This window comes from Acinetobacter sp. AS167, assembly GCF_037152175.1.
GTDB lineage: Bacteria > Pseudomonadota > Gammaproteobacteria > Pseudomonadales > Moraxellaceae > Acinetobacter.
In genome coordinates this window covers 172,213-229,883 of the sequence record NZ_JBBCMP010000003.1, presented here as the reverse complement: position 1 = coordinate 229,883, position 57,671 = coordinate 172,213, and the positions used below count along the sequence as shown (strand labels likewise).

At 38.6% G+C, this 57,671-nt stretch carries 53 protein-coding genes and 4 tRNA genes (1 of these 57 running past the window's edge); 33 read left to right on the top strand and 24 right to left on the bottom strand.

Features of this window, described 5'->3' with window-relative positions:
• Positions 1–93, top strand: partial view of a hypothetical protein gene (locus WFN33_RS07510; protein WP_336952345.1) — the end only. It extends 1,068 nt beyond the left edge of the window; 93 of the gene's 1,161 nt are visible here — the last part of the coding sequence; its start codon lies off the left edge, out of view; the stop codon is at positions 91–93.
• A 102-nt stretch (positions 94–195) separates the two neighbouring features.
• Here the strand turns inward: WFN33_RS07510 and WFN33_RS07505 are convergent, their stop codons facing one another.
• The 4 genes from WFN33_RS07505 to WFN33_RS07490 all read right to left on the bottom strand — a co-directional run bounded on the left by WFN33_RS07505 (position 196) and on the right by WFN33_RS07490 (position 3,116).
• Complete coding sequence (locus WFN33_RS07505; protein WP_336952344.1) at positions 196–414, bottom strand: hypothetical protein; 219 nt, start codon at positions 412–414, stop codon at positions 196–198.
• A gap of 206 nt (positions 415–620) precedes the next feature.
• Complete coding sequence (gene blhA, locus WFN33_RS07500) at positions 621–1,232, bottom strand: cell division protein BlhA (RefSeq protein WP_336952585.1); 612 nt, start codon at positions 1,230–1,232, stop codon at positions 621–623.
• 35 nt (positions 1,233–1,267) lie between these two features.
• Positions 1,268–1,675, bottom strand: a complete 408-nt coding sequence (locus tag WFN33_RS07495; protein ID WP_004718406.1) for a DNA polymerase III subunit chi — start codon at positions 1,673–1,675, stop codon at positions 1,268–1,270.
• Positions 1,668–3,116, bottom strand: coding sequence for a leucyl aminopeptidase (locus tag WFN33_RS07490; RefSeq protein WP_336952343.1), 1,449 nt, complete (start codon positions 3,114–3,116; stop codon positions 1,668–1,670). Before WFN33_RS07490 ends, WFN33_RS07495 begins: the two co-directional genes overlap by 8 nt.
• A gap of 144 nt (positions 3,117–3,260) precedes the next feature.
• On the opposite strand from WFN33_RS07490, the gene lptF reads away from it, so the two are divergent.
• The 4 genes from lptF to WFN33_RS07470 all read left to right on the top strand — a co-directional run bounded on the left by lptF (position 3,261) and on the right by WFN33_RS07470 (position 8,342).
• Complete coding sequence (gene lptF / locus WFN33_RS07485) at positions 3,261–4,361, top strand: LPS export ABC transporter permease LptF (RefSeq protein ID WP_336952342.1); 1,101 nt, start codon at positions 3,261–3,263, stop codon at positions 4,359–4,361.
• Positions 4,361–5,431 carry an LPS export ABC transporter permease LptG gene (gene lptG, locus WFN33_RS07480; protein ID WP_336952341.1) on the top strand — a complete coding sequence of 357 codons (1,071 nt, stop codon included), beginning with the start codon at positions 4,361–4,363 and terminating at the stop codon, positions 5,429–5,431. The genes lptF and lptG overlap by 1 nt, the downstream gene beginning before the upstream one ends.
• 154 nt (positions 5,432–5,585) lie before the next feature.
• Entirely contained in the window at positions 5,586–7,133 is a 1,548-nt protein-coding gene (gpmI, locus tag WFN33_RS07475; protein ID WP_336952339.1) for a 2,3-bisphosphoglycerate-independent phosphoglycerate mutase, read from the top strand.
• A 30-nt stretch (positions 7,134–7,163) separates the two neighbouring features.
• Positions 7,164–8,342, top strand: a complete 1,179-nt coding sequence (locus tag WFN33_RS07470) for a S41 family peptidase (protein WP_336952337.1) — start codon at positions 7,164–7,166, stop codon at positions 8,340–8,342.
• A gap of 285 nt (positions 8,343–8,627) precedes the next feature.
• On the opposite strand, the gene WFN33_RS07465 is transcribed toward WFN33_RS07470, so the two are convergent.
• From WFN33_RS07465 to gacA, 3 genes are read right to left on the bottom strand one after another with little or no spacing between them, the layout of a single operon-like run.
• Entirely contained in the window at positions 8,628–10,043 is a 1,416-nt protein-coding gene (locus WFN33_RS07465) for a sigma-54-dependent transcriptional regulator (protein ID WP_336952336.1), read from the bottom strand.
• A 17-nt stretch (positions 10,044–10,060) separates the two neighbouring features.
• Complete coding sequence (locus tag WFN33_RS07460; protein ID WP_336952335.1) at positions 10,061–11,629, bottom strand: sensor histidine kinase; 1,569 nt, start codon at positions 11,627–11,629, stop codon at positions 10,061–10,063.
• Between the two features lie 35 nt (positions 11,630–11,664).
• The gene (gacA, locus tag WFN33_RS07455; RefSeq protein ID WP_336952334.1) at positions 11,665–12,300 is read right to left on the bottom strand and encodes a response regulator transcription factor GacA; all 636 of its coding nucleotides are present in this window, start codon (positions 12,298–12,300) and stop codon (positions 11,665–11,667) included.
• A 232-nt stretch (positions 12,301–12,532) separates the two neighbouring features.
• Between gacA and pbpG the strand changes: the two genes are divergently transcribed.
• On the top strand, positions 12,533–13,588 hold the full coding sequence (gene pbpG / locus WFN33_RS07450; protein ID WP_004718389.1) for a D-alanyl-D-alanine endopeptidase PBP7/8: 1,056 nt from the start codon (positions 12,533–12,535) through the stop codon (positions 13,586–13,588).
• 676 nt (positions 13,589–14,264) lie between these two features.
• Here pbpG and thrC read toward each other — a convergent pair.
• The 4 genes from thrC to xerD all read right to left on the bottom strand — a co-directional run bounded on the left by thrC (position 14,265) and on the right by xerD (position 18,828).
• Positions 14,265–15,404, bottom strand: a complete 1,140-nt coding sequence (thrC, locus tag WFN33_RS07445) for a threonine synthase (protein WP_336952333.1) — start codon at positions 15,402–15,404, stop codon at positions 14,265–14,267.
• Positions 15,405–15,545: 141 nt separating this feature from the next.
• The gene (locus tag WFN33_RS07440; protein WP_336952332.1) at positions 15,546–16,850 is read right to left on the bottom strand and encodes a homoserine dehydrogenase; all 1,305 of its coding nucleotides are present in this window, start codon (positions 16,848–16,850) and stop codon (positions 15,546–15,548) included.
• Positions 16,851–16,975: 125 nt separating this feature from the next.
• Positions 16,976–17,788 carry a thioredoxin fold domain-containing protein gene (locus WFN33_RS07435; protein ID WP_336952331.1) on the bottom strand — a complete coding sequence of 271 codons (813 nt, stop codon included), beginning with the start codon at positions 17,786–17,788 and terminating at the stop codon, positions 16,976–16,978.
• A 122-nt stretch (positions 17,789–17,910) separates the two neighbouring features.
• Complete coding sequence (xerD, locus tag WFN33_RS07430; protein ID WP_336952330.1) at positions 17,911–18,828, bottom strand: site-specific tyrosine recombinase XerD; 918 nt, start codon at positions 18,826–18,828, stop codon at positions 17,911–17,913.
• 168 nt (positions 18,829–18,996) lie between these two features.
• On the opposite strand from xerD, the gene WFN33_RS07425 reads away from it, so the two are divergent.
• The 3 genes from WFN33_RS07425 to WFN33_RS07415 are packed head-to-tail and all read left to right on the top strand — an operon-like array spanning position 18,997 to position 21,406.
• The gene (locus WFN33_RS07425; RefSeq protein ID WP_336952329.1) at positions 18,997–19,266 is read left to right on the top strand and encodes a FeoA family protein; all 270 of its coding nucleotides are present in this window, start codon (positions 18,997–18,999) and stop codon (positions 19,264–19,266) included.
• Complete coding sequence (gene feoB / locus WFN33_RS07420) at positions 19,263–21,125, top strand: ferrous iron transport protein B (protein ID WP_336952328.1); 1,863 nt, start codon at positions 19,263–19,265, stop codon at positions 21,123–21,125. Before WFN33_RS07425 ends, feoB begins: the two co-directional genes overlap by 4 nt.
• 29 nt (positions 21,126–21,154) lie before the next feature.
• Positions 21,155–21,406: a DUF6587 family protein gene (locus tag WFN33_RS07415; protein ID WP_336952327.1), complete on the top strand. Its 252-nt coding sequence runs from the start codon at positions 21,155–21,157 to the stop codon at positions 21,404–21,406.
• A 535-nt stretch (positions 21,407–21,941) separates the two neighbouring features.
• Here WFN33_RS07415 and WFN33_RS07410 read toward each other — a convergent pair.
• Positions 21,942–23,744 (bottom strand): ABC transporter ATP-binding protein, encoded by a 1,803-nt coding sequence (locus WFN33_RS07410; RefSeq protein WP_336952325.1) that lies wholly within the window; start codon positions 23,742–23,744, stop codon positions 21,942–21,944.
• A gap of 601 nt (positions 23,745–24,345) precedes the next feature.
• Here WFN33_RS07410 and WFN33_RS07405 point away from each other — a divergent pair.
• Positions 24,346–24,969 carry an alpha-ketoglutarate-dependent dioxygenase AlkB family protein gene (locus tag WFN33_RS07405; RefSeq protein WP_336952324.1) on the top strand — a complete coding sequence of 208 codons (624 nt, stop codon included), beginning with the start codon at positions 24,346–24,348 and terminating at the stop codon, positions 24,967–24,969.
• On the opposite strand, the gene WFN33_RS07400 is transcribed toward WFN33_RS07405, so the two are convergent.
• Together WFN33_RS07400 and WFN33_RS07395 are read right to left on the bottom strand one after the other, a co-directional pair.
• Positions 24,954–25,655 (bottom strand): NAD(P)H-dependent oxidoreductase, encoded by a 702-nt coding sequence (locus WFN33_RS07400; RefSeq protein WP_336952323.1) that lies wholly within the window; start codon positions 25,653–25,655, stop codon positions 24,954–24,956. The genes WFN33_RS07405 and WFN33_RS07400 overlap by 16 nt on opposite strands.
• A 312-nt stretch (positions 25,656–25,967) precedes the next feature.
• Positions 25,968–26,756, bottom strand: a complete 789-nt coding sequence (locus tag WFN33_RS07395; protein WP_336952322.1) for an IclR family transcriptional regulator — start codon at positions 26,754–26,756, stop codon at positions 25,968–25,970.
• Between the two features lie 545 nt (positions 26,757–27,301).
• Here WFN33_RS07395 and WFN33_RS07390 point away from each other — a divergent pair.
• The 3 genes from WFN33_RS07390 to WFN33_RS07380 are packed head-to-tail and all read left to right on the top strand — an operon-like array spanning position 27,302 to position 30,656.
• A complete protein-coding gene (locus WFN33_RS07390) occupies positions 27,302–29,386 on the top strand; it encodes an FUSC family protein (RefSeq protein WP_336952321.1) in 2,085 nt (694 codons plus the stop codon).
• Between the two features lie 2 nt (positions 29,387–29,388).
• The gene (locus WFN33_RS07385) at positions 29,389–29,595 is read left to right on the top strand and encodes a DUF1656 domain-containing protein (protein ID WP_336952320.1); all 207 of its coding nucleotides are present in this window, start codon (positions 29,389–29,391) and stop codon (positions 29,593–29,595) included.
• Positions 29,596–29,645: 50 nt separating this feature from the next.
• On the top strand, positions 29,646–30,656 hold the full coding sequence (locus WFN33_RS07380; RefSeq protein WP_336952319.1) for an HlyD family secretion protein: 1,011 nt from the start codon (positions 29,646–29,648) through the stop codon (positions 30,654–30,656).
• 52 nt (positions 30,657–30,708) lie between these two features.
• Here the strand turns inward: WFN33_RS07380 and WFN33_RS07375 are convergent, their stop codons facing one another.
• From WFN33_RS07375 to WFN33_RS07355, 5 genes are all read right to left on the bottom strand, one after another.
• The gene (locus tag WFN33_RS07375; RefSeq protein WP_336952318.1) at positions 30,709–31,422 is read right to left on the bottom strand and encodes an SDR family NAD(P)-dependent oxidoreductase; all 714 of its coding nucleotides are present in this window, start codon (positions 31,420–31,422) and stop codon (positions 30,709–30,711) included.
• A 13-nt stretch (positions 31,423–31,435) separates the two neighbouring features.
• Entirely contained in the window at positions 31,436–31,879 is a 444-nt protein-coding gene (gene ruvX / locus WFN33_RS07370; protein WP_336952317.1) for a Holliday junction resolvase RuvX, read from the bottom strand.
• Positions 31,872–32,426: a YqgE/AlgH family protein gene (locus WFN33_RS07365; protein ID WP_105714632.1), complete on the bottom strand. Its 555-nt coding sequence runs from the start codon at positions 32,424–32,426 to the stop codon at positions 31,872–31,874. Before WFN33_RS07365 ends, ruvX begins: the two co-directional genes overlap by 8 nt.
• A gap of 263 nt (positions 32,427–32,689) precedes the next feature.
• The gene (recN, locus tag WFN33_RS07360; protein ID WP_336952316.1) at positions 32,690–34,351 is read right to left on the bottom strand and encodes a DNA repair protein RecN; all 1,662 of its coding nucleotides are present in this window, start codon (positions 34,349–34,351) and stop codon (positions 32,690–32,692) included.
• Positions 34,352–34,780: 429 nt separating this feature from the next.
• Positions 34,781–34,906: a hypothetical protein gene (locus tag WFN33_RS07355; protein ID WP_336952315.1), complete on the bottom strand. Its 126-nt coding sequence runs from the start codon at positions 34,904–34,906 to the stop codon at positions 34,781–34,783.
• A 403-nt stretch (positions 34,907–35,309) separates the two neighbouring features.
• Between WFN33_RS07355 and ppnP the strand changes: the two genes are divergently transcribed.
• The 3 genes from ppnP to WFN33_RS07340 all read left to right on the top strand — a co-directional run bounded on the left by ppnP (position 35,310) and on the right by WFN33_RS07340 (position 37,507).
• Positions 35,310–35,633, top strand: coding sequence for a pyrimidine/purine nucleoside phosphorylase (ppnP, locus tag WFN33_RS07350; protein WP_004718357.1), 324 nt, complete (start codon positions 35,310–35,312; stop codon positions 35,631–35,633).
• 159 nt (positions 35,634–35,792) lie between these two features.
• Positions 35,793–36,548, top strand: a complete 756-nt coding sequence (gene rlmB / locus WFN33_RS07345; RefSeq protein ID WP_336952314.1) for a 23S rRNA (guanosine(2251)-2'-O)-methyltransferase RlmB — start codon at positions 35,793–35,795, stop codon at positions 36,546–36,548.
• Between the two features lie 38 nt (positions 36,549–36,586).
• A complete protein-coding gene (locus tag WFN33_RS07340) occupies positions 36,587–37,507 on the top strand; it encodes a DMT family transporter (RefSeq protein WP_336952313.1) in 921 nt (306 codons plus the stop codon).
• Positions 37,508–37,902: 395 nt separating this feature from the next.
• Here the strand turns inward: WFN33_RS07340 and coaE are convergent, their stop codons facing one another.
• From coaE to pilB, 4 genes are read right to left on the bottom strand one after another with little or no spacing between them, the layout of a single operon-like run.
• Positions 37,903–38,502: a dephospho-CoA kinase gene (coaE, locus tag WFN33_RS07335; RefSeq protein ID WP_336952312.1), complete on the bottom strand. Its 600-nt coding sequence runs from the start codon at positions 38,500–38,502 to the stop codon at positions 37,903–37,905.
• Positions 38,503–38,528: 26 nt separating this feature from the next.
• Positions 38,529–39,410, bottom strand: a complete 882-nt coding sequence (locus tag WFN33_RS07330) for a prepilin peptidase (protein ID WP_336952310.1) — start codon at positions 39,408–39,410, stop codon at positions 38,529–38,531.
• Between the two features lie 2 nt (positions 39,411–39,412).
• Positions 39,413–40,645, bottom strand: coding sequence for a type II secretion system F family protein (locus WFN33_RS07325; RefSeq protein WP_336952308.1), 1,233 nt, complete (start codon positions 40,643–40,645; stop codon positions 39,413–39,415).
• A gap of 27 nt (positions 40,646–40,672) precedes the next feature.
• Positions 40,673–42,385, bottom strand: coding sequence for a type IV-A pilus assembly ATPase PilB (gene pilB / locus WFN33_RS07320; RefSeq protein ID WP_336952307.1), 1,713 nt, complete (start codon positions 42,383–42,385; stop codon positions 40,673–40,675).
• Positions 42,386–42,661: 276 nt separating this feature from the next.
• Here pilB and tpiA point away from each other — a divergent pair, with 276 nt between their 5' ends.
• The 17 genes from tpiA to WFN33_RS07235 all read left to right on the top strand — a co-directional run bounded on the left by tpiA (position 42,662) and on the right by WFN33_RS07235 (position 56,989).
• Complete coding sequence (gene tpiA, locus WFN33_RS07315) at positions 42,662–43,456, top strand: triose-phosphate isomerase (RefSeq protein ID WP_336952306.1); 795 nt, start codon at positions 42,662–42,664, stop codon at positions 43,454–43,456.
• Between the two features lie 9 nt (positions 43,457–43,465).
• Positions 43,466–43,807, top strand: a complete 342-nt coding sequence (gene secG, locus WFN33_RS07310; protein ID WP_336952305.1) for a preprotein translocase subunit SecG — start codon at positions 43,466–43,468, stop codon at positions 43,805–43,807.
• Positions 43,808–43,860: 53 nt separating this feature from the next.
• Positions 43,861–43,945, top strand: a tRNA-Leu gene (locus WFN33_RS07305).
• A gap of 45 nt (positions 43,946–43,990) precedes the next feature.
• Positions 43,991–44,067 (top strand) — tRNA-Met (locus WFN33_RS07300).
• Between the two features lie 76 nt (positions 44,068–44,143).
• Positions 44,144–44,220 (top strand) — tRNA-Met (locus tag WFN33_RS07295).
• Positions 44,221–44,320: 100 nt separating this feature from the next.
• Positions 44,321–44,397: transfer RNA gene (locus tag WFN33_RS07290), tRNA-Met, on the top strand.
• A 202-nt stretch (positions 44,398–44,599) separates the two neighbouring features.
• Positions 44,600–45,124, top strand: a complete 525-nt coding sequence (gene rimP / locus WFN33_RS07285; RefSeq protein ID WP_336952304.1) for a ribosome maturation factor RimP — start codon at positions 44,600–44,602, stop codon at positions 45,122–45,124.
• 34 nt (positions 45,125–45,158) lie between these two features.
• Positions 45,159–46,643 (top strand): transcription termination factor NusA, encoded by a 1,485-nt coding sequence (nusA, locus tag WFN33_RS07280; protein WP_336952303.1) that lies wholly within the window; start codon positions 45,159–45,161, stop codon positions 46,641–46,643.
• 10 nt (positions 46,644–46,653) lie between these two features.
• Positions 46,654–49,362: a translation initiation factor IF-2 gene (gene infB / locus WFN33_RS07275; protein ID WP_336952302.1), complete on the top strand. Its 2,709-nt coding sequence runs from the start codon at positions 46,654–46,656 to the stop codon at positions 49,360–49,362.
• Positions 49,362–49,763 (top strand): ribosome-binding factor A, encoded by a 402-nt coding sequence (locus WFN33_RS07270; protein ID WP_336952301.1) that lies wholly within the window; start codon positions 49,362–49,364, stop codon positions 49,761–49,763. Before infB ends, WFN33_RS07270 begins: the two co-directional genes overlap by 1 nt.
• A gap of 392 nt (positions 49,764–50,155) precedes the next feature.
• Positions 50,156–50,746, top strand: coding sequence for a LemA family protein (locus WFN33_RS07265; RefSeq protein WP_336952300.1), 591 nt, complete (start codon positions 50,156–50,158; stop codon positions 50,744–50,746).
• Between the two features lie 119 nt (positions 50,747–50,865).
• Entirely contained in the window at positions 50,866–51,948 is a 1,083-nt protein-coding gene (locus WFN33_RS07260; RefSeq protein ID WP_442892778.1) for a TPM domain-containing protein, read from the top strand.
• The gene (locus WFN33_RS07255) at positions 51,942–52,508 is read left to right on the top strand and encodes a TPM domain-containing protein (protein WP_336952298.1); all 567 of its coding nucleotides are present in this window, start codon (positions 51,942–51,944) and stop codon (positions 52,506–52,508) included. The genes WFN33_RS07260 and WFN33_RS07255 overlap by 7 nt, the downstream gene beginning before the upstream one ends.
• Positions 52,509–52,707: 199 nt before the next feature.
• On the top strand, positions 52,708–53,049 hold the full coding sequence (locus tag WFN33_RS07250) for a prepilin-type N-terminal cleavage/methylation domain-containing protein (protein WP_336952296.1): 342 nt from the start codon (positions 52,708–52,710) through the stop codon (positions 53,047–53,049).
• A 76-nt stretch (positions 53,050–53,125) separates the two neighbouring features.
• Complete coding sequence (locus WFN33_RS07245; protein WP_336952295.1) at positions 53,126–54,814, top strand: PglL family O-oligosaccharyltransferase; 1,689 nt, start codon at positions 53,126–53,128, stop codon at positions 54,812–54,814.
• Between the two features lie 113 nt (positions 54,815–54,927).
• Positions 54,928–55,284 (top strand): pilin, encoded by a 357-nt coding sequence (locus WFN33_RS07240; RefSeq protein ID WP_336952294.1) that lies wholly within the window; start codon positions 54,928–54,930, stop codon positions 55,282–55,284.
• Positions 55,285–55,339: 55 nt separating this feature from the next.
• Complete coding sequence (locus WFN33_RS07235) at positions 55,340–56,989, top strand: PglL family O-oligosaccharyltransferase (RefSeq protein WP_336952293.1); 1,650 nt, start codon at positions 55,340–55,342, stop codon at positions 56,987–56,989.
• 116 nt (positions 56,990–57,105) lie between these two features.
• On the opposite strand, the gene bfr is transcribed toward WFN33_RS07235, so the two are convergent.
• Positions 57,106–57,570 (bottom strand): heteropolymeric bacterioferritin subunit Bfr, encoded by a 465-nt coding sequence (bfr, locus tag WFN33_RS07230; protein ID WP_336952292.1) that lies wholly within the window; start codon positions 57,568–57,570, stop codon positions 57,106–57,108.
• Between the last annotated feature and the right edge of the window lie 101 nt (positions 57,571–57,671).

Here is a 57,671-nt window from a genome sequence, read left to right as displayed (position 1 = left end):
TATTCCAATGGAAAATATTTGGTTGAAATTGATCAAAACAACAATGAGACCTTGAGGGTTGAAGCAAAGCTAATTTCAAAAATTATCTGTTGAGGTCTTGTTTTTCCACACTACATTTAGATAAATCAAAGCCGAAATGAGACTTTGGTTTATCTTAGAATTTGCTTTGAGAAAGAGACAAAGTATCAGGCTTAATTAGTTTTTGATAATGGTTAAAGAGGTATGTTCAAAGCGTGATTTTAGTTTGTGTGTATCTGTCAGTGAGAACATCCCTTTTTCAGACTCCCGAGAAAGAAATACTGAAAGTGATTGAAAATCTACACGGCTAATCAGTAAGTCTTGTATAGAAACAGTCCATTTTTCACCTGAATGTAGTCGCGCAATTTGGTTCGAAATATGGTTAAGCAGATCCATTTTATTCATCCTGATTCAAGTGATTGGAAATTTTTATCTTGAAAATAAAAATTCACTGAATTGATCACTTAAAATATTTTTAACCTGTACACATAAGCATTAAAGCCATCCGAGATGACTATCATGTGACATTAATATTGCATTTTCGTGACAAGTAAACTTGGATATCCGATTAAAATAAATAAACTTTATTATTTTTTGTCTGCCTAGAAATTCGAATTTGCCAAAATATATTCAATCTCTTCTTTTGCCGCAGTTTGCAGTTTGCTACGTAAAGCATTTAAGCTCTCTTCGATTAGCGTTTCTGCTTCTAACTCAAGACGTAGACGAACACTTTCCAACTCTGAAGTCATTTGTGCATCTGTGATGCGGAATTGCCCATTGGCATAATCTATTGCTGGATAATCAGGATTTTTAGTGTATTTTTCACTATATTCTGAAATTTCAATATCAATTTGTTGACGTAAATTTTGTAAGGTCAATTTTTGATGTTCAAACTGCTGAATTTCATCTTGTTGTAGTTCTAAATTATATGCGTGCTGTAATGCTCTTTTTTCAGCTAAAGATTTTTCAAGTGCCAATTGTCTACGGATACGTGCTTCTTCAATCAGCTGGGCTTTTAGCTCAGCATAGGCTTGTTCAACTTGGAGTTGCGCCACTTGCATTTGGCGTTGGTCATTACTTAGCCAGTCCTGTACATTTGTTGTAGGGCTGAGAAGGTCACAGATGCGGTTAAGGTCATCTACAAAAGTTTGGCGTACGGCTTCAGGCGTATCTAACCAGCGCTTTTTAAAATCTTGACCGACATTTAATGTCACCACGCATCTCCTTGATATAAAATGAGAATGAAGAATTAAAGTTTAAATGTTTGAGGCGAAACACCCATTCGTCGATAGGCTTTATATTTCTCTCGACCAATTTGTTTTGCTGATTCAGCATTTTCAATAATTTCTATAATGTGACTAAATTGTGTCACTTGTTCAAGTGCTTGATTGTTAAAATTAAACACAATCCAGTCTAAAGACTCAGGTAATCTTGAAGAAATACAGATCGGTGCATCAATTTGATCAATTCCATGCGCAATAAAACTGGTCGGATCAAAACTCCATAAACGTTCATCCAGTTGTTGCTGCATTTCTACATCAGGGCAATGCAACCAAACTTTGGCTGCATTTCGTAAAATTTTACGACATAAACGACAGGCACTTTCTACCTGTCGCTCAGGGCTTTTTTCAAATAAATAAAAGCTAATTTTAGCCATTCTTTTGTACACGGTTGGCTATTAACTGCATCAACAATGGTACTGGACGGCCGGTTGCACCTTTATTTGCACCAGAATTCCATGCTGTACCAGCGATGTCTAAGTGCGCCCAACGATAGTCACGGGTAAAGCGTTGTAAGAAACAGGCTGCTGTAACTGCGCCAGCTTTTGGACCACCAATATTGGCAATATCGGCAAATGGCGAATCAAGTTGTTCTTGATAATCGTCATATACGGGCATACGCCATACACGGTCAAATGCAGTGTGTCCTGCTGCTGTAATTTCTTCTGCAAGTTCATCATCTGGTGTAAATAAACCAGAAACGACTGAACCTAAAGCCACCACACAAGCACCAGTCAGTGTTGCAATATCAATCACTAATGCAGGGTTAAAGCGCTTAATATAGGTTAAGGTATCACAAAGGACTAAACGCCCTTCGGCATCAGTATTCAGGATTTCAACCGTTTGCCCACTCATGGTGGTTACAATATCACCAGGGCGAGTTGCATGACCAGAAGGCATGTTTTCAGCAGCGGCAATTGCACCGACAACATGAATCGGGAGTTTCGCTTCACAAAGTGCACGAATCGTACCCAGTACAGATGCTGAACCACACATATCAAATTTCATTTCATCCATGCCTAAGCCTGGTTTTAATGAAATACCACCTGTATCAAAAGTCACACCTTTACCCACGAGCACGATCGGTGCTTGATCAGGATTGGCTTTATATTCAAGCGTAATCACACGTCCTGGACGATCAGAACCTTTGCTTACCGCAAGAAAAGCATGCATGCCTAGATCAGCAAGCTGTTGTTCTTCAAGTACAGTCACTTGTAAAAGCTCAGGGAATTCAGCTGCTAAAGCATGTGCTTGTTCTGCTAAATATTCAGGGAAGCAAATATTAGGAGGGCAGTTGCCTAAGTCACGAGCAAAGTTTTGTCCTTTTTGAACAGCTTGAATAAGCGTGATCTGCTCTGCACTCAGACTCGATTGCGTTGCAATAAATTCAATATTTTCTAAAGTGAATTCATTCTTCTTCGATTTGAATTCATCATAAGCATACGCAGCTTGCGTCAAATTTAATGCAAATAGATAATGTAACTCAGACGGCAAAGCCGAAATATCAATGCTGATTTTTTGGAATTTTTTTTGTGAAGCTTTGATAATGGTTTGTGCGATTTTTGCTAATTTCGCTGCTTTAATCTCAGAGGCTTTATCTATGCCGACTAAAGTACATTGCGTAACTTGAGTTAGCTTTCCGATAAGTGGTAGAGTTTCATTTAAACTTGCTTTGAATTGAGTGTCTTCAATTATGCTGTTCAAGTCATTGATTTTATATATTTCTTGAGCTTGTTTAGCGTTTTCAGAATCCACCAGAATAAATAACGACTGGCTAGATGTAGACGCTGAAAATGACGTATTGATCGTAAGTTTCATGTGTTGTCTTTGTGCCTTTTGTACATTTCAAATCATTAAACCATTGAACCACTTCAAATGGTAGAATTTCAATCTAGTTTTATAATTTTAACTTCGGGTAAACTAGCGCTACATCACGATATTACCCTTATTTGGAAGATTAATTTGATTATTCGACGTTACCTTGTCAAACAAGTCGTTTCGACCTCTCTTGTGGTTGTCACATTATTGACAGTCATTATGATGGGTGGGCAATTGATTAAACGATTTGGTCAAGCTGCTATGGGGCGTGTAGATCCGAGTATTCTGTTGAGTATTATCGGTTTTCGTTTACCTGAGTTTTTGACTTTAATTCTTCCTTTGGGTTTCTTTATTGGATTGATGCTGGTTTTTGGCCGATTATATGTCGATCATGAAATGGCTGTACTGAATGGTAGTGGTATTAGCCGTATTCAAGTCGCTCGATTATTGATTCCACTGACTGTTATTTATTTATGTGTACAAACTGTTTTAATGATCTGGATGTCTCCGTGGGGAATCCGTCAATATGAGCAACTGATTTCTACTCAAGCAGTCCGAACGGGCTTTGATTTGGTTCGGCCACGTGAGTTTATTTCCTCAGGGGCTTATACAATTTATGCCGGCTCTTTATCCGAAGATCGCAAAAATCTTAAAGATATTTTCTTTTATCAACGTGCTGAAAAAGAAGGTAAACCTGATGTTATGATTTTGGCGAAGGAAGCAACACGGATTGAAATTGCCAATGAAACAGCAAGTGTTGTCGATTTAGTTCAAGGCCGCCGTTATGAAATTTACCCTGGAACACCAAAATATAGTCAAACTGAATTCCAAACTTATCGTTTGCGTTTAGAAAATAATAAAGAAGCTAAGTTTGAAAGTGATGAAGTAGAAGGGCTAACTTTTGGTAAATTGCTTGAAAATAAAAATGACCCTGTTGTGGCAAGTGAATTGGGATGGCGCTTATTTGTTCCATTTTCTATCATTGTCGCCTTAATGTTAGCAACAGCACTATGTGAAGTAAGCCCAAGACAAGGTCGTTATCTCAAACTTTTCCCAGCATTATTAATTTTTGCCAGTTTAATTGTGGCGCTCATGGCAATACGAACCCGTATTAGTAAAGATGAGGTGGGTGTTTGGGCATATCCTGCAGTGTTATTATTCTATGCTGCCGCTGCCGCTCTATTTTCAAGAAAGCAGAAATTAGCACCTAAAATTAAAAAGCAAATACAGCGAGTAAAATCATAATGTTAGCACGTAGAATTGTCGCAAAACATGTGACTAAAACCACATTGCTTGCCATGTTGGGTGCTACGGCAGTACTGGCTAGCTTACAGATTTTATTCACCTATTTGGGTGAGTTAGGTGATCTAAAACAAGGCTATACGGCTTGGAATGCATTGCAATATGTTTTATGGGGTGCACCTCGTTATTTGTATGAGATTCTTCCTATTGCAGCATTGATCGGTGCTGTACTGGGTTTAGGTTCAATGGCTTCGAACAGTGAATTAATTGTGATGCGAGCAGCAGGCATTAGCTTATGGCGTATTGTCGGTTGGGTCATGCGTTCTGCTATGCTTTTGGTGATCCTTTCGTTTTTATTAACTCAATTCGTTATTCCCTATACCAATGAACAGGCGAAAAGTATTAAAAGCCATCGTAGTGTAGCAACGCTAGGAGAGGTGAAAGGCTATTGGACACGTGAAGGACAACGCTTTATTTATATTGATTATGCCAATTCAAAAGGGACATTAAAACAAGTTCAAGTTGTCGATTTTGACGATAATTATCGAATGAAATCTTTGTTAAATTCAGAAGAAGGGCAGTTCTTAAAAGAAGGACAATGGAATTTAAAACAAAGTGCTCAAGTCAATTTATTGGCCAATGGTCAAGCTCAAGTTGTAAATAAAAATCAAGAGGATTTAGCACTCGCATTGCAACCTAAATATGTGCATATGGTGACCATTAATCCAGAAGACTTAGCACCTACGCAGTTATTGAGTTTTATGCAATATATGCATGAATACAGTCAAGTACCAAAGACTTATCTTTTGGCTTTTTGGAAAAATGTCGGTTCACCATTTGCTTTGCTTGCATTGGTTTTGATTGCATGTTCATTTATTTTTGGGCCATTACGTCAACAATCGATGGGCTTTCGCTTAGTGATCGCATTATTTGTTGGTCTAGGTTTTTATTACATACAAGACTTCTTGGGTTATGCAAGTTTGGTCTATGCACCTTCTCCTGCTTGGTTTGTATTCTTACCAATTATATTGATGTTTGGCATCGGAAGTTATTTGTTGTATAGAGCAAGATAACTTAATGGATCTGTTTTTTTGAACAATGATCTTTCAGATAGATAAGAAGTTTAGACCATGGCAACTTGTTTTTGCCATAATCTGAGGATAGAGTCTGCCGTAAAAAAACGGTAAGATGTAACGATTAATTTGTAAACAGTAAAGAGTGTAAATCATGACGGATGCAACTGCTGGCAAAATCCCTCACGTTCTAGTGATTATGGATGGTGTGGGTCATCGTGAAGCGGTCGAAGATAATGCGTTTTTAGCAGCAAAAACGCCGAATCTAACCATGATGCAAGACAAGCATCCGCATAGTTTAATTTCTGGTTCAGGTGAAGATGTCGGTTTGCCAGATGGACAAATGGGTAATTCTGAAGTTGGTCATATGAACTTGGGTGCAGGTCGTGTGCTGTATCAAGATTTTACTCGTATTACCAAAGATATTCGGACCGGCGATTTTTTCGAGCATGAAATTCTGATTGATGCTGTAGAAAAAGCCAAATCGGCAAATGGTGCATTGCACATTATGGGATTATTGTCAGAGGGCGGTGTCCATTCTCACCAAGATCATATTATTGCAATGTGTGAGCTTGCTTTGAAGCGTGGGGCAAAAGTCTATTTACATGCGTTCTTAGATGGTCGTGATACACCACCACGGAGTGCAAAACCTTCTTTAGAAAAACTCGATGCGGTATTTGCACAGTATCCAAATCAGGGGCGTATTGCCACCATGATTGGACGTTACTTTGCAATGGATCGTGATAATCGTTGGGATCGTGTGGAACAAGCTTACCGCCTGATGACTGAAGGAGAAGCTTTACGTGTTGTTGATTCAGCCGTTGAGGGCTTAGAGCAAGCCTATGCAGCCAATGAAAATGATGAATTTGTTAAAGCAACCCGTATTGGTGAAATGGCCAAAATCCAAGATGGCGACAGTGTGGTGTTTATGAATTTTCGTGCGGATCGGGCACGTGAAATTACTAAAGCATTTGTAGAAAAAGACTTTGCAGGTTTTGAACGCAAAGTTGTACCCCATCTATCTAAATTTGTGATGTTAACGCGTTATCAAGCGACGATAGATGCACCAGTGGCATATATGCCAGAAGGTTTAAAAAATTCAATTGGCGAATACTTATCTTCTTTAGGCAAAACTCAGTTACGTATTGCAGAAACAGAAAAATATGCACATGTGACCTTCTTCTTTAGTGGCGGTCGTGAAGATGAGTATCCAGGTGAAAAACGGATTCTAATCCCATCACCAAAAGTTGCAACTTATGATCTACAACCTGAAATGAGCGCACCAGAAGTCACCGACAAGTTGGTTGATGCAATCAATTCAGGTGAGTTTGATCTCTTGGTGGTGAACTATGCCAATGGCGATATGGTAGGTCACACTGGCGTGTTTGATGCAGCAGTGAAGGCTGTTGAAGCTGTTGATATCAGTCTTGGTCGTTTATATGAAGCAGTGATGGCAAAGCATGGTCATATGTTGATTACTGCTGATCATGGTAATGTAGAGCAAATGCAGGACTATGTAAGTGGTCAAGTACATACGCAGCATACCACTGAACTTGTACCTTTCATTTATGTTGGACCAACCTCAGCCACGATTGCTGAAGGTGGGGTTTTAGCAGATGTTGCACCGACTATTTTAAGTTTAATGCATCTCCCTGTACCGACAGAAATGCAAGGCCGTAATCTGATTACATTGAAAGCATAAAATTATCATTATTAAAAACTAGGTGTGTGAATGGCTCAAGCTTGGAAATATATTGCTGTATTAACAGGATTGTTGGCCTGTGGAAGCCATTCAGTTCGGGCAGCAGAAAATGCTGCCGCACTTGATTTTGATGGTGATGTCGAAGAAAGTATTGCTGAAGTGCCCATTGAATCGATTGAGCAATTTGTACAAATCTACGGCATCGTCAAAGACAATTATGTTCAGGAAAAACCTGATGATGTTCTGTTTTTGCAGGCAATCAAAGGGCTGGTGGGTGGTTTAGATCGCTATTCGCGTTATCTAAGTCCTGAAGAATATAAACAGTTGATGCAATATACGGAAAGTGACCTTGCGACTGCTGACTTTGAATTGGCTTTTGATAGTCATATTCATCAATGGAAAGTCAAGAATTTACGCGATAATTCAGACTCATTTAAACTCGGTTTAAAAAATGGATTCACCATTTTTAAAATTGAAAATCAAGAACTTAAAAATTTAAATGCCCAACAAGTCGAAGATTTATTACATGGCTCAATTGGTTCAACTTTTCAGTTGCAACTGAATGAAAAAAGCCCAGCAATCACGGTGGTTAGAAATCGCAAATTAGAAGTGGCTGATATAGAGCCGATTATGTTGCATAATCAGGTTTTAGTGCTTAAAGTTAAAGTTTTTCAACAAGATACAGCCAATGAAATTAAACGTTTAATTGAAGAATACAGTACCCAAAAAATGAAAGCTGTATTATTCGACCTACGTAATAATCCAGGTGGTTTACTCTCAGCCGCTGTTGAAACGGCTGATCTTTTTTTAACTCAGGGAACGATTGTTTCTACCAAAAGTCGTTCAGAAGGCAATCAACAATTCCAAGCCTTACCGGGTGATGAGTCGTCCAATACTAAATTAGGTATTTTGATTAATGGTCGTTCAGCATCTGCAGCTGAAGTCTTTACCGCTGCAATGAAAGAACATCAACGTGCTTGGGTTATAGGTGAAAAAAGCTATGGAAAAGGCGTTGTACAGAAGTTATTTCCATTGCCAAATGGGGCTGCTTTGCAAATGACGGTTTCGCATTATTATACGCCAAATGGCAATATGATTGATGGGCAGGGTATTCGGCCTAATTTGGAATATCCATGGACTTTAGATCAAAAAGAAGAAACCTATCTAAATAATGTTGCAGATCAACTATTAAAACATCGTGATAGATAAAGTTGAATGTAAAAGTGAATTCATAACACTGTAGCAGTTTGTGCTACTACATCTGACATTACGTATTTAAATCACGTTGTTTCGGTGATCCTTTAGCTTGTACTGTATACTAATCAAATACTTGCTTGTTGCTCAGACTGGACATGACCAAATCTTATGTTGAGTAAGCGCTGGATTCAGTACTTCTACTCAACGACGACATCCATGTCGCCACGCTGTAACCATGTAAAAAGCAAAAGCGCTTGAGTTGGTTGATATTATGATGTTGATGGCTATAGGTTGCTTCTATTCATCATCATCGGTATCTAAACCAAACTTTTTCAAACGATAGCGTAAAGAGCGAAATGTCATGCCCAATTTCTTAGCAGCTAAAGTGCGGTTCCAATGGGTTTGATTTAATGCAGATAACAACACTTCTTTTTCGACTTTTTCCAAATATTGCTCCAACCCTTCTTCTGGAATGTTTTGGGCTTTATTCGCGGTGACGATAGGCAAGACTTGACTTTGGATAGGATCACGTGATTCGACTTTGTTGATACCACGATGTGGAGCAGGTTGTAGCTGTTGAATATCAATATAGTCTTCATCACTCATGGTAATGGCTTTTTCAATGATATTGCGTAATTCACGAACATTGCCTGAGTAATGTTGTTGTAAAAGAAAAGCTTTGGCTTGTTCAGTAAAAGACTTGGTTGAAATACGCCACTCTGTACAAATTTGCTGAAGAAAATGGTTGGCTAAAATCAGAATATCACAATCACGTTCGCGCAATGGCGGCAGGACAATATCCATCACATGAATTCTAAAGAACAGATCATGGCGGAATTTACCTTGTTCAACGAATGCTTCAATGTCTTGATGTGTAGCACTGATAATACGGAAATCAACTTCGATTTCGGTATCACTGCCTAAAGGACGAATTTTCTTTTCTTGTAAAGCTCGTAACAGTTTGGCTTGCATGGCCAAAGAAAGTTCTGCAATTTCATCTAAAAACAGAGTACCACCATTGGCAGCTTGAATAAGACCTTGTTTGTCTTGAGTTGCACCTGAAAAACAGCCTTTTTTATGCCCAAACAGCTCACTCTCCATCAAGTCTTCAGAAATTGCACCACAATTAATCGCAACAAAAGGGCTATCACTGCGGTTGCTGAGTAGATGGATGAGATTAGCAACAACCTCTTTGCCTGTTCCAGATTCACCGGTGATAAACACAGGTGCTTGTGAACGGGAAATTTTTTTAATCGATTCTCTTAACTTACGTATCACCTGTGAATCGCCGATGAGCATTGATTCCTCAAGCGGCGCATCGCTGATCGTTTCTCTTAACTGTGGTACATGCAAAGCTTTTTGTAAAAGCTGTTGCAGATGTAATTGGTTAATCGGTTTGCTGACAAAATCAAAAGCACCTGCTTTGAGAGAGGCAATCGCAATTTCCATATTTCCATATGCAGTTAAGACTGCAATAGGCGTTTTAGGATAATGCTGCGATACATGTTTAACCAAATCTAAACCACTGCCATCAGGGAGGTTTAAATCGGTAATACAGGCATCATATTTATATTCACTAAAAAAATATTTGGCTTGTTGTAAATGGTGTGCCATATGCGTTTTGATGCCCATTCGAGAAAGGCTCATTTGCATTAACATACATAAATCTTGTTCATCATCTACAAGTAAAACCAATGGTTGTCGTGTAGTCATATCCCCAAAAACCTAATCTAATCCATGAGTGGGCATTCGATACGGAAGCATGCCCCTTGTTGTTTTTGCTCTACGTAAATTAGTTTCGCTTGATTCGCTTCGCATATCGTCTGCGATAGGTACAATCCTAAACCAGTTCCATTGATTTCGGTACTAAAAAATGGCTGAAATAATTGCGAAAGATCTTGTTTTGTGACGCCTTTCCCATAATCAATCACATCGATATATACGTGTGATTCATTTTTAAACGTTTGTACTAAAATGTGTTCAGCATTTTGATCATTATGACGTAATGCATTACGCACTAAATTGATTAGAACTTGTCGAAGATGAGAATCATCAAAATAGATCCAAACATCAGCTTGAATTTCTAATTTGATTTTTTCCTGAGCATCCCCTAAATCATGGCGTAATAAGTCATCAACAAATTCTTGAAAATTAATTTTTGAGGTATGGATCTTTTTATTTTTTGCCATATCTAAGGTATCTTTAATAATATTATTGATACGGATGGTCTGTTTGGTAATCATTTGATTTAAAATGGTTTGCTGTTCTGGGTCACTGCTGATAAACAGGTCGTTGGCCTGGGCAATGGCGGCAAGCGGATTGCGAATTTCATGGGCAATACTGGCCGATAATTGACCCAGTGCGGCAAGTTTGAGTTGTTGTACCTTTTGATTAATTTTTTGTGCATCTTCGAGTACTAAAAGCGTGAGTGCTTGATGCGGAACAATCAATTTTTGTACGCGAATATCGACTGTATACGAGGATTGATGGGATTCAAATTGAAAGCGTTCGCCATCACGTAACATGGCATCTTTTAAAATTTCATATAAGTCCGGTTGAAAGCTGGATAAATGATATTGCTCATGTGCGTAAAGTGGTGAAATGCCCAAAAGTAAACAGGCTGCAGGGTTACTGACGATAATTTTGCATTTTTCATCGAGCACCAAATAACCGACTTCAATCTGTTCTAAAATATAGCGGTTAATGTTCTGTAACTTAAATAATTCAAGAGATTGATAGGTATTTAACGACTCTAAAACTTGGAAGCGATTAATTGCAATCTGCCCAATGCCATAAACCATAAAAAATAAAAAAGCCAATAAGGCACTGTTACTAATATTATTTAAATTTGAAAAATCGAAGAAGCTGCCTAAAAACTGTTGGTAAATAATTGCAATCACAGAAACCAGTGTTACGAATAGCGCTTTATTTTTACTAAGCAGAAAATTCGCGGTAAAAACGGCAATGACAAACAAAATGCTGATGGCTAAATTTGGCCCATTGAGGGCAAATACCAAGGTACTTAGAAATGGAATATCAACAATAAAAAAACCAATAAATTGCTGCCCCACACCATGCGGATAGAATTTGAGCAGCATCATTTGTAATGCTGCGATTACAGTAAACGCGGTTAGAGAATAAAAATATAAACTGGGATATTCGTAATGTACGGGTTGGTTTTCAAGAGTAATCAGAAAAATAATGACTAAGCAAAAAGCAATAACCAATCTATAACCTGAATACAGTGTGCCTAGACGGTAAATTGTTTGATAAATAGGAACCGTTACCGTAGGCGACATAATCGTACTCAAGATAAATTATTGTTTTAATCAATTTATGGCTTAATTAAACCATAACGTATCGCAAGGTGAGTGAGTTTTACATCACTATCAAGTCCTAATTTTTCAAAGATACGATAACGATAAGTATTGACCGTTTTTACACTGACAAAAAGTTTGTCAGAAATTTCTTGTGCGCTTACACAATTTACCACCATCATGGCAACTTGCATTTCACGTTCTGACAGTGCGTCAAAAGGTGAGGTTTGTGTATCGGATAAATAAGAGCTTGCAAGTTGTTCAGCAATATCTGCACTAAAATACTTACCGCCTTGCATGACTTTTTTGATTGCACGAACCATTTCAGTGATTGGTGCGCCCTTGGTAATATAACCACGAGCACCAGCTTTCAATAACAGCGACGGATAGGGTTCTTCAGCCAAACCACTCACAGCGAGTACTTTGGTCTCAGGTGCGGTTTGTAACAAACGACGGGTAGTTTCTACACCACCAATTCCAGGCATGTTGACATCCAATAAAACTACATTGGGATGGTGTTGCCTTACAATCGTAATTGCTTCTTCACCAGATTCTGCTTGTCCAATGACTTGAATATCGGTCTGATCTTCTAACATTCTGCAGATGCCGGTTCTTACTAATTCATGGTCATCTACCACTAAAACAGTAATCACTTACACCTCCTTAAATTTCTCAATATCGACATTTTTGTTACATAAAGCAAAAAAGACTTGCAAAGACATAACAAAATTGGCAATCCTATTCCTAATATCCATTCAATATTTACGCATAATACGGCGTGATTGAAATATTTGTTTTAATATAGTCACGTTTGAGTGTAAATGTAAGTCATATTTGAGGTAATTAGCAAGTTTGTGAATACCTCCTTGAGGTGAGTAAGTTATCGTGAAAAAACCAAAAAAAACGTTAATGCATGTGCTGAGTTTGTCAGTACTACTCAGTTTGAGTTCGACTGGTTTTGCTGAAATCATTATGAACTCATCGGGGGGGAGCGGACAAGCAACTGTAAATTGGTCTTCTTCAGATGCCAGCCAGTTACTCAATGGTGATTCTCTGGATGATGATGGCGAAGATATTTCTCCAAAAGGCTCAACCACGTTAACCACAACAATTCGTGCATCAAATGCTGCACCGACAACATTGACCAATAAGTCTGTACAGATTTATGACACCAATACCTATAATAGCCAACCATCGGTAAATGCGCGTGCTGCATTGGTAATGGATGCAAAAACAGGTGAAGTTCTGTTTAGTAAAAATACCAATATGGCGTTACCTATCGCATCAATTACCAAATTGATGACAGCAGTGATTACCGCAGATGCCCGTTTAAATATGTCTGAAGACATTACCTTGCAACAAATCGATTTTGCGGGTGCTGGTGGTAAGAATTCAAGTTCAACTTTAAAAGTTGGCGATACCATGAATCGTGCTGAAATGTTACTTGTGGCATTGATGAAATCTGAAAATCCAGCTGCAGCAGCTTTAGCGCGTACTTATCCAGGTGGTCGCCAAGCGTTCTTTGCTGCAATGAATTCAAAAGCACGTCAATTGGGCATGAATTCAACCCATTATGTTGAATCTACTGGTTTGGATCCACGTAATGTTTCTTCTGCTCGAGATTTAGGGATTTTAGTCAGTGCTGCATCACAATATGGTTTGATCCGCCAATTTTCAACAACAGCGCATTATGACTTTAATTTGGGTTATCGCGTGCTGAAATCAAACAACACCAATGCTCTAGTACGTAATGGTGGGTGGAATATTAATATTTCCAAAACGGGTTATATCAATGAAGCAGGGCGTTGTGTGGTCATGCATACCACTGTAAATAGTCGTCCGGCTGTGGTGGTATTATTAGGTGCAAGCTCTTCTCAGGCACGTACCAATGATGCAACCAATTTATTGAACTGGGTGAGTAATTTACCGAAACGTATCTAATCAGTTTGTCACTGAAGTTATCCATCCAAATTAAAAAAGCGCTTCAAAATATGGAGCGCTTTTTTTGCTTAAATTAAGCATAAAAAATAGATTATGAAATGTGTAAATTTGCAATGCCAGAGTTTGGGTGGCGCTTTACAAATCCTGCAGACAAAGCAATTGATATTAAAGACAGAAGTAGTCAAACCACCTAATTATCCATATAAGTGATTTCTGTCAAGTTATTGATCATAAAAAAAGCTCATATTTTGTATTTTTGAATCATAGATGGTTATCCTACTGTGTAGCGACATAGATGTCGCCGTTGGGCGGGAGTATAGGTCGTACCCTCGCCCAATATAAGCAAAAACAAAGTACAGCTTTGTTTGCAGCGCAGGGTTTGGCCTCTCTTATGAAAAGTGGGTCATCGCCTACGCAAAGATGGTTAAACTTTGAATGTAAGGTGTGGCATTGCAAGTCTTTTTATAATCAAATAGTTTATTTTTCTATATAAATGATTTAATTGATAATATTAATTAAGAGAAATTATATTCTTGCGTCTGAGTTTTTTGACAGCTTGATTATAGTGCGAGCGGATCAGATCTGAACTATGACTCATATGAAGAAGAATAATAATTTTTAAATTGCGCAAATAAAAACCAGCTGCGAACAACTGGTTTTTATTTTGAAGTCTGTTTTACATATTTGAAAGAATAGAGTCTTTCACTTGATTCATTGTCGCATCAATAGACAACATAATGGCATCTTTACATTGTTTGATTGCAGTATCAGGATCTTTTAGACCATTACCTGTCACTGTACATACAATCACAGAGCCTTCCGCAATTTTACCGGCTTTGATGTCACGGATTGCACCACCAATAGATGCCGCAGAAGCAGGTTCAACAAATACACCTTCATACATAGAAAGCAAACGTTGCGCTTCTAAAATTTCAGCATCTGTTAATTCATCAAACCAGCCATTTGAATCACGAACGACCGCCTTAGCATGATTAAAGCTTTGAGGATTACCAATACGGATTGCTGTTGCAACGGTTTCAGGGTTTTCAACTGGGCCACCACGTAAAAATGGTGCAGCACCAGAAGCTTGATAACCAACCATGATCGGACGACCTTCAGGATTTGGACCTGTAAACTTATCCGTTTCAGGGTCATAAACCACTTGTTCAAATGCTTCAACTGGTTGGTTAGCAACTGCTTCGGTATAACCCATCCAATGCGCAGTAATATTGCCTGCATTACCTACAGGTAAGCAGTGGTAGTCAGGTGCACGACCCAAAGCTTCTACGATTTCATAAGCAATGGTCTTTTGACCTTGTAAACGGTATGGGTTGATTGAGTTAACAATCGTTACAGGCGCTTGGTCAGCAACTTCTTTGACCAAACGCATACCGTCATCGAAGTTACCGCGAATTTGCATGGTGATTGCACCGTACATCATCGCTTGTGCCATTTTACCCATGGCAATTTTGCCTTCTGGAATTAACACAAATGCTTTGATGCCAGCACGAGCAGCATATGCAGCAGCAGCAGCAGAGGTATTACCTGTAGATGCACAGATAATCGCCTTAGAGCCTTCTTCTACCGCTTTGGTCACTGCCATGGTCATACCACGGTCTTTAAACGAACCTGTCGGGTTTAAACCTTCATACTTCACATAAATTTCAACATTCTTACCAATAATACCAGGAATATTGTCTAATTTAATGAGAGGTGTATTGCCTTCATTTAAAGAAATAGCACGTGTAGTTTTCGATACTGGTAAGCGGTCACGATAGCGATCAACAAGTCCTGTATAGCGATTGGCATTAGACATGATGGTGTTCCAATTGTGTGTAGTGTAGAGCAAATAAGATATTCTTTTAACCTCTAAGCCTCTATTCTGAGAGGCTGAGCCATTCATTGAATGACGCTTTGCATGCAGTTGCTGCAAATTTAGAGGAGTTTAAAAACCCGATTAGTTATCGAGCAATTCTAAACGAATTCGTACGATTTCGCCATGTATAGCAGGTAAGGCCTGAATTTGTGCAATCGCTTCATTCATCTTCGATTCTACGATCGGATCAGTCAAAATCACGATAGGAATCAGATCTTTTAAACGGGGCTGCTGCATGATGGCATCAATACTGATACCCGTGCGACTTAAAATTGTTGTTACATCTGCCAGTACGCCAGTTTGGTCTTCAGCATTTAAACGCAAATAATAGCCTGTAGTCATCTCATCACTCGACAAGATATGTAAGTCGGAAAGTGCTTCAAAGGCAAGCTGAGGAATTGTGCCTGAACCATCTTCTGTGTAAATGATATCACGGACAATATCGACCACATCTGCCACGACTGCAGAAGCAGTAGGGCCTGCACCTGCACCCGCACCATAATACAATGTAGGACCAACCGCATTGGCCTGAACCAAAACTGCATTCTTCACACCATTTACATTGGCAAGAAGCTCTTCTTCTGGAATCAGGGTTGGGTGTACACGAAGTTCGATACCTTTGCTAGAACGACGCGCAATACCTAAATGTTTGATCTTATAGCCAAGCTCTTCAGCGTATTTCACATCTTGTGCAGTAATCTTGGTAATACCTTCGGTATAAACTTTGTCAAACTGTAAAGGAATACCAAATGCACATGATGCAAGAATGGTCAGCTTGTGTGCAGCATCAATACCTTCAACATCAAAAGTTGGGTCTGCTTCGGCATAACCAAGCTCTTGTGCTTCTGTCAGTACATCCGCAAAGGCACGGCCTTTTTCACTCATTTCAGTCAGAATGAAATTGCCTGTACCATTGATAATACCCGCAAGCCATTCAATTTTATTGGCTGCTAGACCTTCACGAATGACCTTGATAATTGGAATGCCACCGGCAACTGCTGCTTCAAATGCGACTTGGACATGGTGGTCATCGGCTGCTTTAAATAGCTCATTTCCATGTTCTGCAAGTAATGCTTTGTTTGCTGTTACGACTTGTTTGCCATGTTTAATGGCTTCCATCATGACTTCATAAGCAGGATGAATACCGCCCATGACTTCAACAACAACATCAACATCAGGCTGGCGGACAATGTCTAAGAGATCGGCACTTTGTTTAATGCTAGCTGGTAAATTTAGATCTGGCCGTGGACGACGAGTGCCTACGTGGGTAATTTCAATTTCTCGACCGGTGCGACGTCTAATTTCAGCAGCGTTTTCTTGTAGTAGTTTAAGGGCACCACCGCCTACGGTTCCAAGACCGAGTATTGCCAGACGAACTGGTTTCACGTCACACTCCAATTATGTATATAAATTATATTAAGCTTAGATCATAGCTAAAAAATGCGCCAGACTCTAGAGTCTGGCGCATCTTTATATTGAGCTATAAATAATAGTAAATTTACTGATAAAAATTATTTATTTAAACGGCTTTCAATTTCATCAGCAGTCATGTAACCACCTAAATATTCGCCCTCTGCATTGTAGATTGCAGGTGTACCATTCACACCCATTTTTAGACCTAAAGCATAGAGATCACGAACTGGATTTTTACAGCTAGCTGGTGGAAGCGCAGTACCTGCAATGGCTTGATTAAATGCAGCACTACGGTCTGCACTACACCAAATACTTTCCATAGTCGGTATAAATTGTTCACCACGTGGCCATGCGATATAACGTATTTCAATACCTTTAGCGGTGATTTCACTGATATGTTCATGAAGTTTATGACAATAAGGACAACTTGCATCGGTAAATACATAAATCACATGTTTAACTTTGCCTTGAGCAGGGTAGACCAAGAGATCTTTAATATTTAAGTCAGCCAGATATTTCTTGTTTTCTGCAGCTTGTATTTTGTCACCAATGCTAGTGAGTTTATCACCACCTAAACGGATCACATCGCCTTGGATCAGAAATTTACCATCAGATGTTGCATAGACGGAGCTCATTCCTTCCATGCTGATCCAATAAAGATTTGGCATCTCTGTTGATTTAGCATCTAAAATTTTGGCTTTTACGCCTGCTTTTTTGAAATTGGCTTGTAATGTTTGGATTAAACGTTGTTTTGCATCACGCTCAGTTAAATTCGATGCTTCACCTGTTGCAGGTGCTGTCGCAGTTAAAGTGTCATCTTTTTTTGAGTCTGAGTTTTTTGAACAAGCACTCACTGCCATCGTGCTTGCAATAAGACAAGCCAACATCAATTTTGAACGATTCAATTGCATAAATAACTCTTTATGTTTCTTCAGCATGATTTGAGGGAATTAGCATAACAAAATTTTGAATACTGTACTTTAAAACTTGATTAAGGGATGTAAATTGCCGATATACGTTTCATTCTAAGTCTTCAAGCACGAGGATGATATTTTTCATGTAATTGTTGCATACGGATTTGTGCAACATGGGTATAAATTTGGGTAGTTGATAAATCACTATGACCCAAAAGCATTTGTACAACCCGTAAGTCAGCGCCATGATTTAAAAGATGCGTTGCAAAAGCATGACGTAAAGTATGCGGTGATAGTTCTGCTTGGATCCCGGCTTGTAAGGCATAACGCTTGATGGCATACCAAAAGTTTTGACGACTCATAATACCGCCATGTTGAGTTAGAAATAGATAATCGGTAGATGATTTATATAGTTGTGGACGAGATTCAGTTAAATACTTTTCCACCCATTCACAAGCTATCCCGCCTAAAGGAACTAGGCGCTCTTTGTTCCCTTTACCTGTAATTCTTAAATAGCCTTGTTTTAAATTAATCAGATCTAATCTTAAATTAAGTAGCTCTGAAACACGTAAACCACAAGCATAAAGCACTTCAAACATAGCGCGATCACGTAAACCAAGCGCCGTAGTAACATCGGGTGCTTGAATCAGGGCTTCAACGTCTTGTTCAGATAAATCTTTAGGTAAGGCTCGACCGATTTTTGGGGTTTTATGTATCGCCACAGGATTATCTAAGCGAATTTTTTGTTCCCGTAAAAACTTAAAAAATGAACGTAATGCCGAAAGCGAACGTGCAATTGACCGAGGACTTTTACCTTGTTTGGTGAGTTCAATAAGAACATCAGAAATGTCTTCATGCGACCAATCAGGTAAGTAAGAATTTACACATTCACTACATTGAATTAAGTCGGATAAATAGGCATTTCTTGTATGGGGACTGACCGTTTGCGCAATTAAATAATCACGGAATCCCTGTAAAAAGCCTAAATTTTCAGGAATAGTAACAGCAGTAGGAATACGCGGTTTCTTATTTAGCATGGCCTTAAGCGAAGTTTAAAACTTATTTGTTGATGGAATGTAGATTAAAAGAAAACATAAGTCGAATACTTTGTTTGAATGAGAATTGTAATCGAACCTTACTTGGTAATTATTCTCATTTGTATGTATAATAATCTGTCTATCGTGTAAATTTTAGGGTTAATTGCAGTGCGTTTGTCAGACTTGAAAGTAAAGCAAACTGCCATTATCGCAAAGGTCAATCGTACCTCAGAAGATAATGTCAATCAGCCAGATTTAGTGGCGAGTCGTTTAGAAACACTAGGTTTTGTGCCTGGCACACGTGTACAAGTGATCACAAAAGGTATTTTTGGTGGTGATCCGATTCTAATTCAAGTCGGTTTTACTCGATTTGCTTTACGCAAGATTGAAGCCGAGAAAATTGAGATACATCAGGCATTAGAAGGAGCTCCCGCATGAGCGAAACTTTACGTATTGCTTTAGTGGGAAATCCTAACTGCGGTAAAACATCACTTTTCAATCATTTAACAGGCACACGTCAAAAAGTTGCTAACTATGCTGGGGTAACTGTTGAACGTAAAGTGGGTACATTTAACTTACCTTCTGGTCGTGCAGTTCGTGTTCTAGATTTGCCAGGGACGTATAGCCTCAATGCAGCCAGTCCTGACGAAGCAATTACCCGTGATGTAGTTTTGGGTAAAATTGCTGAAGAGAAAGATCAGCAGGCGATTTTATGTGTCGTAGATGCTACCAACTTAAAACTACATTTGGGGCTTGTCCTTGAAATCATTGAACAAGGCAAACCGATTCTGCTTGTATTAAACATGATGGATGAAGCACGTCGTCGTGGTATGCAGATCAATACACAAAAATTATCACAGCGTTTAGGTGTTCCCGTAGTGGAAACGGTTGCTGTACGAAATACTGGTATTGAAAATTTGATGAGTGCTTTGGAAAATGAAAAATTCCATACCCCAAGCACAGAATTGAGTGATGTTAAACTTTCGGGTTCTAATCATGAAAAAATTGACCAAATTTTAAAAGATGTGGTGATTTTTTTAGATCATGAAGATAAACGGACTGATTTTCTCGATAAGATTTTTTTACACCCTGTTTTAGGACTTCTCAGTCTTGCGCTGATGATGTTTATTGTTTTCCAAGCAGTATTCGCTTGGGCTGCGCCCTTTATGGACGGTATTGAAGAGTTTTTTGGCTGGTTTGGTGGATGGATTGGGCAATTTATCTCCCAACCTTTGCTCAATAGTTTAGTGGTTGACGGGATCATTGCAGGCGCAGGAAGTGTGCTGGTATTCTTGCCACAAATTTTAATTCTTTTCTTCTTTATTTTGGTTTTAGAAGAATCTGGCTATCTACCGCGTGCAGCTTTTTTACTTGATAAATTAATGTTTAAAGCTGGTTTAAGTGGTCGTGCTTTTATTCCTTTATTATCCAGCTTTGCCTGTGCTGTGCCTGGAATTATGGCGACTCGAAGTATTAGTGATCCACGGGATCGTTTGGTGACCATACTTGTTGCGCCATTGATGACGTGTTCAGCGCGTTTACCTGTCTATGCCTTACTGATTGCAGCATTTATTCCATCAAAAATGGTTTGGGGATTTCTCAATCTACAAGGTTTAGTGCTCTTTGGTTTATATATGGCGGGAATTGTGAGTGCGCTCATTGTTGCGACTGTGCTGAAATTTTTCCAGAAAGATAAATCACAACATGCTTTACTGATGGAATTACCAAGTTACCGCATCCCAGATATAAAAAGTGTGTGGATTGGTTTACTGGACCGTGCCAAAATTTTCTTAAAGCGTGTTGGTGGAATTATCTTCGCTTTATCTATTTTGTTATGGTTTTTATGTACATTCCCTCAACCGCCAGAAGGTGCAACATTACCCGCAATTGACTATTCGTTTGCCGGGATGTTGGGGCATGTGATGCACCCAATCTTTGAACCACTTGGGTTTAATTGGCAAATTTGTATTGCTTTAATCCCAGCGATGGCAGCACGTGAGGTTGTGGTTGCGGCATTGGGGACTGTCTATGCTTTATCTGCAACTGATGATGATGCAGTGGCGCAGGGTTTATCGCATCTGATCAGTCAGGGTGATTTAAGTTGGTCAGTTGCAACAGGTTTATCCTTGTTGGTGTGGTTTATTTATGCACCACATTGTTTAGCAACATTGGCAACAGTGAAACGTGAAACAGGTTCTTGGAAAACTGTTGCGGGTATGACGGTTTATTTATTTGGTTTGGCTTATTTAATGGCTTTTCTCACTTATCAAATTGCATCACGTTATTTTGGTCTATAAGCCAAAATCTTGAAGCAAAGGAGCTAGAGATGATTGAATTATTGATTATTGCGGTATTGGTGATTTGGAGTGCAATTTTTGTATTTAAGAAAGTCTTCCCAAAGTCAGCGTATTCGGTGTTTTCTAAGCTGGCTCAATTTTGTCAGTCGCAAGGTTGGACTCGTTTAGCCAAATGGATTCAGCCTGCGATGGTGAGTGGATGTGGTGGCGGTTGTGGTTGTAGTAGTACTGAAACGGATAATCCTAAAAAGGTTGAAGTCCAAGCAGTAAAATGGAAATGATTTGCCTCTAAACACATTACTTTAAAAAGAAAAAAGCCATTCTAGAACATAGAATGGCTTTTTATTTGTATGAGAGAATAACAGTCCATAAAAGATAATGTATATCGCTATCTGATAGACTTATGTTGAATGATTAGCGATACCAAAAGTGCAAGTGATTGAAAGAGTATAACCTTAACATGGGTTCGACCTAACTCTGTTTTTAACTTATTGAAAAGCAATGCTCTTGGCGGAGTCTTGTTAAGTGCTCATTCAATTTCAGGATCAGCCTTAGGCTCGCCCCACTTTGGTTTTAACATGAAGAGCTAAGCTCCATAAGGGCAACTATCTTGCGTAGCTACATCGCTGCTCACCGCAAAACTCGAAGACAACCCGCAATGCATTCAATGAATCGCAGAAACAACACTTTAAGGATGAAGTCCTGCCTCAGACAGTTGCGAATGACGTTTCCGAGTATCATATTTGATCAAAAAATTTACATCGAAATTAGGTTAACGTTAATGTGTGAGCTGGTATAAAATAATGCCAACAATCCCTAGCTATGGGTTTCTTCCTCACTATCATCTTCAAAAGTTCGTGCAATTTTTTCGATATTTAAGCTTTTAGCCATCGCATCAAAAATTTCCTTATAAGCACCATCTTGATGATAAAGATCATGATGTTCACCATGCTCAACGATTTGTCCTTCTTTCATCACATAGGTGTAATCGGCATCAATAATTTGTGAAAGGCTATGCGAGATCATAATCACAGTTCGGCCTTGCTTAATCTCATCTAAACTTTGTTTGATTTGCTCTGAAGCGATGGCATCTAAACTCGCTGTGGGCTCATCTAAAAAGATAATTGGCGGGTTTTTGAGGAACATTCGAGCAAGTGCGATACGCTGTTGTTGTCCGCCAGACAACAGCAAGGCATCTGCTTCATAGGCATGTGGGAGTTTCAAAATCTGCTCATGAATCGAGGCTTTTTTTGCAGCTGCGATGACTTCTTCATTGCTTGCATGGGGCTTACCATAACGAATATTTTCTAAAATTGAGCCTTGGAAAATATGATTCTTTTGCAATACCAAGCCAATATGTTCTCTTAGATAGTGTGTATCGAGTTGCCCTAGATCAATTCCATCGAGTCTGATACAGCCTGAATTCGGGGCATAAAATTTATCCAGTAGACTGATTAAGGTTGATTTCCCTGCACCTGATAAGCCGACTAAGGCCGTGATTTTATTGGGTTGAATAGTCATGTTAATCCGATGTAAGGCTTGATGACCATTGGGATAGATAAAATCAACATTTTCCAATTCAAATTTGCCATGAATTTGAGGTTTCATTAAACCACTGGCTTCGATTTCATGATCTGCTTCTAAGATGCCAAAGAAGCTTTCTGAGTAGATCATTGCCGAGTTAATTTCATCATAAATACGATGCAAAGAACGGATCGGTGCAGACACGTTATTGAACAGCAATACATGGTACATGATCATCCCTATACTCATTTGTCCATCTAAAACAAAATAAGCAGTTAAAATAATGATCAGGACTACACCAACTTGTTCGATAAAGGTTTTTAGACCATCAAAAATATAGCTGGTTTGTCGAGTTTGCATCTGATTTTCAGTCAGTGACTTTTGTAAATTCAGTTGCTTAGTGGATTCAACAGCCTCTTTATTAAAAGATTTAATCACTGTAATTGAGTTAATGATACTCAAAATACCTTGATTCTTCTTTTCCATGTTATCGCGCAAGGCTCGACGTTTGCCAGAAAGTTTTTGTGATTGTTTAAAGGTCAGCCAAAAGTAAATTGGTACAATGATTGTCGCAACCACACCTACCCAAAAATTGGCATAATACATTAGGGCTAAAGCAATAATTGCACTGGTAAATAACGGTAAAATATCAATAAAAAATATTTGCACCAGTCGAGTGAGTGAGCTAACTCCACGGTCGATACGAGTTTGTAATTTTCCTGCTTGGTTATTTTTCTGATCAAAAAAGGCCAATCGATAGGTAATAAATTTTTCGATAATGCCTTGAGATAGGTCCTGTGAAATTAAAATTCTGAGTTTTTCACCGAATGATTTTTGCCCAAATTGAACAATTGCATTGATGACTTCTTTGGCCAATAAAACCACGGTAATGGTAATGATAATGTGCCATCCATCCGCTAGGCCTTGTCCTGCTTGGATCAGTTGGTTAATGCTGTCTACAGCATATTTAAGTGTGAGCGCATTGACCTGAGCGGTGAGTGAACCAATCAACGTTAACACTAAGGTGACGATGACAAGCCAGCGGTAGGGACGTACAAAGGGGCGTAATTTTTGAAATAATTGCCATAAATTCATAGGTTTTTGCTTTTTATTAGCTTGGTTTTAGTCTAAAGCTGAATAAACTTTGCTACAAGTGATTGCTATGTTTTGAATTGTGAAAGATTTTAATGCTGTCTTACACTAGTCCAAATCTTCACGATTAAAATCCTCTTGAAATTGATCTGCTAATTTAAATCCGAGTTGATTAAGCTTTTCAAAATACTTGAGATAGTCTTCATCTTCCATATCATATGGATGATCATCCCATAAAAAGTGAAAGCCATTGATACCAACCTGGTGCTACTGGATAACCATACAAATAGTTGACTTTTTCAGCAAAGCTCATTTTTGCTGACTCATCAATTCATCTAAATACATCATATGTGATTCTCCTTTTCCCATTCTCCATCCTATTGAATAAGATGGTATTTTAGTGAAAATTCCATGGAGGTGGGACTTCGCCATATTTGGCTAAATAGGCTTAGACGCCTTCTATATCCCCCTGTTCATTTGAATATTTATCCATGATATGAACTGCTATTCTTCATATTAAAGTTGTTCAATTTTGATTAAAAATGACTTGTTTCATGTTCAATATTGATTCATTGTTGGATGAACCAGTAGCTCATTTTACACAATGAATTTAGATTTATTTGAACCTGAAGCACAAGATAATTTACTGCCTTATGATGGGGTAGTAAAAGACTTTGGCTTAGTTTTGGATCATGAACAAAGTCAAAAATATTTAAATTATTTTCTACAGCATTTGGCTTGGCAACATGATGAAGTTTATTTGCATGGTCAATATTATAAAACTGAGCGCAAAGTGGTGTGGTATGGCGATGAGGATTACCAATATCATTATTCAGGTATGGCAAAACAAGCCCATATCTGGAATCCTGCTTTATATCGACTCAAACAGCATATCGAGCAACTCACAGGGCACACTTATAATTCCTGTCTGGCAAATTTATATGAAAATGGCTCACAAGGCGTGGGTTGGCATAGTGATGATGAGCCATCACTGGAAGCGCCCAACCACAATGTGGTGATTGCTTCATTGAGTTTAGGTGCTACTCGAAAATTCAGTTTTAAGCACAAGTGGAAAGCTAAAAAAGTAGATTTACTTTTACATAGTGGTCAGTTGATTGTGATGCAAGGGCAGACCCAACGTTATTGGAAACATACCCTCGCTAAATCCACGCGAATTTTAGCGCCTCGTGTAAATTTGACCTTTCGTTATTTTTATCCAAGTGGGTAAAGTTTGTCATCAAATTGTTCAAGTTTAGGGAACACTAAAGCAGGTAAATTTTCTAAATTCTCTAAATATTGCTGATAATCTAGCAGGATTTGTTGGCGTGCTTCGTTAGAAATATATGGGACATGGTAAGCCGTAAATGGAGGCAGTACGTCAAAGCCTGCATAAGCTAAAGTTCCACGTTGAATCGGCAGTAATAAGTCTTCAATTGAACCATGAATCGCATGATCACCAAACATATGTTCACGACCACCTAAGGTAAAGCTTAACAAGGCTTTTTTTCCGACCATGCCGCCGTGGTTATAAAAACGTTTGCCACCATAGAAAATACCTGAAACGAATACACGATCAATCCAGCCTTTTAAAATTGCAGGTACAGATGTCCAGTACATGGGAAAACTCAAAATGACTAAATCTGCTCTTTGTACTTTTTCAATTTCAATTTGAATATCTTCAGAGATCTGCTTATTTTTACAAGCATGACGTTGTTCCAAAGCATAATTCATATATTCTGGATTACTCAATTCTAAAAAATCATCACCTGATGCGATTGGATTAAAGTTCATGGCATATAAGTCTGAAACATCAACCTGGTGTCCTAATTTTTCCAAGACCTCTACAGCATGATCTTTCATGGCCGTAGTAAACGAAAGTGGTTCGGGATGTGCATGCACGATGAGGATATTCATAGCATTCCTTAATTAAAATTATGCATCATTGTTATTGGATGCTTTAGATTATTCCCGAATGAAAATGATTCGCCAATTACTCTAATTATTTTTTTAGTGGCTCAAAAGTAAACTTGATGGATAAAAGATGTGCAAATAAAAAAGCCTATGTATGAACACATAGGCTTTTTTATTCTGAGGAGGAATTGTTTCCGTAAAAACAATATCCAAAAATCATGGGTTACTGAAGAACATAATCATATTATGAGAATATAAAAACATTATCAAGATATAAAAACATTACAAAATGTTAAATTATCAACCCTATTTCATTTATGAGTGAAATTCAGATAATTGGTCATTTGCAGAGAGTGCCTGATAGCGTTTTTCAATCTGCGCAGCAGACTCTTGCAGTGTTTCAATCAATTTTGGAGTGTTGACGTATTCAAAACGATTTTTTGAAGCAAGCACGGTCAGCGCTAAAGGAGCTTCTTTACTTGAAAACTTCACTGGGATAGATAAGCCAGAAACATTTGGATCAAGTTCGCCTTGTGAAAAATAATATCCTTGTTTTTTTATTTTTTTCATTTTATTGACAAAGGTTTCTTCATTTTCAGCAAAACCAACTTCAGTTAATTGAGTTGCAAAGCGAAGGTAATACTCATGAATTTTCTGCTTAGATAAATGCGCCATGATCACTTTAGGTGAAGAGCCCATGAATACGGGACGAGGGCAACCACGACCATAAGATAGTAAAGTTTCATCACGATACACTTCATGATGAACATCAATACAATAGTCATCATTCAAATGTGTTAGTAAACAGCAAAGTTCTGTGCGCTCTGAAATTTCTTGCATAAACGGTTTGCTGATTTGAACCAGTGGATCTGTGGTTCTAGAAATATAGTCCATCACAGCAATTTTAGGTCCAAGGGTGTAATCACCTGAAGTCCCATTTAAGCGTTGCAAAATATCAGCCGAAACTAACTCTTTCAGATAGCGGTAACTAGTTGGTTTTGATAAACCAAGCTCTTCACAAATCACATCGACATTAATTACTGGGCGAGACACCGAAAATAAATCCAATACGGTGAGAATTTTGCCAAAACTGGAAAGTGCCATTGATGACCTACTCAATTAGTGAGAATCAAAAAAAATAAATAATGAATGTTACTTTATAACAAATTGTTCAAGAAAAAACAGCGGAATTTGCATTGTAAATGCAAATGATTCTACATTTTTAATTTTAGTAGCTATTTTGAGAAAAAGCATTATATTTAAACATTAAAACAAATTTTATTCTAATAAATTATCAATATGAGATATTTTTATTGATTAATTGCATTTTTTTTGAGATTATTGCTGATATGAATATCCAATGATGAATCTATACTTTTTTAAAAGTGTAAATTTTTATCATAAATTGAGTCCTTCTCTACTCAATCGTTGTATTTGAACAAATGCCTAAATTTGTTCTTCTATTCACATCCTTTTTTAAACCACACTGTTTATTTGACTAAGCAGTGCGGTTTTTTGGTCGCTAAGAAAAGAAATGTGATGTACACAACAAACCCTCATAAAAGTGGTGAATATTAGCTTTCTAGATCTTACAGAGCTAGATATGAAAGAGAAAATCAATGAAATTGAATTTATAGTGAGTTGCTTGCATGTTACTGATCAAACCCTTATTGGCTTTTAGACCCAATAAACTCGATTGGATTTTTGCGAGCAAAACTTTCATTGCAGGAATGCTGGCACTCTATATTGCATTTGAACTTAATTTGAGCTATCCGATTTGGGCGATTGGTACTGTCTTTGTGATAGCCAATCCTTACTCAGGGATGATGGCGTCTAAAAGTATCTATCGAATTTTAGGAACCTTGATCGGAGCAATTTTTGCCATCGCAGTGATGCCCCACTTGGTCAATACACCTTGGTTATTTACTTTTGTACTGGCAACTTGGGTGGGGGGCTGTCTTTATTTATCTTTAATTGATCGATCACCACGCAGTTATGTGGTGATGTTAGCGGGTTATACCGCAGTGATTATCTGTTTTAACTCAATTTTTTATATTGAGACAGTGTCCATTTTTGACATGGCAGTTGGGCGGTTCTTAGAAATTTCATTGGGTGTTGTGTGTAGTGCAGTGGTATCTGCCACCATATTTCCTATGCATATCGGGCCTGTGGTGGAGCTACGTGTCACTAAAACTATGCAAGATACCAAACAGGCTTTTGACTCAATCTTGTCTGATCCTGCACATTCGGATAATTACACTCAACTATTGACCAATATCACTCGTGATACGACAGATATTCATAGTATGGCTGTGCATTTAAGTTATGAAACTTCAAAATTTAAAGGCATGACCAAACCACTACAAGAGTTGCTACATCAAGTGACCATGTTAGTGGCTAACTTGGTCGCAATGTCAGAACGAATAAAGCAACTGGATCAAATTGATGTAAATTATCGTCCGTATCTGCTTGAGTTTCACCAAAAAGTTGATGACTTTTTAGCAAATAAACATGCCATTCTTGAGAATGAGCTTAAGCATCTGCCTGAATATTTTGACCAAGAATTTCAAACGATCACTGAGCATGCAACAGCTGAACAACAGGTAATGTTGGGCAGTTTAAAAATGGATATTCGCCATTTTATTCAAAATGTTCGTGCAGTGGAGTTTATTTGGCAATGTATGCAACAAGGCAATCATAGCTTACCTGAGTCAATAGTACCGTTAACCACGACCTATCCAAGTTTGCATCGTGACTATGGAATAGCCGTGCGTGGCGGAGTATCGGCATTTTTAACAACCAATATTGCTTGTGCATTTTGGATTTTAAGTGGTTGGAAAATGGGGTTTATGGTGGCAGAAATGGCCGCAATTACAGCATGTATTTTGACCTTTTTAGATGACCCAGTACCTGCATTAAAAATATTTATCCGCTCCAGTATTTATGCCGCTATTTTGGTTTTTATTTATGCTTATGGGATTTTCCCCCATATCACAGCATTTTGGGAATTGGCCGTTGTATTAGCACCGTTTATTATGTTTTGCGTGATGTTGTATTTGCATCCGCCTTTACATGTACTGGGTTTGCCTCTGATTATGAGTACCATCATGGGATTAAATCTACAAAATCGCTATTTAATGGACCAGATCACATTTTTTGATGCTTCAATTGCGACCGTGATTGGTCCGATTATCACGGTTTGTATCATGCAAATGGTACGTTCAATGTCACCAGAAATGACAGTAAAGCGGATGTTGGCTTTACACTATAAAGCTTTGCGTGAAAGTATTGCGATGTCTTATGGAACAGGCTTTAGAATTCATTTACGCAGTATGCTTGATCGTATTGGCGTGTTAAATACCAAATTGATTCAGTCAGAACAACTCAAAATTGAAATTAATAATGCTTTGATTGAATCAAGTGCTGCTATTGATTTAACCCGTTTGCAGGAGTTGGTTAAAAAATTGTCTCCTGAATCTGCAACAACCAGTGCAATTTTTGAATTACAGCGCTTACTCAATCAGTGGTTAATTGAAAAAGCACTAGCTCAGCCTGATAACAACTTACGACAAGCACTGATTCAGCAATTTGCTCATGTCCTAGAGGAAGCTCAAGCGGTAGGCGACCAAGATATTCGACAGCGCATAGAGATTTCTGTAAATAATATTCGCAATAGCATCTGTCATATTCATCTGGTTGATGCCCAACCTTCAACTGTTCTATTGGGAGCATAAAAATGGGTGAGCTCAACATTTATGGCGTATATGTCCCAATATTTTTAATTCAAGCAATTTTGGCATTCATGATTTGGAAAGTGGTCTGTATTGGCACAGATCGTTTGGTTGAAAAAGAATGGATTGCATTACCTGGAATTTTTAATATCTGTATCTATTTGATTTTATTATGGTCGATTCATTGGGTGTTTATTCAGGTGACCACTTAGCCATTGAGTATAGCTGATTTACTTTTAAGTTTAATGATTGGAAAATTGAAATGAATACGTTTGATATACGTAAGGCAATACGGCCTATATCATTGGCAATCGTGGTGATTATTGCGATATTTTGTGCGCTTCATATTTGGAATTACTACAACGCAGAACCTTGGACACGTGATGGACGTGTACGTGGTGATGTCATTCAAGTGTCTTCTGATATTGCAGGCTTAGTCACAGAGGTGATGGTTCAAGATAACCAAACGGTAAAAAAAGGGCAGGTACTTTTTAAAATAGATTTAGCACGTCAAGCTTTAGATGTGGAACAAGCAAAATCAGATCTTGCAAAGGCTCAATCAGGACTGGCAGAGGCAGAAGCGGGGCTTGCTGAGGCAAAAGCCAATATTGTGAAGTCAAAAGCCAATATTAACCTTGCGGAGAAAAATGCACATCGATATGCAGACCTGATGAATGGTGCGATCTCTAGACAAGAACAAGATCAAATGTTTGCTACACGAGATCAGTCTCATGCAGAGCATCAGCAATTGCAAGCTGCAGTACAACAAGCAGAAGCCAATATCAAACAACAAAAAGCCTTGATTGAGGCAGCAACCAGTAGTGTGCATTTGGCTCAATTGAATATGCAACGTTCAGAAGTGATTGCACCTGCAGATGGAACATTATCAAATTTTGATTTGCGTGCAGGGAATTATGTCAAAGTTGGGCAGGCTGTTGCCGCTTTACTTGATCGTAAACAGCTCTATGTTGTGGGATATTTTGAAGAAACCAAACTCAATAAAATACATCTAGGTGATCCTGCAACAGTGCAACTTATGGGCGATTCTTTGAAATATAAAGGCCATGTTCAAGGGATTGCTTCAGGGATTGAAGATCGTGAACGGACCACTTCATCGGGTCTATTGGCCAATGTAAATCCAACATTCAGCTGGGTACGTTTGGCCCAACGGGTACCTGTGAAGATTATTTTAGATGAAGTGCCCCATGATTCATTAGCCTTTGTCGCAGGGCGTACCGTGACGGTACATATTTTAGAACAAGTAAAAAAATAACTAGCATCCATCGTTAAACTTTGATCTTGAAGCCCATTGAAAAATGGGTTTTTTATAAGTTTAGGTCTGCCATAGCGGGCATATGAATTTCCTTAACACAGCTGGCTTGACTGGTCGATAATATAAATTTAATCGCAAGAATAACATCTTGTAAGGGAATTAACTCATGACCACTCTGTTGTAAAACTTCATCTACAGATGTATCCAGATCAAACTCAGTCGCTAAGTAGCCTAAATTTAATATACTCACCCCAATCTGGTCTTTGCGTAAACTTTCTCGGAGAGCGTGGACAATGCCTCTGAGGGCAAATTTGCTGGCTGAAAAAACCACTTCTTTGCCACTATGATTTTCTAGTCCCCACGTTGAACCAATCAAGATAATTTTTGCATTTGGGGACAGTCTAAGATTCTCAATCAAGGATTGAATTGCCAAAATACAGGACTGAATATTGGTATGAATCAAATTTGATATTTCAAGGTCAGTGCATTGTTCAAAGTCATAATCTGCTTGAAAGGCTTTTGTCTCCCAGATCCCGACATTGTAAATCAGAAAATCTATACGCTGATTTTGAATTTGATTTTTAACTAAATCCCGAGCGTGCTCAGGTTTTGATAAATCAGCAGAAATCCATTTAAAATGAGCAAGGTCACACTTAGGTTGAGAACGTGAAATACCAAAAACCTGATCTTGTGTTTGAGGTACTGCGCGTAGAATGGCTTGCCCCAAGCCTTTGCTTACACCGTAGATGACATAGGTTTTAGACATTTTAATGCTCAGTTTAAGGGGTAATTCCTTCAGGATTTCGATACCAACTTTCAATAAATAAAGCAGCTGCAATACTATCCGCTGCTAATTTTTTTGCTCGTCCTTGAGCTTGGTAATGATCCAGTTCATCTCGTGCTTCACGTGTGGTTAAGCGTTCATCGACCATGAATGTTTCAATATTGGTTTGATGACGTAAACGTCGTGCAAATTTACGTGCGCGTGTGGATAATTCTGACTCAGAATCATCCATATTTAATGGTAAGCCGACTAGAAATAAGTTCGGTTGATGCTGTTTGATGATCTTCAGCAGTTCATCCCAATTGGGGATGCCATCTTTCATTGGAAAAAGTGCAAGTGGTGTTGCACTTTCAATAATGGAAGAACCTACAGCCATCCCCGTTTTTTGTGTACCAAAATCAAATGCAATAATCAGTTGTGGGGAATTTAAATCAGGCATGTCCAATCTCAGAAGATAACCAAGTACGATCAATCCCTATTTTACGATAAGCCGCATCCCAACGGTCGGTATAAGGCAAATTAAAGACCAAATCCATATCTGAATCACAAATCAGCCAATCACCACGGGTAATTTCGTCTTCAAGTTGATTCTTGCTCCAACTGGCATAGCCCAATGCAATTTGATAACGACCGACACCTTCGTTGTGTGCAATCGCATCTAAAATATCTTTGCTGGTGGTAATACACAGATTTTCACCTACGGCAATCGATGAATGCCAGGTTGGTTGTCCTGTATGAATCACAAAACCCGCTTCAGGGCGTAATGGGCCACCTTGTAGGACTTCATGCGGATGCACATTATCTGCTTCAATTTCTAAGTCATTCAAAAGTTCTTTGACTTGAATACCTGAAGGTCGATTGATAATAATACCTTGCGCACCATCTTCATCATGACGAGCAAGATAGATTACGGTATTGGCAAAGAAATCATCAGCAAGATCAGGTGGTGCAATCAAGCAGCGATGAGAAAGATATTGTTTTGGCACCGATATGCAACTCCTTTTCAATCCGCTTAAATAATTTTAATTGTTCAAATAAAATCTATATCTATATAAATAGCACAATTAATATCAATAGGTTGTGAATATTTCAAAAGCCTGCAAAAACAGCCTAAGTTTTTAATCAATATGTATAAAATATGAACAAAATGGTATCCAAATAAAAATGTGCCTCTAAACCCTAATAAAAGCGCTGACAACTGTGCCAGCGAATAGGGCTTTTAACTGAGTGTTCTTTCTTATGAAATGTCTTAAGAATGTTGAAATTTCAACTGTCTTAATTGTTTAGCATGTTGCAAGGTGGTTTCACCGATTTCAATGCCACCTGTCATTCGTGCCAATTCTAAAATAAGTTGCTCTTCCTCTAGTGCAACGATGGTACTACTAGCAGGATCTGTTTGTAATTTTTTAACCAATAGGTGTTGATCGGACTGGGCCGCAACCTGAGCTTGGTGGGTAATACATAAAATTTGAACATGTTGTCCTAAGCCTGCCAATAAGCGTCCGACTATTTCAGCGGTACCGCCACTGATCCCGACATCAATTTCATCAAACACTAAGACTTCTGCTTCAGTTTTTTCAGCATTCATCACTTGCATGACCAGTGCAATACGTGACAGCTCTCCACCAGAAGCAACACGTGCCAGTGGTTGAGGTGGAATACCTTTATTGGCAGTAAAGAGTAACTGAATAAAGCTTAGACCTTCAGCAGAAACTTGTTCCAGCGGTTCAAATTTAAATTCAAAATGTGCTTCTGGTAGCGCCAGTTGTTTGACTTGCTCAGTCAGTTGCTTGGCTAAAGGTTCAGCGGCATCACGACGAATCTGATCTAGATGTTGTGCTTTCTCGAGAAACACTTGATGAGATTGTTCAACTTGCTCAGCGAGGGTTTCAGGATCTTCAAGTTGGTGTAGTTGCTCTAATTCATTTTGCCATGTTTCATATTGCTGTTTGAGTTCATTGGGTTGAATACGGTATTTACGTGCCAAGCGATGAAAGACTTCAAGTTGCGTATTTAACTCATCCATACGTTCAGGGTCAAAACTTTGACGGTCTATAAACTGACGTAAATTTGCCGTCGCATCATCAATTTCACTTTGTGCATTGATCAATGAATTGTAAATTTCAGACAGAAGTTCACTACGTCCAGCATGGGATTCTAAACGTCGAATAATCGAAGAAATTTCTTGGGTAATATTTTGTTCAGATTCATCAAGAACATTTAAGCTATAGCCGCAGTCTTGCATAATGTGTTCATGGTGACTTAAGCGATCAAACTCTTGTTCGATTTCTTTATAATCAATACGAATGACATCTTCGAGTTCTTCAAGTTGTAATTTTAAAGTGTCAATGCGTTGTAGGCGATTGGCTTGTGCGTCAATCGCCGCTTGATGTGTACGAATATTTTTTTGCCAAGTGCTATATGCATCCCGCACATCTTGAGCAGGTTGATAAAAATTACTATAACGATCTAACCAATGCTTCGGGTAGGGTGGCTCAAGCAGTTGTTGTTGGCTATGCTGACTGTATAGCTGTACCAAGAGACGTCCAAGTTCTTTCAATTCAGCGAGGCTGCTGGGACGACCATTGATCCATGCCTTGCTGCGACCTGTTGCAAAGATCACCCGTCTTAAATGAATTTCACCAGATTCATCATCTAATTCATGGGTGTTGAGCCAATTGGCTTCTGGACTCTGTGCTTGATAGCTAAAAACAGCGGTAATATCTGCTTTTTCGGCACCATAACGCACATAATTGGTATCAGTACGTTCCCCTAAACAGGCTGACAACGCATCTAATAATAATGATTTACCCGCACCTGTTTCACCTGTAAGCACGTTGAACCCTTGCTCGATATCAATAGCAAGGTTATCGGCTAAAGCAAAATTGATCAGATTTAAGTGTGTCAGCATAAACGCATCCAAGCTGCGAACGGTGAAGTTCTAAGATAGTGAAGTTTTGTTGTGGTCACAAGTCAGAACGTATTCTAATACGAAGTAATTTTAAGCATTCTAAATAATTTTAATATGAAAATGTAATTTCCTTTGCTGAATATGCCAGTAAAAACATCAAAATAGATAAAGCTTATTGTATAAAATAAAAAAATGATGCAAAGATCTACATTTTTTATCAACGTCACAGTCTATCCTGCATTGAGCTTATATTTGAATGCATCTTGAATTTTAGACATATACACTAGAGCTTCTGATAATAATCTTTTGGATGTTTTATTCAACGTGGTTAAGCTTTATGAATCATGAAACTTTTACCATTACATAGAAATGAAGTGTATGACGATCAAGTTTGCAATGCCCCGCTTTACATTTAAAGTTTAAATCGCTTTACGTAGGCGATGCCTCACTCTTTGTAGGAGGTTCCAAACCTTGTGCTGCAAACAAAGCCATGCTTTGTTTTTGCGCATGTTGGGTGAAAGGCACGTCCTGTAATTCCACCCAACATGGCGACATCCATCTCGCCTCACGATAGAAAGACCATCTATGTTTCATCAATATTTAAAAGTATTGAATGCTCATTTTGACTAATACATAAATCAGCATATGCTCATCCTCGTTTTCCTCCAAAGCAAGACGTAATTTTAATTTATAGAGATGGGCCAATCTTGAAACAAGACTTTTCTTCACTCTAAGTAGGAAATAAATTGAGCATACATAGGGTGGCATTTTTGCTGACAAGTATTGTGGTTTTGGTCTTTATTGTTAAGGAAGCTTAAGCTTTGATCTAAGCGGTCTGATAAAGCAGACAAAAATAGAAACAGCTCAACAGTAAAAACATAGATTGATTAGTTTGCAGAGCAACATTAAACTACATCGAACATAATTTTTATAAATGCGCATTATCTGGAGAATACGCATGTCAGCTCAGTACGATCATGTATCAGTAGTTAAAAAATCTAATGTATATTTTGGCGGTTTATGTATTAGCCACACTGTGCAGTTTGAAGACGGAACCAAAAAGACTTTAGGGGTCATTCTTCCAACAGAAGAAGCTTTAACATTTGAAACACATGTGCCTGAACGCATGGAAATTATTTCTGGTGAATGTCGTGTTAAAATCGCAGACAGTGAAGAAAGTGAGTTGTTCCGTGCAGGTCAGTCATTTTATGTTCCTGGTAATAGTCGTTTTAAAATTGAAACGGATGATGTTTTAGACTACGTTTGCCATTTAGAAGGTTAATTAAAAAGCTTTGCTTAAAGTAAAGCTATGCTTTTGTTTTTAAATTAGGCAAAGAATTTTTGCGCTAAATCGGTTAAACTAGAGCATCACATAAAATCCTGTAAAGTTGGCTTTGCAGGATTTTTCATTTCTATCATCCTGTTGTTAATGAGGTTGTTCATGGCGAAGTCCGAATATTATTATGGCGTTCATTCAGTGGAGTCATTATTGGAGTTAGAACCTGAACGTGTTTTAACCTTATTTACTTTAAAAGGTCGTGATGATCAACGTTTACAACGTATTCTTCAGCTTGCAGAGCCTTTTGGTATCAGTGTGCAAAAAGCAAGCCGAGATAGCTTGGAAAAGTTGGCAGGTCAACCTTTTCACCAAGGTGTGGTCGCAGCTGTTCGCCCGCATCCTGTATTGAATGAAAAAGATTTAGATCAGCTTTTAGAGTCAACCCAGCAACCTTTGATATTGGCTTTGGATCATATTACAGATCCACATAATCTAGGTGCATGTATCCGTACAGCAGCAGCTATGGGTGTAGAGGCGGTGATTGTACCGCGTGACCGTGCGGCAACATTAACTCCAACTGCACGCAAAGTTGCAGCAGGTGGTGCTGAAAAGGTGAAGTTTATTCAAGTGACCAATTTGGCGCGTACGCTTGGACAAATCAAAGATAATTATAATGTTCGTGTGGTGGGGACCATGCTTGATGAAAAAGCCCTCCCTATCCAGAAGTTTGATTTTACCGGAACAGCAGTATGTATCGTGATGGGCGCAGAGGACACAGGGTTACGTCCAATTACTCAATCACAATGTGATCAAACCGTATTTATCCCGATGACTGGAAATTTACAAAGTTTAAATGTCAGTGTGGCTACTGGTATGGCGTTATATGAGGCATGCCGTCAACGTCAACAAAGTGAATGATTTAGTTTAAATTGTATCGGTAAAATTAGAGAAGCATCATGATGACCTCCCGTACTCAAGGCTACATTTATGTAGCCATCACAATGTGTATTTGGGGAGGTTTTACGATTACTTCAAGACTGAATGCAATCTGGCATATCAGCCCATGGGATATTACGGCATTACGCTTTTCATTGGCATTTTGTATACTGATGCCGATTTTAATCTATAAAAAAGACACAGCTTTTCTATTGAACAAACAACCCTTCATTTTGGCGATGATTGGTGGTGTTGCTTATTGTTTAACTTCATATAGCGCATTTCACTTTGTGCCCGCGGCACATGCAGCCATTTTTTTAAATGGCTGCATTCCATTGTGCACGGCTTTAGCTGGTTTTTTACTTTATCGCCAGCCGTTTGATAAACATATATGGATCAGTTTAAGCATCATGCTGGCTGCCATTTCTGCAATGAGTTTTCTGATGTATACCGAAACAGGTGTTGCTTTTGGTCTTGGGGATTTATTGTTTTTTATCAGTGCAATTTGGTGGGGGACTTTTACCGTATTGCTGCGTCAATGGCAACTTTCCGCATGGCACGCCATGGCAGGTGTTGCGATATGGTCGGCGATCGTTTATGTCCCGATTTATTTGTTGTTTTTACCTAAACACTTAGATCAAGTGTCCACACCACATTTGGTCATGCAAACGCTTTTTCATGGTATTTTTGTGGTGATCATCGCGACTTTGGCGTATGTCGAAGCAATTAAAAGATTAGGTGCTTTTAAAACAGGCAGTATTGTCACACTTGCGCCTTTTATTGCCGCAATTATCGCCGTACCTTTATTAAATGAACCTATAAGCCTCGCAATGATGTGTGGTTTGATTGGTATGGGGATTGGTGCTTTACAACCGTGGCGTTGGTTTACCCATAAAGACAGTTTGCAGCAGCAGTTGGATGAGAATAAACCAAATCAATAAGCAATTTTTAATTAATCATCATTAGAGCTTACGAAAATAAGCTTTGGGATGATTTTTAAATGTGATTAAGCTTTATCAACCATGAAACTTTTACCCTTACATTGAAATTAAGTGCGTGAATATCAAATTGGCATTGCCACGCTTAACATTTAAAGCTTAAATCGCTTTGTGTAGGCGATGCCAAACCTTGCACTAAAAACAAAGCCGTGCTTTGTTTTTACTCATGTTGGGTAAGGGGAGCGTTCTGTACGCCCGGTACGTCCAGCCTAGTATGGCGACATAAATGTCGCCTCACGATAGATACACCATCTGTGTTTCATCAATATTTAAAAGTATTGAATACTCATTTTGACTGATGCAAGTAGTCTACTGATTCAGAAAGCTTCAATTATTTACTAAGCTGTTGTGAGTTTGAGATACTGTTGATGTAAAGACTCTAATTTTGCGTATAGATGATCAATATGCCCATCATTTAGCACAATATCATCTGCTAATTTTTGCTTTTCATGACGTGGCATTTGGGCTGCAATAATTTTCTGAATTTGTTCGATGGATTGTCCATCTCGTTGTGAAGCACGTAAGATTTGCATGTCTTCACTGGCATCAATCAATAGCGTGCGTTGAGTGAGTTCATGTTGGTTGGTCTCAAAAAGCAGGGGAGAAACCAAAATCACATAAGGACTGGTTGCGGCTTGTAATTGTTGAATAATCTCAGTGCGAATTGCTGGATGAGTAATCGATTCAAGCTGTTGTCGTGCCTGTGGATCTTTAAAAATATGTTCTCTCAATGCACGACGATCAAGTTCACCATTGCTTAATAACACCCAATCCCCAAAAATCTGTTTAATTTTTTGAAGCGCGGGTTGTCCTTTTTCAACAATTTCTCTTGCTACAATATCTGCATCAACCACTGTAATCCCTTGGGTTTCAAACCACTGACTTGCTGCGGATTTACCACTACCAATTCCACCTGTTAAACCCAAGATAAACGTCATTGCGCATTCCTAATACTGTGTTGAAATTATTGACCCAAATATACTTTCATAATTTGCTCACCCCATAGAAATGCAATCCATCCTGCGATGGCAATATAAGGACCGAAAGCAAAAGGGACATTTTCTTTACGAATCTTAAGTAAAATAATACCAATGATCGCACCCACCACAGAAGAAAGTAGGATAATTAACGGTAACATCAATGGCCCCATCCAAGCGCCAAGTGCAGCAAGTAGCTTAAAGTCACCATAACCCATGCCTTCTTTACCTGTGACTATTTTAAATAGATAGTAGACAATCCAGAGACAGAGGAAACCAATAATATATCCCCAAATTGCAGCACTTGCTGTTGTATAAAGATGAAATGAGTTAATACCTAAACCTATGGCGGCCAAGGTTAAAGTAAAGCGGTCTGGAAGTAATTGAGTGTCAAAATCAATAAATGTTAGCGTGATCAGCACCCAAGTCAGCATTACACCAAAAACCATTTGTAGTGTTGGGCCGTAAACAGCAACGACTGTCAATGAACACACCGCAGTTAAAAGTTCAACAAATGGATAACGGATGCCAATTGGATTTTGGCATGAAGCGCATTTCCCTCTTAAAGCTAACCAACTGATGACAGGTATATTTTGATACCAGCGAATCGAGGTTTTACATTTGGGACAGGTAGAGGCTGGTTGGCTGAGACTGAGTTTTTCTTCATCAATCACAATCTGTTGTGAACCCGCCAGTAATTGGCACTCAGCATGCCAATCCTGTCGCCATTCTTTTTCCATTATCTTGGGTGTGCGGTAAATCACCACATTTAAAAAACTACCAATACAAAGCCCTAAGATACCAATAGTCAGATAGAGTGCTGTTGGTGATTGAATCAGAAAATTTAACAAATCATTGAACATATTCATCATTATCCGCCAACAATTGAGCCTACTTGGAAAATTGGAAGATACATCGCAATCACTAAACCACCAACGATTACACCTAAAACAGCCATAATTAATGGTTCCATCATTGAAGTTAAACCATCTACAGCATTGTCGACCTCATTTTCAAAATGTGATGCAACTTTATCTAGCATCGCATCCAATGCACCCGATTCTTCACCAATCGCCACCATTTGAATAGCCATAGAGGGGAACTTATTGGTTGCACGCATGGCAAAGTTAAGCTGTTGCCCAGTAGCAACATCTTCACGAATTTTCATCACCGCTTGTTCATAAACCACATTATTGGTCGCACCTGCGGTGGATTCTAACGCTTCAATGAGAGGTACCCCTGCGGCAAATGTCGTGGCAAGTGTACGGCTATAACGGGCAATAATGGCTTTATAAACCAGATCACCAAAAATAGGCAGTTTCAGTGCCGTACGATCTAAAAAATTTTGGAATTTTTTACTACGTTTTTTGGCTTCTAAAAAAGCAGTAATTACGACACCAATAAAAAGGATTAGAATAAACCAATATTTTTGCATCCAGTTCGACATATTGACGACAAGTTGGGTAAAAGCAGGTAGATCTGCACCAAAGGAGTTAAATAATTCCTGAAACACAGGCACAACTTTGACCATTAAAATAATCGTTACAATGATCGCAACAACGATGACCGAGATTGGATATTTCATGGCCTTTTTAATTTTTTGTTTAAGAAGTTCACTCTTTTCCTTGTAAATTGCCACCCGATCGAGCATGGTTTCTAAGGCGCCCGATTGTTCGCCAGATTCGACCAAGGAGCAAAATAAGTTGTCAAAGTAGCGTGGATATTTTCTTAACGCACCAGCAAATGTATTTCCTCCTTCAACCTCACTTTTTATTCCTAATACAATTTCTCGCATAGAGGGGTTTTCTAGCCCTTCTGCAACGATTTCAAAGCTTTGTACTAATGGCACACCTGCTTTCATCATTGTGGCGAGTTGACGAGTGAAAATGGTAATATCTAAAGTAGAAATGCCTTTTTTCATTAAACCTTCAAAAATATTATTCCTTTTTTCTCGAATGGTTTTAATGGTAATGCCTTGTTTGCGCAGGGTGACTTTGGCAAGTGCCATATTACGTGAAGGTAATTCTCCTTTAACCTTGATCCCTTTGCGATCAACCCCGTCATAAGCAAATGTAGGCATCATTTGAGCTTTTTTAGCTGCCATCATAATTTCCTTGAATATTGATTATATTTATTCGCTGGTCACACGGTTAATTTCTTGTAAAGAAGTTAAGCCATTGATGACTTTAATTAAACCTGAACGTCTTAGATTATCAAACCCCAATTTCTCCGATGCCGCTGCAATTTGAAGTGCATTGCCATCTTCCATGATAATTTTTGAAATCTCAGGTGTTACTTTCATGACTTCATAGATCCCGACACGCCCTTTATAGCCTTCACGGCATTCACTACAGCCTACAGGTTGAAAAATTTGTAACTCAGGATTACTTAAGTCTTGTTCAGTAAAGCCCATTTCTAACAAACTCTGTCTAGGAATTTCAACAGGTACTTTACAATGATTACATAGTCGTCTTGCCAATCGTTGTGCAATCACAAGATTCACCGAAGTGGCAATGTTAAATGAGGGTACTCCCATATTGCGTAAACGGGTCAACGTTTCTGGCGCACTGTTGGTATGTAGCGTAGACATCACCATATGACCCGTTTGAGCAGCCTTAATTGCAATTTCAGCAGTTTCAAGGTCACGAATCTCTCCGACCATGATAATGTCAGGGTCTTGACGTAGGAATGATTTTAATGCGACTGAAAAGGTGAGACCGGCCTTGAGGTTGACATTGACTTGATTAATCCCTTCCAAGTTAATTTCAACTGGATCTTCAGCCGTGGAGATATTTGAACTTTCTGTATTCAGGATATTTAAGCCAGTATAGAGGGAAACAGTTTTACCAGAACCTGTTGGCCCCGTAATCAGTAACATACCTTGAGGTTTCTCTAAAGCCTCCATAAATAAAGCTTTTTGCTTTTCCTCATATCCGAGCGCATCAATACCCAGCATGGCACTTGATGGATCAAGAATACGCAGTACCAATTTTTCACCAAACAAGGTAGGTAATGAATTTACACGAAAATCAATCGCTTTGGTTTTTGAGAGTTTTAATTTGATCCGACCATCTTGCGGGACACGCTTTTCTGAAATATCCATTCTGGACATGACTTTTAAGCGTGATGCCAAACGACTTGCCAGTTGTAAGGGCGGATTGGTAATGGTTCTAAGCACACCATCTACTCGATAACGTACCCGATAACTTTTTTCATAAGGCTCAAAGTGTAAATCTGATGCTCCCATGCGAATCGCATCGACCAAGAGTTTATTGATATATTTAACAATAGGTGCTTCTTCTTCAGATGCTTCATCATCATCTTCAGATGGAGGTTGGTCATCGGTAGCAATGACATCAACATCAAAATCTTCATCGCCAAAGTTAAAACTTTCTTCTACCGTAAAGTGTTTTTCTAATAGTTTTTCTAATTTATGGTGCTCAACAATAATCGGTTCAATATTCAGACCACAGTTAAAACGAATGGCATCCAATGCTTCTATATTGGTCGGATCACTGGTGGCGACATATAAAATATTACCGCGTTGTATCAAAGGGATCACTTTATGTTTGGTGACTAAATTTGGATCAACAATCTCTTTGAGCAGCATTTCAGGATTAAAGCTGTCCAGATCAAAAATAGGCTCTCCAAACTCAACGGAGATCATTTCGGCAATGATCAGTGGTGGTATATTTAATTTTTCACTAAGATAGGCAACGATACTCACTTTATTTTTTTGAGCGTTACTGAACGCATCTTTCATTTGCTGGGCAGATAAAAAACCTTCGTCGACTAAGCGACGGATATACCCCGAAAACTTAGGTGAACCATTTTGCATAGACATCCCCAAAACACATTAAATTTCATTTTATAATTGGAATACGAAAATTATACGATGATCCTTAGAAATATCTAGAATTAAACGTATTTTTATAGAAACATATTTAACAATAATTTGAGCCAATGAGGCTTTTTAGCATTATCTTTGAAATGTTTTATGTTTCTTGCGTTGTTATTAAAACATGACTTTAAATAAGATGACTGAATTGATAAAGAAAAAATACTTTAAAAATATAAATTCCGTGTAGAATGTGCACATTTTCGATAAAAGGTTAGATGTATGTCGAGTTCGACTATTACTCCTTGGGTTGTCGGCAATTGGAAAATGAACCCAATGCAAGCGAATTCGCAACAGCTCATTCAAGATTTAAATCAGTATTTACAACAAACACCGATTACAGAACAACAATGTCATATTGGTGTTGCACCTATTTCTATTGCTTTATTGTCTGTACAAAAATTAATTAACGATGCAGATTCACCCATCAAAGTTGTCGCACAAGATCTTTCTCAAATGGCAGGCACAGGTGCTTATACCGGTGAAGTCAGTGCTGAGTTACTTAAAGACAGCCATATTGATTATGTGTTGATTGGGCATTCAGAGCGCCGAGAACTTTTTGGCGATGATGTTCAAAAAATTAAAGCTAAATTAGCCAATGCTTTAAATGCAGGGCTTCGCGTGATTTATTGCGTGGGTGAAAGCTTAGAACAACGTGAAGCAGGGCAGGCAGAGCAAGTGGTTTTACAACAAATTTGCGATCTCGCAGCAGTTGTAAAAGTAGAACAATGGCACAATATTGTGATTGCCTATGAACCGATTTGGGCAATCGGAACAGGTAAGACTGCTTCTCCGCAAGATGCACAGACAATGCATGCAAAAATTCGTGAAGGTTTAACTCAAATTACGGCTCAAGCTCAACATACTGCGATTTTGTATGGTGGTAGTGTCAAGCCTGAAAATGCAGTAGAGTTAGCTGCATGTCCAGATATCAACGGTGCACTGGTTGGTGGTGCATCACTTAATGCTGAGTCATTTTATAAAATTGCTCAAGCATTTGCTCAAACAGAAGAATAGGAGTTCAGCATGCATACATTTGTGCTGGTTGTACATATCATCTTGGCCGTTTTGATGATCGGGCTGATCCTCGTTCAGCACGGTAAAGGTGCAGATGCAGGTGCATCATTTGGTGGCGGTGGTGCTGCAACTGTATTTGGTGCCTCGGGTTCTGCAAGCTTTTTAACCCGTTTAACTGCAATTCTCACGGCTTTGTTTTTTATCACCAGTTTAAGTTTAGCGGTGTTTGCTAAAAAACAAACATCGGATGCCTATGGTTTAAAATCTGTACAGAGCAGTTCTCAAACCACAGCACCTGCACCCGCCAATACGGGTGAAACTTCACCAACTGCACCAAAAACTGGCGAATAATGCCATTTAGTTCTTTCTTTTTCTGAATGATGCGACTAGAATGCGTCACAGCTGCGGTGGTGGTGGAATTGGTAGACACGCTACCTTGAGGTGGTAGTGCTTTCGGGCGTGGGGGTTCAAGTCCCCCCTTCCGCACCAACAATGAACCAGATTGTTGGTGTTAGCAGCTGAAAAAAACATTGATGCGGGATGGAGCAGTCTGGTAGCTCGTCGGGCTCATAACCCGAAGGTCGTTGGTTCAAATCCAGCTCCCGCTACCAATTTAATTAAGATGCAACTTAGTTAATGATAATGTAAGTTGAAAAATTTATATTATTTGTGAATTTGCAATGTTGTTGCGGGATGGAGCAGTCTGGTAGCTCGTCGGGCTCATAACCCGAAGGTCGTTGGTTCAAATCCAGCTCCCGCTACCATTTTGATTAAGGTGCAACTTAATCAAGCAAGAAATTCAATGTATCTGTCAATGATGGATTGAAAAAATTAAATTTCTTGTGTATAATTTTGCAACGCTGATGCGGGATGGAGCAGTCTGGTAGCTCGTCGGGCTCATAACCCGAAGGTCGTTGGTTCAAATCCAGCTCCCGCTACCAAGTTTCTAAAAGGGCTCACAGATAGGTGGGTCTTTTTTGCATAGTGAACTTCGGTTTACTGTGCGATAATAGGGGCGATTACGCCCTTTTTTATTGGCTATCGTGTGGTGTGGACATCAATTGGTCAAAAAGACATGCTTCACTATAGTAAGTTTGAATTAGTCCGATGAGCGATTGAATCGCACAAATATGACGAGAGTAAATGAAGCTATCAAATAAAACTCAAGCACTTCAAGACCTAATCACTCCTGCAGTGCAAGCTTGTGATGTAGAACTTTGGGGAATCGAATTTATTCCTCAAGGTAAGCGTTCTTTATTGCGTATTTATATCGATAAAGATGTGGTGGAAAATGCTGAACCAACGATTAATGAAGATGGTGAAGCAGAATTGGGTCGTGGTATTGGCGTACAAGATTGTGTACGTGTGACTCAGCAAGTTGGTGCAATATTAGATGTACATGATCCAATTTCAGGCGAATATGCTTTAGAAGTATCATCTCCAGGTTGGGATCGACCATTCTTCCAGTTGGCACAGTTAGAAAAATACATCGGACAACAAGTTGCATTGCGTTTGATTGCTGCAGTTGAAAATCGCCGTAAATTCCAAGCAAAATTAATTGCTGTAGATTTAGAAAATGAATTCATTCAAGTTGAAGTTGAACAACAGCAAGTACTTGAGATCGATAGCAACAATATAGACAAAGCGAATTTGATCTTTCAGGATTAATCCAGAAATAGAAATCTGAATAAATAGGTGACTTATGGCACGTGAAATTCTCACCGTCGTTGAAACGGTAAGTAATGAGAAAGGTGTAAGTCGTGAAGCAATTTTTGAAGCGCTTGAACAGGCTTTGGTTGCAGCGACAAAAAAGAAATTCTACGAAGGAACGAATTCGGAAGAAGCTCAGTTACGTGTAGAAATTGATCGTAAGACAGGTGATTACAGCACTTTCCGTCAATGGGAAGTTGTTGCTGATGAAGATCATGAAATGCCAGCATGTCAAGATGCGATTTCTGATGTTGATCCTGCTCAATGGTCAATTGGTGATATCCGTGAGTTAGAAGTACCATCAATTGATTTTGGTCGTATTGCAGCACAGATTGCCAAACAAGTAATTGTGCAAAAAATTCGTGAAGCTGAACGTGCTTTAGTGGCGGATGCTTATGAAGCTAAAGTGGGTGAACTGATCTACGGTGAAGTGAAAAAACAAACCAAAGATGGCTTCATTATAGACTTAGGTGATAACGCAGAAGCCTATTTAGCACGTGAAGAAATGATTCCTAAAGAAATTCTTCGCCCTAAACAGCGTATGAATGCAATTCTTTATAATGTGAACCGTGAAGGTCGTGGTGCGCAATTATTGTTGTCACGTGCTAAACCTGAAATGCTGATTGCATTAATGAAAAAAGAAATTCCTGAAATTTCTGAAGAAATCATTGAGATTAAAGCAGCAGCACGTCAACCAGGTGTACGTGCAAAAATTGCGGTTAAGACCAACGATCATCGTATTGATCCAGTCGGTGCGTGTATTGGTATGCGTGGTACACGTATCCAAGCGGTTCAGTCTGAATTAAATGGTGAACGTATTGATGTTGTCGTGTGGTCTGATGATCCGGCTCAATATATCGCAAGTGCTTTAGAGCCTGCGGATGTATCTGGGATTGTGATTGATGAAGATGCACGTACAGCAGACATTATTTTTGCAACCAGTGATCAACTTGCGCGAGCAATTGGATCACAAGGTCAAAACGTCCGTTTAGCATCAGAGCTTACGGGTTATAAATTAGATATGATGCTTGAAGATGAGTACCGTGCTCGTCAACAAAGTGAAGCTCAACAGTATTTAGACATGTTTGTAACACGTCTTGATATTGAAGAAGATCTTGCAATGGCTTTAGTAGAAATGGGCTTTACCTCACTTGAGGAAATTGCTTATGTGCCTGCGGAAACTTTCGATGAAATCGAATTAGATGCGGATACAGTTGAATTGCTACAAAGTCGTGCAAAAGAAGCAGCTTTGGCTGATGCATTAAAGCAACAAGAAGATATTCAGGACCCAAGTCCAGAACTTGTTGCGATGGAAGGAATGACTTCTGAAATTGCGCATGCTTTAGCAGCACGTGGTGTGGTAACAATCGATGACTTAGCTGACCAAGCAACGGATGATATTTCTGATATCGACGGTTTAGGCGCTGAGAAAGCAGGTCAATTGATTATGAAAGCACGTGAATCATGGTTTAACTAGGAGGTAATACATGACGGATAAGTCAATTCAAGAGTTAGCGGTCAGCGTAGGACTTCCTGTTGCAAAGCTCCTTGATCAGGTGCGTGAAGCTGGATTGCCACAAAAACAGGCTGAAGATAAAATTTCTACTGAACAGCAAGATGTTCTCGTGAACCATTTGAAAAAAGCACATGGTCAAGATACGGGACAAGCAGGACAAATCACGTTGAAACGTAAAACGACAAGTACGGCTAAAGTTGCGAGTACTTCAGGTAAAGCGAAGACAATTAACGTAGAAGTTCGTAAGAAACATACGTTTACTAAGCCAGATCCTGAACAAATCAAAGCGGAAGCTTTGGCTAAAGCTCAAGCAAATGCTCAAGCGACGTCAACTCAAAAAGTACAGCAAAATACTGTTGTGGCTGGAGTTGAAAAGACTGAAAGCTCAGCGAAAGCGAATTTAGAAAAAATGCGTGCTGCTGCAAAACAACAAACTGCTGCAAAAGAAACACCAAAAGCAGCTGTTGTTGTAAAACGTAAATCGACCAATAAGCCGATTACTAAAGCAACAGTAAAAACAATTGAAACCCCTGAGCAGAAACGTGCACGTGAAGCTCAAGCAGCACAACTGAAAGCGACTGAAGAAGCAGCTCGTCGTAAGTCGGCAGAAGAAGCTCAACAGCGTACGCTTGAGCAAATGCGTCAAATGGCGTCTAAGTATTCTTCTGATGAAACTGCGACAACGATTCGTGTAGTTGATGATTCACCGTTGGCTGCAGGTTTGGTTGGTCAAGCATATGAAGACTCATTTGCAAAAGAAGACCGTGAAATCAAACGTGGTACCAATACTGCAAATACACGTTCTCCTAAGAAAGGTGGTCGTCGTGGTCAGGAAGAGCAATCTTTCAGCCATAACCCGCATAAACGTGGTTTAAAAACCAGTCAAGCGAATAAACATGGTTTTGAGAAACCAGTTAAAAAGCAAGTTTATGACGTTGAAATTGGAGAAACTATTGTTGTTGCAGACCTTGCAGCAAAAATGGCAGTTAAAGTTCGTGAAGTAATTAAATCACTGATGAAAATGGGTGAGCTTGTTACTCAGAACCAAGCCATTGAGCAAGAAGTTGCGGCATTAATTGTTGAAGAAATGGGTCACAACCCAGTTCGTGTATCTGATACACAAGCTGAAGATAACTTACTTGAAGCAGCTGAAGAAGCACGTGGTGCACAAACAACACGTGCGCCAGTTGTGACAATCATGGGTCACGTTGACCATGGTAAGACATCGTTACTGGATCGTATTCGTCGTGCCAAAGTTGCGCAAGGCGAAGCGGGCGGGATTACACAGCATATTGGTGCTTATCACGTTAAAACGGATAAAGGAATTATTACTTTCCTGGATACGCCTGGACATGCTGCATTTACTGCAATGCGTTCACGTGGTGCCAAAGCGACTGATATCGTGGTACTTGTTGTTGCAGCGGATGACGGTGTAATGCCACAAACTGCGGAAGCAATTGACCATGCACGTGCTGCGGGTACTCCAATTATTGTTGCAATCAATAAAATGGATAAAGAATCAGCTGATCCAGATCGCGTATTGAATGAATTGACAACCAAAGAAATCGTGCCTGAACAATGGGGTGGTGATGTACCAGTTGCAATGGTTTCAGCACACTCAGGTCAAGGTATCGACGAACTTCTAGATTTGATTTCAATTCAAGCTGAAATGTTAGAGTTGAAAGCGTCTGAAGAAGGTGCTGCACAAGGTGTTGTAATTGAAGCACGTGTAGACAATAGCCGTGGTGCGGTAACGTCTATTCTTGTTCAAAACGGTACACTGAAAGTAGGTGACTTGGTTCTTGCAGGCGCATCTTACGGCCGTGTTCGTGCGATGACCGATGAGAATGGTCAACGTATTCAATCTGCAGGTCCTTCAATTCCAGTTGAAATTTTAGGTCTTCCAGAAGCGCCAATGGCGGGTGATGAAGTTCTTGTTGTTAATGACGAGAAAAAAGCACGTGAAGTTGCCGATGCGCGTATGGACCGTGAGCGTCAAAAACGTCTTGAACGTCAAAGTGCAATGCGTCTTGAGAACATTATGGCATCAATGGGCAAGAAAGATGTGCCGATTGTAAATGTTGTTCTTAAAACTGATGTTCGTGGTACTTTGGAAGCGTTACATGTTGCACTTGCTGATCTTGCAACTGACGAAGTGAAAGTACGTGTAATCGGTTCGGGCGTGGGTGCAATCACTGAGTCTGATGTGACCCTTGCTGAATCTTCAGAAGCGGTACTTCTTGGCTTTAACGTACGTGCAGACAATACCGCGCGTCAAAAAGCAGATGCAGATGGTATCGATATTCGTTACTACTCAATCATCTATCAACTTATTGATGATGTGAAAGCAGCAATGAGCGGAAAACTTGCACCTGAACACCGTGAAACAATTTTGGGTGTTGCAGAAGTTCGTGAAGTATTCCACTCAAGTAAGTTTGGTGCTGCTGCAGGTTGTATGGTGCTCGAAGGTGTATTGCATCGTAATAAACCAATCCGTGTACTACGTGATGATGTTGTGGTATTCCAAGGCGAGCTTGAATCTCTTCGTCGCTATAAAGAGGTGGTTGAAGAAGTTCGTGCTGGTATGGAATGTGGTCTTGCAGTAAAAGGTTATAAAGACATCAAAGCACTTGATAAAATTGAAGTGTATGATGTTCAGTTGATTAAACGGAGTCTTTAATGGCGGGTAGTCAACGTCTTAAGCGTATGGCGGATACGGTACAACGTGAGTTGTCAGAACTGATTCGCCAAGAGCTTAAAGATCCTCGCTTAGGTGGTCTTGTGACCATCTCTGCGGTGAAAGTGAGTCCAGATCTAGGTTATGCAGAAGTTTACGTTACCGTGATGGGGCGTGAACTTGGCGATGAGCAAAGTGAAGTGGCAAATAAAGAAACTTTAGATGTCTTAAATAAAGCATCTGGTTTCTTACGCCACGAATTAGGTCGTCGTATCAAAACTCGTATAACGCCTCGTTTGCGCTTTCATTATGATAAAACCAATGCCTATGGTAACTATATGTTTGGTTTAATTGCAGAAGCAGTGAAAGATTTGCCTGAGCAACAAGACGAAGAAGAAAAGTAAACTTAAACAATAAGCCACCTGAGGGTGGCTTTTTTGTATCTTTAAAAGATGTTTAAACTCTAAATGAATAATTTAAATAAAAAAATAAAGCTAAAAATTTATCTGCTGAAGATCAGATCGTAATTTCATGAGTAAAACACAAGAACAGCTTGATCAACGCGCAGAGTATTTGGGTGATAGCAATGCAAAGTTAATTTAGTCAGGTCTAGATAATTTTAAACATTTAAAAAGGTTTTGGTTTAAGGCATTCTTCAACAATTTCTATCAAACATGCAAAAATTTAATTGTTTCATCTCTAGCTAGGTAGCAGAAATTAAACAAAACTTTGCCTTAAACTGTATAGAATGCAGAGATATCAACAAATACAAATAAATATCTTTGAGGAATTGGCAATGAATTCAATGAAAAAAGGTTTAGTTGCACTTACACTGGCAAGCACCTTAGCTTTTTCAGGTTGTGGCTATAATACTTTGCAAGCTAAAGATGAGTCTGTAAATGCGGCATGGTCTGAAGTTGAAAACCAATATCAACGTCGTGCAGATCTAGTCCCTAACTTGGTGAATGTGGTCAAAGGTTATGCAACCCACGAAGAAAAAGTTTTAACTGAGGTGACTGAAGCACGTGCCAAGGTCGCAGGTTTAAAAGTAGACAAAGATGTATTGAACGATCCTGAATTGTTTAAAAAATACCAAGAAGCACAATCACAAATGACAGGTGCATTATCACGTCTTTTAGCGGTAACAGAAAATTATCCAGATTTAAAAGCCAATGAACAATTCCGTGATTTACAGGTTCAATTGGAAGGGACTGAAAACCGTATTAGTACTGCACGGACACGTTATGTTGCATCTGTTCAAGATTACAATACCTATGTGCGTCAATTCCCTCAGGCAATGACTGCTAAAGTGATTGGTATGAAAGCTAAACCGAACTTTAGTGCTGAAGCAGGTGCATCGAAAGCGCCAACAGTTAATTTTAATTAATGATGTGATTTTATTTCTCTGTCTTTAACGCTTGAGATAAAAGATAGTGAGAATATTTTTCATTATTCAATAAAAGGTGAACTATGATTGAATGGCGAGAAAAATCAGTAATGAAAAACATGAGTACAATATTATTTGTATTTTTTGGACTGATGCTTTCTGTTCAATCTAGTGTTTGGGCTGAAACAGTGACAGCCACAGATGAGCAAGAGGTACAAGACGCAATTGTTTTGGGTAAAGTTGTACCCAATGCCAATTTGCCCAATGTGATCGGCTCAAAACCCACAGATGCTCAAAAACAAACACCTACCACACAGCAAGCACCTCAAACTTCCTCAAAAGACTTACCACAAGTTGCCAATGATATGGCAGAGGGTGAAAGTGCTCGAAATATTCCCACATTAAACCAGCCTGTCGTTGATCAAGCCAATGTTTTATCTGCAGCTGAAAAGCAAAATTTAGAACAACAAATTCGTGATATTTATCGCCAAGGTAAAGCACAAATTGGGATTATCATTGTTCCAACCACAGGGCAAGAAGGTATTTTTGATTTTGCAATGCGTGTTGCTGAGCAATGGAAGTTAGGTTCAGCAAAACAAGACAATGGTTTATTGATCGCAGTTGCAGTCAATGATCATAAAATCCATATTGCAACGGGCTATGGTTTGGAGGGTGTACTCCCTGACATTGTGGCCAGTCGGATTATACGCAATCAGATCACACCAGATTTTAAGCAAGGACAATATGCTCAAGGTTTACTGGCGGGTGTCAATGAAATTGAGCGTATTTTAAACCTTGACCCTGAAATTGCCAAACAAGCCGCAGATGAGCTAAAAGAGCGTCAAAACCAAGCATTGCAAGAACAAGAAGCTAAGGATCGAACCTTGACCACTGCTATGGTGATTTTGGTGATTGGTATCTTTGCATCATTTATTGTGGGCAATCGTTTAAGTGCAGCAGTTGCGGGTGTGACAGCAACCGCTGCAGGACTTATTTATGGCTCAGGGATTGTGATGAGCTTAGTTTTGGGTTTTGGTATATTCTTTTTGTTGATTACATCACTGGCACAACTGATTTTCCAAATGTTTTTATCTGGTGGTGGCCGTGGTGGGGGCAGTGGCGGTGGTGGTTTTGGCGGTGGTGGGGGCTATAGTGGCGGCGGTGGTGGTTTCGGCGGTGGAGGAGCATCAGGCTCATGGTAACAAGAACAGATACAACAGCAATTGTGACTGAACCAAAGTTACAGGAACAGGTACAACCAAGCTTTAAACGTTGGTTAAAGCACGTTTTATATATGCCTGCCTCGAAACGCTATTTTTCAAAGCAAGATCAGCATGCAATTGCACAAACGGTGAAGCAAGCAGAAGAGGGTCATGTCGGTGAAATTCAAGTGGTGATCGAGGGGCATATTCCAAGTCATCAGGCATATCATCAAAATACACGGTTAAGGGCACACCAATTGTTTGCTGAATTGGGCGTGTGGGATACTGAGTATAATAGTGGAGTATTGCTGTATTTAAACTTGTGTGAAAAGACAGTTGAAATTGTGGTTGATCGCGGTATCCATCAAGCCACTACACCGCAAACGTGGCAACAGATTTGTGATGTGATGATTGCTGAACTAAAAAACAAAAATTATCGAACTGCAGTGAGTAATGGTGTTTTAGAAATTGGTCAAATTTTAAATTTATTTTATGGGAATAAATATAGTCAAATTAATAATGTAAATGAATTATCAAACAATCCAATCATTGTGAATTAATTTTATTTTCGGTGACAATAAATGTCACTTTTTTACGTATAATTACGTAAAAATATAAGCAGTAAAAAAAAACTTGTAAAGCATTACATTCTCTCTAAAATCAAAGAGTCTCGATTGGTTGTTGATTTTTTCCACAAAAAGAACAGCCATATAAATTGCTCAAAAGCTATAAAAATTTTTAAAACATTGGAGAAATGCTATGAATGCCCAAAAAGGTTTTACCCTGATTGAATTAATGATCGTTGTTGCAATTATCGGTATTCTTGCTGCGATTGCAATTCCTGCGTATCAAAACTATACACAAAAAGCCTCAGTTAATGCTTGTTTGGCAGAAGCTAAAGCATATTCTAATGTGGCTTTAGCAGCATTATCTGATCCTAACGGTGCAGCTTCAGTTCCGTCATATACAGCTAGTGCATGTCAATCAGGTCCAACAACAACACCAACAGCTCTAACACCAGCATTGGTATTCCAAGTTAAAAATGGTGGGTCAAAAACCTCAATTTCATGTGATTTATCAAATGGCGCAAAATGTTCATAATGATTTTATGAATATTGAAAGCTCTAACAACTGTTAGAGCTTTTTTATCAATAAAAGCTTTTTAAAATAATACTATATGAAAATCATTTTACTTACTTTTCTTTCTATTTTTTTATTCTTGTTATCTTGGACGCTATCTGATCATTTTGCACCATGGTTTACCTTTGGTAGTGAAATAGCTGCCTTTTTTTCAATATTTTTTTTAATATGCCTGCAGTTAAATCGAAATCTGAAAGTACCTTTTCAACTGATTCCATTGTTTATCATCAGCCTAATTCCATTGTTTCAGTATGGATTTGGACAAATCTTTTTTTTCAATACAGCTTTACTAAGCTTTCTCTACTTAATTGCATTCGTTATTACAATAATTTATTCATTTAATTTATGCATAGGTGATTTCAATAGACAGAAAGTTATGCTGTTTGTGTCCAGTGCATTTGTTGTGGCAGGCTTAGTAACAACCTTTATAGCAATTATGCAATGGCTGGATTGTGAATCATACTTTCCATTTATTCTAGAGTTAAAAGGAGACCGGCCTTTTGCTAATTTTGCTCAACCAAATAATATGGCAACTGCCTTATTTTTAGCGCTATTGGGATGTTTATATATATTTGAAAAACAAAAATTACCATCATTTATTATTTTGATGATTGCGTTGACTATTCTTTTTGCAATGGTGTTGAGCCAATCTCGGACAGTTTGGTTAGGGGTAATCTTTTGTGTAGCTTATTGGTTAATTAGGAATCATAAAATATCATTCAGGTTTAATCATTTTTATGCCATTGGCTTCACTTTTTTGTTTGTTGTATTTGTATTAAGTTTACCACTACTCAGTCAAGTTGTTGGAATATCAGCATCAACAGCGATGGAAAGAGCAACAACAGGGTATTTAAGGCTACCTATGTGGACACACACGATTATTTCTATTCAAGATCATCTTTGGTTGGGGTATGGTTGGAATCAGAGTAGTTTTTCATATTTAGATGCATTACCGAAACATGATACTCCTGAAAGATACCTAAGTTCACATAATATTATTTTAGATATATTGGTCTGGAATGGTGTTATTTTAGGAAGCTTAATTACTGGATACGCTCTTTACTGGTATACTCATTTTTATCGACTAGCGAATTCAATAGAATCCATAATTGCATTAATGATGATTAGTGTTGTGTTGATTCATGCAATGTTAGAGTTTCCTCTTTACTATGCTTTTTTCTTACTGCCAGTAGCAGTGTTATGTGGTGTTATTCAGTCTGAAGATGGAAATGGTAAATATTTTAAATTATCAAAAGTGATTGGTAATTCAATTGTATTGATTTGGCTGTCTTTAATTTTGCTTGTTTGGAGAGATTATAATGCAAGCATAACTGAAAGTTTTGAGGCAAAACTTTATGAAATGATGAGATTGTTTAAAGAGAAGCCACAATTTGATAAAGTGACGCCATATCAGGCTCAAAACAAAATTTTTATCCTAGATCAATTAAAATATGATGCGGAATGGATTGCTGTAAATCCTTTTACTAAGCTTAAAGAAGATCAAATTGAGATATATCGAAATCTTACCCTTCTAACACCATCAAAATATTACTTATATAAATATGCACAGTTGGCTGCTTATAATGGCAAGCAAGAGGATGCAAAATATTGTCTTTTTTTAATAGAAAAAATATATAAAAGTGATATCAATCATGATGATTTGCTAAAGTATAATTTTTATAAGGATCATCATGTCTCGGCTGATTTAAAAGAGCATGACTTGTAATAATGTGACAATTATTGATATTTTTTAATCATTATTGTGTCTCTAGAAATTAGTATTTGAAATAGTGAAAAGAATCTATAAATTGTATTGAAACAGCTATTGAATAATTCAAAATGGAAGACCAAAGAGGCTTTACTTTGATAGAGCTAATGATTGTGATTGCGATTGTTGCAATTCTTGTCTCAATCGCAGTGCCAGCATATCAAAGCTACTCTAAAAGTGCAGGGGTAAAAGCATGTTTATCTGAAACAAAAAATTATAGTAACTATATTTTTTATGCATTAAATGACCAAAATGATGCAACTAACCCTACATCTCCAGTTATCTCATCCTGTAGTTTTGTCACGGATGCTTCTTCATGGAATGAATCGACAACCAACCTAGTAATCGAGGCCAGAAGTAAAAACTCATCAACAGTAGATATTCGTTGTGATTTAAGTAAAGGTGCAGGCTGTACTATCATTCATTAAGCAGAAAGTTATTGTAGGCGTTATAATAGGCTTAGTTTTTCTTTTCACTTTTCCTATGAAAGCCATCCCTTATCTTCTTTCAGCAGTCTTGCTTTTACTTGCTTGGCTTTTACCGATCCATAAAATGCCTTGGACAACCTTCGGTAGTGAAGCGCTTACTTTTCTATCGGCTTTAGTATTGCTTAGTGCTTTTATTCACAAAGATTTAAAAATACCAAAACCGCAATTGCTTATATTACCTGTATTGGCAATTCCATTGATTCAATGGGGCTTTGGCGAGATTTTGTATTTAAGTAATGCATTGCTTTGCACAGCCTATATTGTCATGTTCTGGCTGATGCTAGTTGTTGGTTATAACTTAGCAATAGGGGAAAAAGGTCAAAGAGAACAAGTCTTTAAAGTATTTAGCCTTGTGGTTTTTACAGGTGCGATACTTTCAAGTTTTATTGCAATGACCCAGTGGTTAGGCGTAAACGAATATTTTAGACCATTGGTGAATCTGCTAAACGGTAATCGTCCCTATGCAAACTTTGCCCAGCCGAATAATCTGGCGACGTTTATGTGTATGGGGGTATTTGCATGTTTATATTTTTATGAAAAGAAGATACTGCCAAATTACATACTCGGGCCATCCACTTTTATTTTTCTATTCACCATTGCACTAACTCAATCACGAACTGCTTGGGTGGTATGTTTGTTCACATTGATTTATTTGACGATCAAGCAATTCGGTCAAACTAAGCGCTTTGGGTTTATCAAATTACTCGCATGGTCTGGTGTGTTTATTGCGTTGATTACATGCTTGCCGATTCTGAATCAGTGGATTGCATCTGTATCAACCCAAGACGTAGCACAAGCAAATTCAGTGGTCGAGAGAGCAACATCAGGTTATCTCCGTTTAGATATGTGGAATCAAGCCCTCGTTGCGATTTCAGAAAAGCCATGGTTTGGTTATGGCTGGAACCAAACAGGGATGGCGCAAATCGCTGCTTTTGATTTATATCCATCACATGAATGGTATAAAACGGCACATAACGTGATTTTGGATTTACTGATTTGGAATGGTATCCCGATTGGTGGATTGATTATTGTTTATATGGCATGTTGGTTGTATTGGTTAAATAAAGGCATTAAAGATGCGGTTTCAATTGCAGCGGGTTTGATGGTCTGTGCCATTTTGATTCATGCTTTATTGGAATACCCAATTCACTATGCATATTTCTTACTTCCTTTAGGTTTTTTATTGGGGATCATCCAAGCTCAGTATCCTCGTTTGCCTACAGAGAACTTAAAGTCTTCGGTTACAGTGGGTATTATTGTGATTGGTTTGGTCTTGGTGGGAGTGATTTATCGAGACTATATTTTATACCGCCAACAAAGTGTATTCGTAAATAAGAAAACACCGTTAAGTGCTTCACAGCAAGCAGTGATGAATCAAGATATTTTGTTGCTGACGCAATTTAAAGAACGTGTCTGGTGGATTGGTCTAAATCCATATAGCAAAATGTCGGATCAGCAGTTGCAATATATGGGGCGTGTGGTGGCAAACTTAGCTTCGGCATATGATATTCAGAAATATGCACAGGTCTTGGCTTTTAATGGTAAAAAAGCTGAAGCTGAACATCAGTTATGGATTCTAAAGACACTGCATGGGCAAGAGACATCATATCAGGATCTATTACCTGTATCTGTTGCAGGAAAATAATACCCTTTCATAAAAGTGAATTGTGATGACTGTAGTGTTTGCATCGCTACATTTTGAAATAAAATAAAAAATCCCCCAATCAATTGGGGGATTTTTTTGTGATATTTAAAAATTAATTAGAGTTGGCTTTGAATATAATTTTCGATACCAACACTTTCACTTAGATCTAGTTGGGTTGTTGTCCAATCCCAAAATTCTTCTTCTTTCTCAAGAATTTCTTGAACAAGATCACGAGTCACATAATCTAAGTTGCTTTCAGCCAGTTCAACAGCTGTTTTCAATGCATCTATGTTTTCTTTTACTTTACGTACATCACAGTTTAAAACTTCAACCGTATGTTGACCAATATACAACTTTCCTAAATGTTGAAGATTAGGCAAGCCTTCTAAAAAAAGAATACGTTCAATGATCTTATCCGCATGCTTCATTTGGCGAATAGATTCTTTGTATTCAGCCGAACCAAGTTTTTCGATTCCCCAATCATTAAACATACGCGAGTGTAGAAAGTATTGGTTAATCGCAGTCAAGTGATGGTAAAGCACTTGATTGAGTTGATTAATTACATCTCGATTGCCTTGCATATGGCTAAAACTCCATTCTAATTGTGTACCTTAATGTGAATTTAAACTGAGTCATTGAAATTTAATGATTAAGGTAATTCGATATGGCTCTATATTAATCA

What these genes read in the sequence shown, in the direction of transcription:
- rlmB (WP_336952314.1), top strand. Translation starts at nt 35,793, where the DNA reads ATGGCGAAGTCCGAATATTATTATGGCGTTCATTCAGTGGAGTCATTA.
- WFN33_RS07410 (WP_336952325.1), bottom strand. Translation starts at nt 23,744, where the DNA reads ATGAATTTATGGCAATTATTTCAAAAATTACGCCCCTTTGTACGTCCC.
- WFN33_RS07330 (WP_336952310.1), bottom strand. Translation starts at nt 39,410, where the DNA reads ATGAATATGTTCAATGATTTGTTAAATTTTCTGATTCAATCACCAACA.
- WFN33_RS07505 (WP_336952344.1), bottom strand. Translation starts at nt 414, where the DNA reads ATGGATCTGCTTAACCATATTTCGAACCAAATTGCGCGACTACATTCA.
- nusA (WP_336952303.1), top strand. Translation starts at nt 45,159, where the DNA reads ATGGCACGTGAAATTCTCACCGTCGTTGAAACGGTAAGTAATGAGAAA.
- ruvX (WP_336952317.1), bottom strand. Translation starts at nt 31,879, where the DNA reads ATGCCTGATTTAAATTCCCCACAACTGATTATTGCATTTGATTTTGGT.
- WFN33_RS07470 (WP_336952337.1), top strand. Translation starts at nt 7,164, where the DNA reads ATGGCTCAAGCTTGGAAATATATTGCTGTATTAACAGGATTGTTGGCC.
- thrC (WP_336952333.1), bottom strand. Translation starts at nt 15,404, where the DNA reads ATGTCTAATGCCAATCGCTATACAGGACTTGTTGATCGCTATCGTGAC.
- feoB (WP_336952328.1), top strand. Translation starts at nt 19,263, where the DNA reads ATGAGCGAAACTTTACGTATTGCTTTAGTGGGAAATCCTAACTGCGGT.
- infB (WP_336952302.1), top strand. Translation starts at nt 46,654, where the DNA reads ATGACGGATAAGTCAATTCAAGAGTTAGCGGTCAGCGTAGGACTTCCT.
- ppnP (WP_004718357.1), top strand. Translation starts at nt 35,310, where the DNA reads ATGTCAGCTCAGTACGATCATGTATCAGTAGTTAAAAAATCTAATGTA.
- secG (WP_336952305.1), top strand. Translation starts at nt 43,466, where the DNA reads ATGCATACATTTGTGCTGGTTGTACATATCATCTTGGCCGTTTTGATG.
- bfr (WP_336952292.1), bottom strand. Translation starts at nt 57,570, where the DNA reads ATGCAAGGCAATCGAGATGTAATTAATCAACTCAATCAAGTGCTTTAC.
- WFN33_RS07265 (WP_336952300.1), top strand. Translation starts at nt 50,156, where the DNA reads ATGAATTCAATGAAAAAAGGTTTAGTTGCACTTACACTGGCAAGCACC.
- gpmI (WP_336952339.1), top strand. Translation starts at nt 5,586, where the DNA reads ATGACGGATGCAACTGCTGGCAAAATCCCTCACGTTCTAGTGATTATG.
- WFN33_RS07355 (WP_336952315.1), bottom strand. Translation starts at nt 34,906, where the DNA reads ATGTCGCCATGTTGGGTGGAATTACAGGACGTGCCTTTCACCCAACAT.
- WFN33_RS07395 (WP_336952322.1), bottom strand. Translation starts at nt 26,756, where the DNA reads ATGGCACTTTCCAGTTTTGGCAAAATTCTCACCGTATTGGATTTATTT.
- WFN33_RS07385 (WP_336952320.1), top strand. Translation starts at nt 29,389, where the DNA reads ATGGGTGAGCTCAACATTTATGGCGTATATGTCCCAATATTTTTAATT.
- WFN33_RS07270 (WP_336952301.1), top strand. Translation starts at nt 49,362, where the DNA reads ATGGCGGGTAGTCAACGTCTTAAGCGTATGGCGGATACGGTACAACGT.
- WFN33_RS07400 (WP_336952323.1), bottom strand. Translation starts at nt 25,655, where the DNA reads ATGAATATCCTCATCGTGCATGCACATCCCGAACCACTTTCGTTTACT.
- WFN33_RS07245 (WP_336952295.1), top strand. Translation starts at nt 53,126, where the DNA reads ATGAAAATCATTTTACTTACTTTTCTTTCTATTTTTTTATTCTTGTTA.
- WFN33_RS07405 (WP_336952324.1), top strand. Translation starts at nt 24,346, where the DNA reads ATGAATTTAGATTTATTTGAACCTGAAGCACAAGATAATTTACTGCCT.
- WFN33_RS07460 (WP_336952335.1), bottom strand. Translation starts at nt 11,629, where the DNA reads ATGTCGCCTACGGTAACGGTTCCTATTTATCAAACAATTTACCGTCTA.
- WFN33_RS07435 (WP_336952331.1), bottom strand. Translation starts at nt 17,788, where the DNA reads ATGCAATTGAATCGTTCAAAATTGATGTTGGCTTGTCTTATTGCAAGC.
- WFN33_RS07465 (WP_336952336.1), bottom strand. Translation starts at nt 10,043, where the DNA reads ATGACTACACGACAACCATTGGTTTTACTTGTAGATGATGAACAAGAT.
- coaE (WP_336952312.1), bottom strand. Translation starts at nt 38,502, where the DNA reads ATGACGTTTATCTTGGGTTTAACAGGTGGAATTGGTAGTGGTAAATCC.
- WFN33_RS07235 (WP_336952293.1), top strand. Translation starts at nt 55,340, where the DNA reads ATGAAAGCCATCCCTTATCTTCTTTCAGCAGTCTTGCTTTTACTTGCT.
- WFN33_RS07240 (WP_336952294.1), top strand. Translation starts at nt 54,928, where the DNA reads ATGGAAGACCAAAGAGGCTTTACTTTGATAGAGCTAATGATTGTGATT.
- pilB (WP_336952307.1), bottom strand. Translation starts at nt 42,385, where the DNA reads ATGTCTATGCAAAATGGTTCACCTAAGTTTTCGGGGTATATCCGTCGC.
- tpiA (WP_336952306.1), top strand. Translation starts at nt 42,662, where the DNA reads ATGTCGAGTTCGACTATTACTCCTTGGGTTGTCGGCAATTGGAAAATG.
- xerD (WP_336952330.1), bottom strand. Translation starts at nt 18,828, where the DNA reads ATGCTAAATAAGAAACCGCGTATTCCTACTGCTGTTACTATTCCTGAA.
- WFN33_RS07250 (WP_336952296.1), top strand. Translation starts at nt 52,708, where the DNA reads ATGAATGCCCAAAAAGGTTTTACCCTGATTGAATTAATGATCGTTGTT.
- WFN33_RS07375 (WP_336952318.1), bottom strand. Translation starts at nt 31,422, where the DNA reads ATGTCTAAAACCTATGTCATCTACGGTGTAAGCAAAGGCTTGGGGCAA.
- WFN33_RS07495 (WP_004718406.1), bottom strand. Translation starts at nt 1,675, where the DNA reads ATGGCTAAAATTAGCTTTTATTTATTTGAAAAAAGCCCTGAGCGACAG.
- lptG (WP_336952341.1), top strand. Translation starts at nt 4,361, where the DNA reads ATGTTAGCACGTAGAATTGTCGCAAAACATGTGACTAAAACCACATTG.
- WFN33_RS07255 (WP_336952298.1), top strand. Translation starts at nt 51,942, where the DNA reads ATGGTAACAAGAACAGATACAACAGCAATTGTGACTGAACCAAAGTTA.
- WFN33_RS07415 (WP_336952327.1), top strand. Translation starts at nt 21,155, where the DNA reads ATGATTGAATTATTGATTATTGCGGTATTGGTGATTTGGAGTGCAATT.
- recN (WP_336952316.1), bottom strand. Translation starts at nt 34,351, where the DNA reads ATGCTGACACACTTAAATCTGATCAATTTTGCTTTAGCCGATAACCTT.
- WFN33_RS07390 (WP_336952321.1), top strand. Translation starts at nt 27,302, where the DNA reads ATGTTACTGATCAAACCCTTATTGGCTTTTAGACCCAATAAACTCGAT.
- WFN33_RS07260 (WP_442892778.1), top strand. Translation starts at nt 50,866, where the DNA reads ATGAGTACAATATTATTTGTATTTTTTGGACTGATGCTTTCTGTTCAA.
- rimP (WP_336952304.1), top strand. Translation starts at nt 44,600, where the DNA reads ATGAAGCTATCAAATAAAACTCAAGCACTTCAAGACCTAATCACTCCT.
- WFN33_RS07490 (WP_336952343.1), bottom strand. Translation starts at nt 3,116, where the DNA reads ATGAAACTTACGATCAATACGTCATTTTCAGCGTCTACATCTAGCCAG.
- WFN33_RS07340 (WP_336952313.1), top strand. Translation starts at nt 36,587, where the DNA reads ATGATGACCTCCCGTACTCAAGGCTACATTTATGTAGCCATCACAATG.
- WFN33_RS07325 (WP_336952308.1), bottom strand. Translation starts at nt 40,645, where the DNA reads ATGGCAGCTAAAAAAGCTCAAATGATGCCTACATTTGCTTATGACGGG.
- WFN33_RS07380 (WP_336952319.1), top strand. Translation starts at nt 29,646, where the DNA reads ATGAATACGTTTGATATACGTAAGGCAATACGGCCTATATCATTGGCA.